The sequence below is a fragment of the Streptomyces longisporoflavus genome, from assembly GCF_014649775.1.
Taxonomy (GTDB): domain Bacteria; phylum Actinomycetota; class Actinomycetes; order Streptomycetales; family Streptomycetaceae; genus Streptomyces; species Streptomyces longisporoflavus.
Window position 1 is genome coordinate 456,578 of record NZ_BMTR01000005.1, and the last position, 54,659, is coordinate 511,236.

Sequence of the window (54,659 nt, forward strand, 5' to 3'; positions counted from 1 at the left end):
CCGGCACGGTCACCCTGATCGGCGCGGAACCCCACCCGCCGTACGACAGGCCGCCGCTGTCCAAGGCCGTGCTGCTCGGCAAGGCGGAGGGCTCCGCCTTCGACATCGACTTCGAGGCGCTCGGCATCGAGCTGCGCCTGGGCCACGAGGTCACGGGCGTGCGCCCGGCGGACCACGCGCTGGACACCGCGTCGGGCCCGGTGGCCTACGACACCCTGGTCATCGCCACCGGCGCCGAGCCGGTCCTGCTGCCCGACACCGCCGGAATCCCCGGCGTCCACCTGCTGCGCACCCTCGACGACGCCGAGCGGCTGCGGCCCGTGCTCGCCGGGCAGCGCCGCGTCGTGGTCGTCGGCGCGGGCTGGATCGGCGCCGAGTTCGCCACCGCCGCGCGTGAGGCGGGCTGCTCGGTCACCGTCGTCGAAGCCGCCGAGCGGCCGCTCGCGGGAGCCCTGCCCGCGGAGGTCGCGGCGCCGATGGCGGCCTGGTACGCCGACTCCGGTGCCGAACTGCGCGTCCACGCGCGCGTGGAGCGCGTCGAGCCCGGCGGCGTCCTGCTCGCCGACGGCACCCGGCTGCCCGCGGACGCGGTCGTCGTCGGCATCGGCGCACGCCCCGCCACGGACTGGCTCGCGGACTCCGGCATCGCCCTGGGCGCCCACCGGGAGGTCCTCGCCGACGACCATCTGCGGACGTCGGAAGCCGACGTGTACGCGGTCGGCGACTGCTCCTCCTTCCCTTCGGGAAGGTATGGCGAGCGCCTTCTCGTCCACCACTGGGACAACGCCCTCCAAGGGCCGCGCACGGTGGCGGCGAACATCATCGGCGAGACCCCTTCGGCCTACGACCCCGTCCCGTACTTCTGGTCCGAGCAGTTCGGCCGCTTCGTCCAGTTCGCCGGTCATCACACCGCCGACGACGAGCTGGTGTGGCGCGGCGATCCGTCGGGCGCGGCCTGGAGCGTGTGCTGGCTGCGGCAGGGCGCCCTGGCCGCCGTACTCGCGGTGGGCCGGCCCAGGGACCTGGCGCAGGGCCGCAAGCTGATCGAGGCGGGCGTCCGTCTCGATCCCGGCCTGGTGGCGGACCCCGCGGTGCCGCTGAAGAAGGCCGTGCTGCCGTAGCCGGGGAGCGGCCGGGAGGCGGTCGGTGAGGGCCGCCGCCCGGCCGCTGTCGGTGCCCGCGGCTACGCTTGTCCCCGTGACCGAGATTGACGCAAAGACCGATGCTCTCGTCCCCGAGTGGCTGCACCTCCCCGACATCGCAGAAATGCTCGACGTCGAGGTGACGCGCGTGCGCCAGCTGGTCAAGGAGGGCCAGCTCATCGCCGTACGCCGTGGTGAGAACCGCGCGCTCGCGGTGCCGGCCGCCTTCATCGACGGCGACAAGATCGTCAAGGGCCTCACCGGCACCTTGACGCTCCTGAGGGACGACGGCTTCACCGACGAAGAGATGCTGGAGTGGCTCTTCACTCCCGACCCGACCCTGCCCGGCACCCCCGCGCAGGCCCTGAGCGAGAATCGCGGGACGGAGGTGAAGCGCCGCGCCCAGGCGCTCGCCGTCTGACCGACACGGAAAACCGTTGCGCACGGGCCGTGTGTCCCCCGTGGACACGCGGCCCGTGGGCCACCGACGACCGGGGGGACCACCACATGGCCACCAAGCCTGCCCGCGAGCAGCTCGCCGACGCCCGCCTCTACCTGTGCGTGGACGCCCGCAAGCGCCAGGGCGACCTCCCGGAGTTCCTCGACGCCGTCCTCGGCGGCGGCGTCGACATCGTGCAGCTGCGGGACAAGGGCATGGAGGCGGCCGAGGAGCTCGAACACCTCCAGGTCTTCGCCGATGCCGCCCGCAGGCACGGCAAGCTCCTCGCGGTGAACGACCGCGCGGACGTCGCGCACGCCATCGGCGCCGACGTGCTGCACCTGGGCCAGGGCGACCTGCCCGTGCCCGCGGCCCGCGCGATCCTCGGCGACGACGTGCTCGTCGGGCGCTCCACGCACGCCGAGAGCGAGGCCGCCGCGGCGGCGACGCAGGACGGCGTGGACTACTTCTGCACAGGCCCCTGCTGGCCCACCCCCACCAAGCCGGGCCGGTACGCCCCCGGACTCGACCTCGTCCGGTACACCGCCACGCTCGGCACCGACCGCCCCTGGTTCGCCATCGGCGGCATCGACGCGGGCAACCTCGACGAGGTGCTCGAGGCCGGCGCCCGCCGCGTCGTCGTCGTGCGGGCGATCACCGAGGCGGACGATCCGGCGGCAGCGGCGGCCGACTTCGCAAAGCGGCTGCGTACGGCCTGATCGTCGATCTTCGGCCATCCTTCGCGGCGGCTGTCCGCAGGGTGGACGGGGATTGGCCGGTAGCGGTGAGGCGTCGCTAACCTGCCCGTATGGCCCTAGGCACAGCTTCCACCAGATCTGATCGCGCACGCACCGTGCGTGACATGCTCGCGACCGGCGAGACGACGTACTCCTTCGAGTTCTCGGCGCCGAAGACCCCGAAGGGCGAGCGGAACCTGTGGAACGCCCTGCGCCGGGTCGAGGCGGTGGCCCCCAGCTTCGTCTCCGTGACGTACGGAGCGGGCGGGTCCACGCGCGCGGGCACGGTCAAGGAGACGCAGCAGATCGTCGCCGACTCCACGCTCACGCCGGTCGCCCACCTCACCGCGGTCGACCACTCCGTGGCCGAACTGCGCAACATCATCGGGCAGTACGCGGACGCCGGCATCAGGAACATGCTCGCGGTCCGCGGCGACCCGCCCGGCGACCCGCTCGCGGACTGGGTCAAGCACCCCAAGGGCCTGACGTACGCGGCCGAACTGGTCGAGCTGATCAAGGAGTCGGGCGACTTCTGCGTGGGCGTCGCGGCCTTCCCTGCGATGCATCCGCGCTCCGAGGACTGGGACACCGACGTACGGCACTTCGTCGACAAGTGCCGCGCCGGCGCCGACTACGCGATCACACAGATGTTCTTCTATCCGGAGGAGTATCTGCGCCTGCGTGACCGGGTCGAGGCCGCCGGGTGTTCGACGCCGATCATCCCGGAGATCATGCCGGTCACGAACGTGCGCATGCTGGAGCGGCTGCCCCAGCTCAGCAACGCTTCCTTCCCGCCGGAGCTCAAAGAGCGCATCCTCACAGCCAAAGACGATCCGGCGGCTGTACGCTCCATTGGGATCGAGTTCGCGACGGAGTTCTGCGCGCGGTTGCTGGCCGAGGGTGTCCCGGGGCTGCACTTCATCACGCTCAACAACTCCACGGCGACTCTGGAAATCTACGAAAATCTGGGCCTGCATCACCCGCAGGCCTGACCGGCCGTACCCCAGGGGGCGGCGGCCGCGGGGAGAGGGGCGTACATGGGCTGGACGGTCCTCTACATCGCGTTCGGATGCGTCGCGCTGTGGCTGCTGGGCGAGGTGCTGTTGCAGTACAAGGCGCGGCTGCGCTGGCGGCTGCTCGCCTTCGGAGGCTTCCTCGGCGTGGTCATCGGCGTGCTGCTGGCCCAGGTGGTCGTCATCGGGATCGGCGCGATCGCCTTCGCCACGGGACAGACGTACGTGACGCTGTCGTTCCGCCGTGGCTTCTCGACCGGCTGGGCGCTCGGCGGCCAGCCCGGCCTGAGCAAGCGCCGCAAGACGACGCCGCGGGGCGGCGAGGCCGTCCAGGAGCCGACGCTGCAGGTCTCCGACCTGGAGTACGAACAGGCGGGCCCGGCCGGGCCGCCGCCCGAGACCCCTCCCGGCGGCGGGGTCTACGCGCCGGAGCCGATGCCCGACGACACCGGGCAGTACGGCGTCTACAGCGACGACGCGTACGCACGGCAGCAGGCCGCCGCCGAGCAGCCGGCCCAGCAGGAAAGCGGCTACGGCTACGACACGTACGCGGCGGCGGGCTACGACCCCCAGCAGCCGTACCCGTACGGCGAGACGGGGCAGCAGCAGTACGCCGCGTACTCCGACCCGTACATCGGCACGCAGACCTACGGCGGTCAGCCGAGCTACGACACGTACGGCAACGAGCAGCAGTACGCCTCCTACGGCGCCGCTGATCCGTACGACACGGGGGCCGGGACGTACAACGACACGCCTCCCGGCGGGGTCTGGGTGCCGCAGCAGCGCAGCGCCGAGGACCCCTACGGCCAGTACGGCGGCGAACTCCCGCCGGAGCAGCCCTACCCCTACCAGGGCGGCGAGCAGGCCCGGGGGAACGATTACGACGCGGGCTACAACGAGCAGTACCGCTACTGAGACCGGGGACCCGCCGGCCCGCTCACCGCGTCACTGCGAGCCCCGGAAGTCCGGTCCCTCCACGATCAGTCCGGCGACCAGCGCGCCCGACATGCCCGCGTGCGGGAGGCCGCCGCCGGGGTGCGACCAGCCGCCGACCGCGAAGAGCCCCGGCAGGCGCGTGCCGTTGGCCGGGTGAAGGAACCGGCCCTCGCCCGCCGCGAGGGACGGGGGCGGGACCGCGCCGCCCTCGGCGCCGGTGGCCTCCGCGACGTCGGCGGGGGTGCGGACCTCGTGCCACAGCAGCCGCTCACGCAGGCCCGGGACCACGGACTCGGCGCGTGCGATGAGCCGCTCCACGTCCGCCCCGGTGATCCGCGTGTGCGCGGGCACCGTGACCGTCAGCGTGAGCGCCTCGTGCTCGGTGTCGGGCGTGAGCGCCGGGTCGTCCGGCCGGAGCACAGTGAGGGTGGGGGCCAGGGGCAGTCCGGGGTCCTCGCCGAAGAGCCGGTCGAGCTCGTCCGCGCGGTCGGGTGTGTGCAGCACCGTCCGGTGGGGTGTGCCCCCGGGACGGGGACCGCGCAGCGCGAGGAACACCATGAGACGGCTCGGCAGTCCCGCGCGGGCCCGCACGTCACCCTCCGCCCGGATGTTCACACCGAAAGCGCCGGACATGCCGGATACACCGGACAACAAGCCGTCGAGTACGCCGGGCGCGACACCGGCGACCACGAAGTCCGCCTCGTGCGCCGTCCCGTCCGCGAGCTCGACGCCCGCCGCGCGGCCGTCCTTCTCGATGATCCGGGCGACGGGGGAGTCGAACGCGAACTCGACCCGCCGGGCGAGGCAGCGTTCGTACACCGCACGGGCGAGCGCGCGCATGCCGCCGCGCACGGACCACGCGCCGAAGGTGTGCTCCATGTAGGGCAGGACGGCCGCGCTCGCCGGGGTCGCCCGGGGGTCGAGTCCCCACGCGAGGGCGTACTGCTCGAGGAGGGCGAGGAGCCGTGCGTCGCCGCCCAGTTCGAGCTCGCCGACTCCGGTGAGCGTGGTCGCGCGCAGGTCGCGCCGCAGGAGGCGCTTGTGCGGCACCGAGGGGTAGGGCTCGCGCTCGGCGAGAACCTGCCAGTTGGGCCAGAGGGGCTCTTCCAGAAGGGGGCGGCGGGTTCGGTCCCACGCCTCACGGGCGCGGTTCATGAACGCCGACCAGCGGGCGCCCGCGTCGCCGCCGAGCGCCGCGTCCAGGGCCTCGCCGACGCCCGCGCGCGAGGCGTTGGGCAGGTCGATCGCCGTGCCGTCCGCGAAGACGTGCCGCACGGCGGGCTCCACCTGGGACAGCTCGACGCACTGCTCCAGCGGCTCCTTGCCCGTCTTGACGAACAGGTCGCGGTAGACCGCGGGGAGTTGCAGGAGGCCGGGGCCCGTGTCGAAGGCGAAGCCGTCGCGCTCGACGCCGCCGAGCGCTCCCCCGTACGTACCCGACCGCTCGTGCACCACCACCCGGTGGCCCGCGACGGCCAGCCGGGCGGCGGCCGCCATCGCGCCCATCCCGGCGCCGATCACCACAATCCGTGCCATGCCAGGGACTTTATCGGCCACCACCGACAGTCACGCCGGGAGCCCTCAGTCCGGTGGCCGGCGCCCGTGTGCCACGAGCTGTTTCTCCTCGCGCCGCTGCGCCCTGCGCCGCAGGAACCGCCGGATCCGCGAGATCAGGAAGTACAGCGCGATGAGGCCGAGCACAAGGAGCACGGCCGCGATGATCGCCGCGGCCACCGGATAGAACATCGCGAAGCTGATGACCGCGCCGACCCCGAGATCCTCCGCCACGCTCACGATGACGTTGCTGAACGGCTCCGGCGACGAGTTGATCGCCATCCGCGTCCCGGCCTTCACGAAGTGGCTGGCCAGTGCCGTGGAGCCGCCCACCGCGCCCGCCGCCAGGTCCGGCAGCGAACCGCTCTGGCCCGCGAGCAGCGCGCCCACCACCGCGCCGGAGACCGGCCGGATCACGGTGTGCACCGTGTCCCACACCGAGTCGACGTAAGGGATCTTGTCGGCGACGGCTTCGCAGGCGAAGAGGACCCCGGCGACGATCAGCACATCAGGACGTTGCAGCGACTCGGGGACCTCGTCGGTCACTCCGGTCGCGCCGAAGACACCGAGCAGCAGGACCACGGCGTACGCGTTGATCCCGCTCGCCCAGCCGCTGGTGAAGACCAGGGGGAGTACGGACACGGACGCGATCGTAACCAGCCGGGAACGTCCCGGCCCGGGGTTGAGTGCCCGGGTCTGAGTATCCGTACCTAGGGATGGAGATGAGTATCAGCGCGGATGGGTCCCGACCTGCGAAGACGGAAGAGTGAGGGACACGGAGAAGGGCGCAGCGTCCGTACCGCCGACACGGGGCGGCGGAACGGCGCGGCGCCCTTGGCCGCTCCTCCCACCTCGCCGAAGGTGGGAGCGAGACACGGGGTGACGGACGGCCGCCCGGGAATGACCGCCCGAGGGGCTGAACGGGGGAGCACGGGGGAAAAACGGGGGGACTACGGGGGAAAGCGGGGGAGTACGGGGGAACGAGAAAAGCGCCGGTCCGGTGCCGCCTGGAAACAGGTCGGCGGCGGACCGGCGCTTCTTCGTGCCCGGCTGCGGACCGGCGGCACCCCGGCGCTCCGGAGCGGCTCAGTGCCCTCCGCTCACCCGGCCCTGGAGCAGTCGCGAGAGCGCGGAGTGCACGTCGTCCAGGGAGCGCTCCGGCTGGAAGGCCTGCCAGTCGAGCGCCGCCACCAGGACCATCCCGACGAGCGCGGCGGCCGTCAGGGGGATGTCGATCTCCTCGCTGAGCTCGCCGTTCTCCACGCCCGCGCGCAGGACGTCCTCGACGACGGCCACCGCCTGCTGCCTGACCACCATCAGGGTGGACTGCCAGGCGCGGTTCGTGCGCCACAGCTCGGCGACGTACAGCTGGGTGAAGGCCGGGTAGCGGTCGATGAAGCCCAGGCCCGCCCGGATCATCGCGTCGAGCGCGTCGACCTGCCGGCCGCCGCTCCCCACCGCCTTCTCGGCCGCCTCCTTCAGAGAAGCGGTGAGCAACCCGACGCCGTGCCGCAGCAGCTCCTCGAAGAGGACCGACTTGCTCGCGAAGTTGTAGTAGACCGTGCCCTTCGCGACCCCGGCCCGCTCGGCGATCTCGTCGACCGTCGTGGCCGAGAAACCCTGCTCCGCGATGAGCGTGACGGCGGCTTCGTAGAGCTTCTGCCGGGTGGCCTCTCGCCGGGTGCTGGTTGCGCTGCTGTCCATGGGCCCGATTCTCACAGGTCTCGGCGCCCGTACAGGCGCGGTTGCGGGTCTCACAGGCTCAGCTCCGGGTGCAGACGGTCCAGGGTCCACACCTGCTTGCGGTGCGCGGAGAGCGCTGTGAGCGCCAGGGCGCCCGCCGTGAACGCCGTGAGGACCACGCAGGCCTGCCACACCGGGCCGAGCCCGCCGCCCGTGATGAGCCTGCGCAGGGCGTCGACGACGTAACTCATCGGCAGGAAGGGATGGATCGCGCCGAAGAAGGACGGACTCGTCTGGACGGGGTACGTGCCGCCCGCCGAGGTCAGCTGGAGCATCAGGACCGCGAGGACGAGGATGCGCCCGGCCGCCCCGAAGCGCGCGTTCAGCCACTGCACGATCGCCGCGAAGCAGCACGTCACCAGGCAGAGGAAGCCCACCGTCCCGGCCGCCCGCGCCATCTCCAGGCCGAGGCCCCAGTGCAGGACCGACATCAGGGCCGCCGTCTGGAGCACGCCGAGAGCGGCCACCGGCAGCCAGCCGGCGAACGCGATCCGCCACGCGGAGGCGCCCGCGGCGAGCGCGCGCCGGTTGAGCGGCTGGATCAGCATGTACGCCACCATCGCGCCGACCCACAGGGAGAGCGGGATGAAGTACGGGGCGAAGCCCGTGCCGTAGTTGGGCGCCTTGTGCATCGACTGGGAGGCGAGCTGCACCGGGTCGGCCATGACGTCGGTGCGCTGGTCGCGGTCCTTCTTGTCGTAGTCGGGGATCTTCTTGACGCCGTCGTGCAGCCCGCCGGACAGCTTCCCGGAGCCGTCGGCCAGCTTGAACATGCCGCCCTTGAGGTCGGTCGCGCCCGTCTCCAGCTTGCCGATGCCCGTGTCGAGGTCGTCGGCGCCGGTCTTGGCGGTGCCGAGGCCCGTGTGCAGCTTCTTGGCGCCCTTGGCGACCTTCCCCGCGCCCGTGTTGAGCTCGTTGATCTGGGTGACGGCCTTGTCCAGGTCCTCGTCGAGACGGGGTGCGCGTTCGGCGAGCTCCCGCGACTTCTTCTGCAGGGTGGCCAGGTGCTTGTCGAGCTTCTCGACGTCGCTGTGCTGGTCCTCGACCACGGTGTTCATGTCGTCCGCGATGGTCGACACGTTCTCGGCGGCCTTCTTGGCCTCCTTGAGCTTCGGGCAGGCCGGGTCGGGCACGGGGAGGTCCACGCAGCGCTCCGTGTAGAGGCCGCCGATGGTCTCGGAGCCCTTCTTGGCGCCGTCGGCCGCCACGGGTGCGAGCTTGACCCAGGTGTCCAGGTTGTGGCGCAGGGCCTTGGAGGAGTCGGCGACGAGCTTGGCGGTGTCCCCGATGGTCTTGCCGTTGTCCTTCAGGAAGGGCCGCACCTCGTCCGCGGTGCCGTTGACCTTGTCGGCCAGCTTCTGGGTGCCGTCGGAGACCTTCTTGGAGCCCGTCTCCAGGTCACCGGCGCCCTTGTCGAGCTTCTTGATGCCGCCGGCCAGATCGCTGCTGCCGTCCTTGGCGTCCTTCAGGCCGGTCGCGAGCTTCTTCGAGCCCTTCTTGGCCTCGCCGATGCCGCTGTCGAGCTTGTCGGCGCCCTTGGCGGCCTTCTCGGTCGCCCCGTGGATGTCGGAGAACGAGATGAAGATCTTGTCCAGGAAGGAGCGCGACGCCTTGGTGGAGGCCGCCGTGCGCACCTCGGAGAAGACCGTCCGGGAGATCTGCCCGACGATGTAGTTGTTGGCGTCGTTCGTACGGACCTGAAGGGCGCTCGTCTCCGGAGAGTCCCCCGAACTCGACGCCACGCGCTTGCTGAAGTCGGACGGCATCGTCAGGGACAGGTAGTACGTCCCGTCCTCGACGCCCTTGCGCGCCTCGGCCGAGCTGACCTCGCGCCAGTCGAAGGTCTTGCTGTCCTTCAGGCCGTCGACGATGCCGTCGCCCACCGCGAGCTTCTTGCCCGCGGCCGTGGCTCCCTTGTCGTCGTTGACGAGCGCCACGGGTATCCGGTCGAGACGGCCGTAGGGGTCCCAGAACGAGCACAGGTACAGCGCGCCGTACAGCAGGGGCAGCAGCAGGAGCGCGACGAGCGCCGCACGCGGCAGCTTCCCCCTGCCGAAGCGCCTGAGCTCAAGCGCGGCCAGCTTCGGCGAGCGCATCCGCCGTCTCCTCGTCGTTGTCGGTGTTGCCGGGGTTGTCCGGGTTGTCGGTGGCGTGAGTGCCGTCGGCGTGGTCGGCGTCCGGGTCGGCCGGAGCCTCGGTGGTCTTGCGTTCCGTGCCCGTGGCTACGGCGACCGCGTCCCCGGGCGCTTCGTTGCATACGGCGACGACGGTGATGCCGCTCTCCGTGAGGGACCTCAGCAGGGCCCAGGCCTCGTCGCGTTCGGCGTCCGACAGCTTGAGGTCCACGTCGTCGACGCCGAGCAGCAGGGGCCGCCCGATCAGGGCAAGGGCCACCGAGAGGCGCAGCACCTCCAGGCGTTCCAGATCGCGTACGGAGGTCCGCCGCCCCTTGGGCAGCGACTCCGTGTCGAGCCCGGCGGCGTCCAGCGCGGCGTCGATCCGTTGCCGTGCCTCGGCGGCACGCTCGGCGCGCGGCTTCAGCAGGGCCCGCAGCGAGCCGCCGAACCGCCGCTGGAGGAGCGCCCGTTCGCGCAGATGCTCCTCGACGGTCAGGGCCGGATCGAGGTCCGTCACGCCGGGCACGGGCCCGAGCGCGCTGATCCGCCGGACCGCCGCGAGCTGCTTGGGCAGCGCGAAGCCCCCCACGCGGGCCTCGCCCTCCGTGGGGCGCATCCGCCCGGTGAGCGCGAGCAGCAGACAGGTCCGGCCCGACCCGGACGGCCCCTCGATCGCGATCAGCGACGCGGCCGCGGCTTCCACGCCGACCTCGCGGAACGCCCAGCCCCGCGGTCCCTTGAGCCCGAATCCCCGCGCTGTGACGGCAACTCCGCGCTCGCCGTCCTTCGGCCCGTCCACGGTTCCCCCTCGCGCCTTCTTTTGAACTGACTGGTCAGTGCAAAAACTAACGTGAACCTGCGATCGGGGCAAAGTCGCAGGTCAGAGCCGATTGTCAGTGGCGTACTACACGATGTGCACATACGGCCACATAGCCGTTACGCGACGACAGGAGGTTCGTCATGGCCAGCACTTCCGCAGCAGCCGCTCGTCGGCACCGCCCCGTCGGCCCCGCCCCCGTAACGACCGGCCCCGCGAGCGACGTCCACCCCGTCCTGCGCCGGGCGACGGCCCCGCCCGCCGCACTCGAACTGCTCGCCCAGGCCCGCGCCGGCATCGACGAGGCCGAGCACCTGGAGACTCCGAACGAGCGCTACGCCACGGCCCACCTCGCCGCCCTGCGTACGGCCGCCGCCGTCCTCGCCGCCCGCGGCCGTCCCGAGGAGAGCCCGCGACGCAGGCAGCGGATCCGGAGCGCCTGGGACGTGCTCCCCGAGATAGCGCCCGAACTGACCGAATGGAGCGCCCTCTTCGCCTCCGGCGCGCCCCGCAGGGCCCGCGCGGAGGCCGGCATACAGGGCGCGGCCTCCGGCCGGGACGCGGACGACCTGCTGCGTGACGTGGCGATGTTCTTACGCCTCGTCGAGCGGATGCTTGTGCTGCAGCCCGTGCTGCCCCAGCCCAGGCCGGAGCCGCCGGACGCGAGCCGCGACGGGTGACGGGACGGGTGACGGGACGGGTGACGGTCCGCCCTTCACTTCCCATTAGGGTGGGAGCGCCCGCACCCTCCTCGCTGCCGCGCAGGCCGACGGAGGCAAACCCCTAGCTCCACCGCGGACGTGCGGTGGACGCGCCGAGGAGTCAACTGCCGTGTCGGACCCGATGCGCCCCCGCGCTTCTCTCCGTACCGCCGTGGTCTGGGAGGTCCTCAAGGACGCCCTCGACCGCCGGGTCAAGGCCTCGGGCCGGGAGTCGCACTCCCTCGACGTGCTCGACACCGGCGGCGGCAGCGGCAACTTCGCCGTGCCCGTCGCCCGCCTCGGCCACCGCGTCACCGTCGTCGACCCCAGCCCGAACGCCCTCTTCGCGCTGGAGCGCCGGGCCGCCGAGGCAGGCGTCGCCGACCGGGTGCGCGGCGTCCAGGGCGACGTGCACGGCCTCTTCGACGTCGTGGAGCGCGCCGGGTTCGACGCCGTCCTGTGCCACGGCGTCCTGGAGTACGTGGACGACCCCGCCGAGGGCGTGCGCAACGCGGTCGGCGCGCTGCGCCCCTCCGGCACCCTCAGCCTGCTCGCCGCCGGGCTCGGCGGCGCCGTGCTCGCCAGGGCGCTCGCCGGGCACTTCACCGAGGCCAGGCACGCGCTCGGCGACCCGGCGGGCCGCTGGGGCGAGGGAGACCCCGTGCCGCGGCGCTTCACCGCGGACCAGCTCACCGGTCTTGTCGAGGCCGCGGGCGTCAGGGTCGACGCGGTGCACGGAGTGCGGGTCTTCGCCGACCTCGTTCCGGGCGTCCTCGTGGACACCGAGCCGGGCGCTCTCGAGGCGCTCCTCAAGCTGGAGGCGGCCGCCGCCGAGCTCGCCGCCTTCCACTCCGTGGCCACCCAGTTGCATGTGCTGGGTGAGACCCGGGATGCCGACGAGGGCTGACGTTCGCCCTGGCTGCCCCGCTGATCAGCGACGCAGCCGCACATGGAGTACGGCACACACCCCCCGAACGGGCTATGGGCGCCGTATGATCGAGGCAGACCGTCCGGCATGCCGGGTCGGCCGCTGGGGAATGCACGCTTCAGCGAGCCGGAGCGGCAGGGCGGTCCGGTTTGGCGAAGTTGGCGCAGAGGGGCGGGTTTCACGGGGGCGATTCCCTGCCTATCCTGAAGGGGACCCCCGGTCGCCCCGGCGACTGCACGATGAGGAGGACTCCGTGCCGCTCTCGGAGCACGAGCAGCGCATGCTCGAGCAAATGGAGCGAGCGCTGTACGCCGAAGATCCCAAGTTCGCGACAGCGCTCGAGGGAAGCGGGCTGCGTACGTACACCCGGCGACGGGTCTACCAAGCGGTCGCGGGCTTCCTTGTGGGTATCGCCCTTCTCATGGCCGGAATGGTCGCCCAGCAGATCTGGGTGAGCGTGGTGGGATTCCTCGTCATGCTGGGATGCGCGGTGCTCGCCGTCACCGGATGGCGCAAAGCGCCGAAGCCAGGTGAACAACCGGCCGCCGGTACGCCAACGGCACCGGGCAGCGCCCCGGCCCGTCGGCAGAGCAGGCAGCGGAAGTCGATGATGGACCGGATCGAGCAGCGCTGGCAGCGCCGCCGCGACGAACAGGGCCAATAAGCCTTCAGCTCTCCAGAAGTACGTCAGCCGTGGGCCTCACCGAGGTCGACGGCTGACACGCGTAAGGGGTGACCGCCCAGGCGGTCACCCCTTACGCGTGCCCTGGCTTCGCGTGGCCCGGGCCATAGGTCCCCGGCCCAGGACCCCCCGCCGGGGGGCCGGGACCGGGCTCAGCCCTCCTGCTGCGGCGAGGGCCCCGACGGCTTCCGCAGCGCGGCCCACCGGGCCGCGATCCGCTCGGACCACCGCGTCTTGAACGCCGTCCAGCGGTCCGACACCGCCCACACCACCCGTGCGGCCGAACGCGGCGCGAGCGTCGCCCGCAACCGGGCCGGACGGCTCGTCGTGGCCCGCAGTCCGTCGGACACGCGGCGCACGTCGTCGGCCAGACCGGCCGTCGGCTGCGGCCGCGGCGCGTAGAGCACCTGCTCGACCGCGGCGGCAAGGCGCTGGACGGACTCCGCGGGCGCCGCGGTCAGCTCCCCGATGCGTACGATCCGGGCCGCCGCCTTGCGCGGGGTCTGCGAATCGTCCGGCGTGATCCCGTGATCCCAGGCCGTGTCGGTCACTTCGAGCCAGGCGTCCAGGGTCCGCGCGGCCGCATCCGCCTCGGAGCGCCCCGAGGAGCCCAGGCGCACCGCACGGATCCGCTTGCGCCACAGCATCGGCAGCAACGGCACACCGAGGACCACGAGTGCCCCGAGAGCGACCAGGACGATCATGCCGAACGGCGGCCCTTCGCCGCCCGAGCCGCCCGCGACCGCCGGGGCCGAGCTCGCGCAGCCGCCCTGCTTCTGCTGGTCGGGCGGGCAGCTCGCGGAGGCCGACGGCTCGTCGGAGGGAGCCGACGACGAGCTCGGCTCGGGCACCGCCGAGTCGCTCGCACCGTCGGACGGGGTCTCCGGGCGCGTGTAGTCCGGCAGCGTGCCGCGGTTCGGGGTCGGCTCGAAGCGGGTCCAGCCCACGCCCTCGAAGTACAGCTCGGGCCAGGCGTGCGCGTCCCGCAGACCGACCGACATCGAACCGTCCGCCTGTGCGGCACCGGGCGTGAAGCCCACCGCGACACGCGCCGGGATGTCCAGCGTCCGCGCCATCGACGCCATGGCGAACGAGAAGTGGACGCAGAAGCCCTCCTTCTGCTCCAGGAAGCGCGCGATCGCCGTCGGGCCGCTGCCCGCCCGCACCTGCGTGTTGTACGTGAAGCCGCCCTCGGACGCGAAGTAGTCCTGGAGCTTGACGGCTTTCTCGTAGTCGTTCGACGCGTCCTTGGTGATGCGGCGGGCCTCGGAGGACACCACGGACGGCAAGGTGTCGGGCACCCTGGTGAACTCTTCCTCGATCTGCTTGGGCGGCTGGGCCGCCCGTGCGAGCTGCTCGGCCGTCGGCTGCACGACGAGGCTCTTGACCTCGTACTGCGCGCCGCGCGTGGTCTGGCCGCGGTCACCGACCAGGGCGCGCCCCACCGGCTCGTACCGCCAGCGGCCGTCGATCTTCACCTCGCTGGCCGGGTAGGGCATCGGCAGCCAGTTCTGCGCGTACCTGTCGGCGGCCGAGATGTTCGTCTGGATCTCGCTGCGGGGGACGTCGGGGTAGAGCCCCGGCGGGTCCTCCAGGCGCGAGGGCACGTCCTCGATGCTCCGGACGGTGGTCTTCCAGGCCGTGCCGTCGAACTGGTCGAGGGAGACGATCCGCAGATAGAGGTTCGCGGTCTCCTTGGCGTTCGTCTTGTACGAGATGACCTCGCGGTCGTCCGGTTCGTTCAGGCTGTCCTGGAGCGCGACCAGTGGGTTCACCGCGGAGATCGTGCCGCCACCGCCGGAACCCGAACCCCCGGCACCGCCTGTGCCGTCGAGGAGCCCGCCGTCGAGGGCGGGCAGTGCGAGCGGCACCACCAGGGCGATCCCCAGGGCGACCGCGCCGATGCGGCGCCCCGTGCGGACCGGCGCGATCGCGCCTTTGTCGGTCTCCAGACCTCCGGAGATCCGGCCGGGCGCGCGGGCGGCGCCCCCGAAGACCCGCCCCCACTGGGAGAGCCGGTCCCGCCCCTCCGCGAGGAGCAGCAGCAGATACCCGGCGGCCGCGAGCAGGAACCACAGCCACCCCGCCCCGTCCCCGGAGAGCCCGGCGGCCACGGAGTACAGCGCGAGCAGCGGAAGACCCGCGGGCGCCGCCGTACGGAACGTCACCGCGAGGGCGTCCACCGCGAGGCCGATCACCAGGACGCCGCCGACCAGCATCAGCCGGATGCCGTCGCTGAGCGGCGCCGGTATCGCGTACCGCCCGACGTCGTTGCCGCCCGCTTCGAGGAGCAGCCCGAATTCGCGGAACACGTCGGGGCCCGGAATCACCCCGCCGATCGCCCGCTCGCGCGCGAACACCAGGGTGAGCAGCAGCAGCGTCACCAGGGCCTGCACGGCGACCGTGACCGGCCGGGCCAGCGGGACGCGCCGGGTGAGCGCGCCCACGCCGCTCTGCAGCGCGAGCAGGATCGCCGCCTGGACGAACCACGTCGCCGGCTTGACGAGCGGCAGCAGCGCCCCCGACGCCATCAGCGTCGCCGCCGTGGCACACAGCGCGAGTCGCGCGCGCCCACTCATGAACGTCCCCCTGTTGTCGTACGGGCCGTGCACGCCGGAGTACGCCTCGTACGCCTCGTGTCCGTGGCCTTGTCTGCCGGGCCGCCGCTCATCCCCAGCCCCCGGTCGTCGTCCCCGCCGCCGGAGCCGGGCCCGTGCTCGCCCGCAAGTGGTCGGCCTGGCGCCACAGGTCCACCAGGGCGACGCCGGGGGGCACCGCCACGGCCGTCCAGCCCGCCTCGCGCAGCATCCGGACCCGCTCGTCGCCGGGGCCCGATGGGGCGCCGCCGGTGCCACGGGCCCAGGCCTCGCTGTCCAGGACGAAGGCGACCGCCGCGCCGCTGCGCTGCCGCATCTTGGCGGCCACCGTGGCCTGCTCCTCGTCGAGGTCGCCGAGGAAGGCGATGAGGAGGCCTTCGTTGCCCCCGCGCAGCACGTCGTACGCGGGAGAGAGCCCCGCGCCGTCCGAGTGGTCGATCACCGCGAGGGTGTCCATCATCAGTCCCGCCGCGTCCGCCGACTCCTGGCTCGCGCCCGCGAAGCCGTCCGAGCCCTCGCCGGGCACGGAGTTGCCGGTGTCGGTCAGCAGCCGTACCGAGAAGCCCCGCTCCAGCATGTGCACCAGGGCGGACGCCGTGCCCGCCACCGCCCACTCGAAGGCCGAGTCGGGTCCGGCGCCCCGGAAGGCGTGCGCCCGGGTGTCAAGGAGCACCGTGCAGCGGGCGCGCTGCGGCTGCTCCTCGCGGCGCACCATCAGCTCGCCGTAGCGAGCGGTGGAGCGCCAGTGGACGCGGCGCAGGTCGTCGCCGTGGCGGTAGCCCCGCGGGATCACGTCGTCCTCGCCGGCGAGGGCCAGCGAGCGGTTCCGCCCGTCGCCGTACCCCTTGGCCTCACCGGTAAGGCGCACCGGAGGCAGTGCCTCCACACGCGGGATGACCGTCAGGGTGTCGTACGTGGAGAAGGAGCGGGTCAGTTCGCACATCCCGAAGGGGTCCGTCAGGCGCAGCTGGAGCGGGCCCAGCGGATAGCGCCCCCGCAGGTCCGAGCGGACGCGGTAGGACACCTCACGGCGGCCCCCCGCCTCCACCCGGTCGAGCACGAAGCGGGGCCGCGGCCCGAGGACATAGGGCACCCGGTCCTGGAGCATCAGCAGACCCGTGGGCAGCCTGGAGACGTTGTCCATGCGCAGATGGACGCGGGCCTCCGAACCGGCGGGCACGCGCGCGGGGGAGAGCCTGCGGCTGCCCGCGACGCGGTAGCGGGTGCGGTAGAGCACCGTCGCGCACACCAGCGGAAGCACGGCGAGCAGCAGCCCGACCCGGAGCAGATCGCTCTGCCCGAGGACGTACGCGCAGACGGCGGCGGCGACCCCGGCCGCCAGGAACGAACGCCCGCGCGTGGTCAGCCCCGCGAGCGCGGTCCGCAGTCCGCCCTTGCCTTCCTCGGCCTGCGCCGGCTGCGGCCCCCCCGCCTCCATCACAGCCTCCGCGCGCCGGGCGGCTGCTGGTTGAAGTAACCGCTGTTCGGCTGGCCGGTGGCCGGTACGGGCGTGCGCTGGAGGATCTCCAGGACGACCGCTTCGGCCGTACGCCGGTTCAACTGGGCCTGCGCCGTGGGCAGCAGCCGGTGTGCGAGCACCGCCACGGCCAGGGCCTGTACGTCGTCCGGCAGCGCGAACTCCCGGCCGCTGAGCGCCGCGGAGGCCTTGGCCGCCCGCAGCAGGTGCAGCGTCGCCCGCGGGGACGCCCCGAGTCTCAGGTCGGGGTGGTTGCGGGTGGCCGCGACCAGGTCCACGGCGTAGCGCCGCACGGAGTCGGCCACGTGGACCGTGCGCACGGCGTCGACGAGCTTCACGATGTCGTGCGCGTGCGCCACCGGCTGGAGGTCGTCGAGCGGCGAGACGCCGCCGTGCACGTCCAGCATCTGGAGCTCGGCCTCCGCGCTCGGATAGCCGATCGAGACGCGCGCCATGAAGCGGTCGCGCTGCGCCTCGGGCAGCGGATAGGTGCCCTCCATCTCGACCGGGTTCTGCGTCGCCACCACCATGAAGGGGCTCGGCAGTTCGTAGGTCTGCCCGTCGATGGTGACCTGGCGCTCCTCCATGGACTCGAGGAGCGCCGACTGCGTCTTGGGGGACGCGCGGTTGATCTCGTCGCCGATCACGATCTGCGCGAAGATCGCGCCGGGCTTGAACTCGAAGTCCCGGCGCTGCTGGTCGAAGATGGACACACCGGTGATGTCCGACGGCAGCAGGTCGGGCGTGAACTGGATGCGCCGCACGGAGCAGTCGATGGACCGCGCCAGCGCCTTGGCGAGCATGGTCTTGCCCACGCCCGGTACATCTTCGATCAGCAAGTGCCCCTCGGCGAGGAGCACGGTCAGCGAAAGCCGTACGACCTCTGGCTTACCTTCGATCACACCCTCGACCGACCTGCGGACACGCTCCGCTGTGGCGGTCAGATCTGTGAGGCTCGCTCGATCGTCATAGGTCGTCACCCGGCCCTCCTCGGACACGTTCTCCGGGCCGACGCATCGTGTGCGGCCCGGCCCACCCCGAAACACGGACACCGCGCCTGAAAGGTTCAGCGCGATGCCACACCCGCATTCTTGTTGGGCATACCGGGTTGTGTCACTTGCCCGTGGATAACTGGCGGCGATATGTCAGGTCTTGCGGCCTTTTGGCTGTCGAGCCGGTCCGGAAAGGTCCGGTCCGGAGCCGGTTACGCAGGGTCGATCTCCCGCAGCAGACCCGTGGTCACATCGAAGACGAATCCCCGCACATCGTCCGTGTGCAGAAGGAACGGCGAGGTCCGCACGCGCTGCATCGACTGCCGTACGTCCTGCTCGACGTCGCGGAATGCTTCCACCGCCCAGGCGGGCCGCTGGCCGACCTCGAGTTCGAGCTCGTGCCGGAACTCCTCGGTGAGGCTCTCCAGGCCGCACTTGGTGTGGTGGATCAGCACGACGCTGCGCGTGCCGAGCGCGCGCTGGCTGATCGTCAGGGAACGCATGACGTCGTCCGTGACCACGCCGCCCGCGTTGCGGATGGTGTGGCAGTCGCCCAGATCGAGGCCGAGCGCGGCGTGCAGATCGATGCGGGCGTCCATGCAGGCGACGACGGCCACGCCCAGGACGGGCCGGGCGTCCATGCCGGGGTCGGTGAAGCCGGCGGCGTAGCGCCGATTGGCCTCGACCAGGCGGTCCGTGACGGTGCCGTCGGCGGCTATGCCATCGGCCGGCTCTGCGGGGAGGCTCCCCGTGGGAGATGCGGAAGTCGACATGGCTATGACGGTAGTCGGCGCTGATCGTCCGGGCCTGCCGTGGGAAGGGACAAAAAAGGTCAACGAGTCTTGTTGTGAGCTAATCCACAGGGGTGGACCCGGCTACCCCGAACGGGTGACGGAGCGCGATGTGCGACTCCTTCGAGGACCCGTTCGCGACGCGCAGGCCAGTTGATTGACCGGGCGACAGGGTGGACTAAAGTGACGCGAAGTGGGAGGGCCGTGACCTGCTCCCCGCTGGACTGTTCACCCGGGGATTCCCCTGAATCCCCCGCGTACGCGGCGCGTACGTACGGCTCGGCCTCCTCCCGCTCCCGGTCGGCTGACGCCACTTCCCCGGCGCCAGCGGGCCGTTCCCCTTCACGAGCGGGCGGGGACCCGGCCGTGCGTATGACGCCGCGCCGGATTTGAGAGGGCCCTTTGAGCCAGACCCGACACGTCCCGGTGATGCTCCAGCGATGCCTGGACCTGTTGGCCCCCGCGCTCGCCCAGCCCGGCGCGGTCGTCGTCGACTGCACGCTCGGACTCGGCGGCCACAGCGAGGCCCTGCTTTCCACCTTCCCGTCGGCCCGCCTCATCGGCCTGGACCGCGACAAGGAAGCGCTGCGGCTCTCCGGGGAGCGGCTCGCGCCCTTCGGCGACCGGGCCGAGCTGGTGCACGCCGTCTACGACGAACTGCCCGAGGTGCTCGACCGGCTCGGCATCGCCAAGGTCCAGGGCGTCCTGTTCGACCTCGGCGTCTCCTCCATGCAACTCGACGAGGCCGACCGCGGCTTCGCCTACGCGCAGGACGCGCCCCTGGACATGCGCATGGACCAGACGACCGGCGTCAGCGCCGCCGAGGTCCTCAACACGTACGCACCGGGCGAACTGGTCCGGATCCTGCGCCAGTACGGCGAGGAGAAGCAGGCCAAGCGGATCGTGAGCGCCGTCGTGCGCGAGCGCGAGAAGGAGCCGTTCAGCAACAGCGCGCGGCTCGTCGAGCTGATCCGCGACTCCCTGCCGCAGGCCGCCAAGCGCACCGGCGGCAACCCCGCCAAGCGCACCTTCCAGGCCCTGCGCATCGAGGTCAACGGCGAGCTGAGCGTCCTGGAGGCAGCCATTCCGGCGGCCGTGAAGGCGCTCGCCGTCGAGGGCCGTATCGCCGTCCTGTCGTACCACTCGCTCGAGGACCGCCTGGTCAAGCAGGTGTTCGCGGCCGGTGCGGCGACCACGGCGCCGCCCGGCCTGCCGGTCGTGCCCGAGCGCTACCAGCCCCGCCTCAAGCTGCTCACGCGCGGCGCGGAGCTGCCCACCGAGGAAGAGATCGCCGAGAACCGCCGGGCGGCCCCGGCACGGCTGCGGGGTGCGCAGCGCATCCGCGAGGAGAGCCCGTGAAGCGCACCCGCCGGGAGCATCCGTGAACGGCGTCCCTGAGGAGGCCCCATGAGCAAGAAGCCCGAACTGCGCGGACGGGCCGCCCGGCTCGCGCGGCTGCTGCCCTCGGGGCCGAACCAGGCCGCGCGCGCGCCTTTCGTGCTCCTTGTGGTGCTGCTGCTCGGCGGGGGTCTGATCGGCCTCCTCATCCTGAACTCCTCGCTCAACGAAGGCTCGTTCCAGCTGAGCGAGCTCAAGAAGGAGACGACGGAGCTCACCGACCAGGAGCAGGAGCTCCAGCGGGAGGTGGATGCCTACGCCGCCCCCGACGCCCTCCAGCGCCGTGCCCGCGAGCTCGGCATGGTGCCGGGCGGCGACCCCGCCTTCCTGAACCCGGACGGCACCGTGCGCGGCGTTCCCGGAGCCGCCAAGTCCTCCGCGCTGCTGCCCGACCCGCGGCCGCAGGAGGTGGCGTCCCCGGCGCCGTCGGTCTCGATCCCGGTGACGCCTCCGCTCCCGTCCCCGGTGTCCCCGCCCCCCTCCGGCGCCCCCGCAGTGCCCTCAGCGCCCGCAGTGCCCGCAGTGCCCTCAGAGGCCCCGCCCACGCCCCTCCCCTCCGCGAAGCCCGGCCCCACGACCTCCGGCAGGTGACGTAAGTGACGGACCGCCAACCCCCGCGACGCAGGGTCCCGGCACCCGCGCGGCCCTCGCGCCCCGCCCGCCCCGGCCAGCAGCGCCGTCCGGGAACAGGGGCCCGCCCCGCGGCCCGCCGCCCGCGCCCCGCCGCCTCCAAGGCCCGCACGATCCGGCTCGGCAGCCCGCGGCCCCGCCTTCGCATGGTGAGCCTCGGCCTGACCCTGGTGATGCTGGCCTTTGTCGTACGCCTCCTCCAGGTGCAGGCCGTTGACGCGAGCGTGTACACCGCCAAGGCCGAGAAGAACCGCTACTTCAGCCACGTCCTGACCGCCGAGCGCGGGGGCATCACCGACCGCCGCGGCGTCGAACTCGCCGCCAGCGTGGACGCGTACGACATCACGGCCGACCCGACGATGTTCACGCTGAAGGAGATGGGCATCAAGGACGGGCCCGAACAGGCCGCGGCCCTCCTCGCCCCGATCCTCGACAAGGACGTCGACCGGCTCACCGAGCAGCTCAAGACCCCCAAGACGCGCTACGTCCTGCTCGCCCGCCGGCAGACCCCGCAGGTCTGGAAGCAGATCAAGGACCTGCGCGGCGCGCTAGACGACAAGGCGGCCACCGACAAGAAGAGCGCCAACGTCCTGGCGGGCGTCTTCCAGGACCCCAGCAGCAAGCGCGTGTACCCGAACGACACCCTGGGCGCCGGGATACTGGGCTGGGTCAACGCCGAGGGCAAGGGCGCGGGCGGCGTGGAGCAGCAGCTCGACAAGCAGCTCGCCGGCAAGGACGGCAAGATCAGGTACGCCCAGTCCGGCGGCCACCAGGTGCCGACCGCGGGCAGCACGGAGACGCCCGCCGTGCCCGGCTCGGACGTCGAGCTCACCATCGACCGCGACATCCAGTGGGCCGCGCAGAACGCGATCTCCGAGCAGGTGAAGAAGTCGCAGGCGGACCGCGGCTACGTGATAGTGCAGGACACCAGGACCGGCGAGATCCTCGCGATGGCGAACTCCCCGGGCTTCGACCCGAACGACCTCTCGCAGGCCGACGGCACGGCCCTCGGCAACGCCTCGCTCCAGGACGCCTTCGAGCCGGGTTCCACCGCCAAGGTCATGTCGATGGCCGCCGTCCTGGAGGAGAACGCGGCCACGCCCGGCACGCATGTGACGGTCCCCAACCGCCTGCACCGCGGCGACCGGCTCTTCCAGGACGACATCGACCACCCGACCTGGCATCTCACGCTCAACGGCGTCCTCGCCAAGTCCAGCAACATCGGCACGATCCTGGCCACCGGCGAACTGGGCAAGACCCAGCGCGAGGCCAACAAGTCGCTCTACTCGTACCTGCGGAAGTTCGGCATCGGCAAGGAGACCGGGCTCGGCTTCCCCGGTGAGACGTCCGGCATCCTCGCGCCTGCCGACAAGTGGTCCACCTCGCAGCAGTACACGATCCCGTTCGGCCAGGGCTTCTCGATCAACGCCATGCAGGCGGCCTCCGTCTACTCGACCATCGCCAACGGCGGCGTACGCGTCGAGCCTTCGCTGGTGCGCGGCATAAAGGGCCCCGACGGCCGCTTCACGCCCGCGAAGAAGCCCGGCAAGACCCGGGTGGTGAGCGAGAAGACCGCCAAGACGGTCGCGCACATGCTCGAGTCCGTCGTCGACGACGAAGAGGGCACGGGCACCAAGGCCCGCATCCCCGGCTACCGGATCGCGGGCAAGACGGGTACGGCCAACCGGGTCGACCCCGAGACCGGCAAGTACAAGGGCTACACCTCCTCGTTCGCCGGCTTCGCGCCCGCCGACAAGCCGCGCGTCACCGTCTACTGCGCGATCCAGAACGCCACCAAGGGCAGCTACTTCGGCGGCCAGATCTGCGGCCCCATCTACAAGGAAGTCATGCAGTTCGCCCTCAAGACCCTCCAGGTCCCGCCCACCGGCAAGGCCGCGGCCCGGCTCCCCGTCACCTTCGAACCCTGAGCCCCGCAGGCCCCTGATCACCACCAGGACAAACCCGTGAGAACGATCACTCCGACGCCGGGGAACCAGCCCCCGCCACACCGCCCGCCCACCCGCCTCCCACCACCACCCGTGCTCGACCGCGCTGCGCGCGAGGCCCCCCTTTTTAGCCCTGAGCCCGGTGAGCCCGGTACGCTCACCGCCGTGCCACACGCTGATCAGTCCCAAACCACCCAGAAGGGCGTTCCCGTGACATATCCGGGACCGCCGCGGCCGGACCAGGTCTCCGCGACGCCGCTCGCCACGATCGCCGATCAGCTGGGCGTCGCAGCCCCGGCCACGGGGGAGGTCAGCGGCATCACGCACGACTCCCGCGCCGTCCGCCCCGGTGACATCTACGCCGCGCTGCCCGGCGCCCGGCTGCACGGCGCCGACTTCGTCGCGCAGGCGGCCGACCTCGGTGCCGCCGCGATCCTCACGGACCCGACGGGCGCCGAGCGCGCCGCCGTCACGGGTCTGCCGGTCCTCGTCGTCCCCGCGCCCCGGGACTCGATGGGGGAGCTCGCGGCCACGATCTACGGCCATCCGGGCCGCGATCTGCTCCAGATCGGCATCACCGGTACGTCCGGCAAGACCACGACGGCCTATCTCATCGAGGGCGGTCTCAAGGAAGTCCGGTCGACCGGACTCATCGGCACGGTCGAGATGCGCATCGGCGACGAGCGCATCAAGTCCGAGCGGACGACCCCCGAGGCGACCGACCTCCAGGCGCTGTTCGCGGTGATGCGCGAGCGCGGCGTCGACGCCGTCGTGATGGAGGTCTCCAGCCACGCCCTCGTGCTCGGCCGGGTGGACGGCTGCGTCTTCGACGTCGCCGTCTTCAACAACCTCAGCCCGGAGCACATGGAGTTCCACTCCGACATGGAGGACTACTTCCGGGCCAAAGCGCAGCTGTTCACCCAGCGGCGCTCCCGGCTCGGCGTGGTCAACTTCGACGACGAGTACGGCCGCAGGCTCATCACCGAGTCCGAGGTCCCCGTCACCACGTTCTCCGCCGAGGGCCACCCCGACGCCGACTGGCGCGCGGAGGACGTCGAGGTCATGCCGTTCGACTCCACGTTCGTAGCGGTCGGCCCGAAGGGGGAGCGGATCACCGCGCGCTCCCCGCTGGCCGGTCCTTTCAACGTCGCCAACACGCTCGCCGCGATCGTCACGCTCGCCGTGGCCGGGATCGACCCCCAGCAGGCCGCCGACGGCGTCGCGGCCGTGCCGGGCGTGCCGGGCCGCCTGGAGCGCATCGACGAAGGCCAGCCCTACCTCGCCGTCGTCGACTACGCCCACAAGACGGACGCCGTCGAGTCGGTCCTGCGCGCCCTGCGCAAGGTCACCGAGAACAAGCTGCACATCGTGCTCGGCTGCGGCGGCGACCGGGACAAGACCAAGCGGATGCCGATGGGCGCCGCGGCGGCCAGGCTCGCCGACACCGCCGTCCTGACCGCCGACAACCCCCGCGGCGAGGACCCCCTCGCGATCCTCGCCACGATGCTGGCGGGCGCCGCCGACGTGCCGATCCACGAGCGCGGCGACGTCGCCGTCTTCGAGGACCGCGCCACCGCGATCCGCGCGGCCGTCGCCCGGGCCGAACCGGGCGACACGGTGCTCGTCGCGGGCAAGGGCCACGAGCAGGGACAGGACATCGCCGGGGTGGTGCGTCCCTTCGACGACCGCCAGGTACTTCGCGAAGCAATCCAGCAAACCCAGGGATGAATCTGTGATCGCCCTCTCCCTCGCCGAGATCGCCGCTGTCGTCGGCGGGCAGACGTACGACATACCGGATCCGTCCGTCCAGGTCACCGGACCGGTCGTCAGGGACTCCCGTGAAGTGGAGCCCGGCAGCCTCTTCGTCGCCTTCGCCGGCGAACGCGTCGACGGCCACGACTACGCGTCCGCGGTGGTCGAAGCAGGCGCCGCCGCCGTCCTCGCCTCGCGCCCCGTCGGCGTGCCCGCCATCGTCGTCGACGACGTACAGGCCGCCCTCGGAGCCCTGGCACGGCACGTCGTGGAGCGGCTCGGCGCGACCCTCGTCGCCCTCACCGGCTCCGTCGGCAAGACGAGCTCCAAGGACCTGCTCGCCCAGGTACTGCGGAGCAAGGCGCCCACGGTCTTCACGCCGGGCTCGCTCAACAACGAGATCGGCCTGCCGCTCACCGCCCTCAGCGCCACCGACGAGACGCGGTTCCTCGTCCTGGAGATGGGCGCCCGCGGCATCGGCCACATCCGCTACCTCACCGGCCTCACCCCGCCGAAGATCGGCCTCGTGCTCAACGTCGGCACCGCCCACATCGGCGAGTTCGGCGGACGCGAGCAGATCGCAGTGGCGAAGGGTGAACTCGTCGAGAGCCTGCCCGCCGACGGCACCGCCGTCCTCAACGCCGACGACCCCCTCGTCCGCGCCATGGCTTCGCGCACGAAGGCGCGCGTCCTGCTCTTCGGAGAGTCCGCCGACGCCGACGTACGTGCCGAGAATGTCCGGCTCACGGAGATCGGACAGCCCGCCTTTACGCTGCACACACCCTCCGGGTGCAGCGACGTGACCTTGCGGCTGTACGGTGAGCACCACGTGTCGAACGCGCTTGCCGCGGCCGCCGTCGCCCATGAGCTGGGCATGTCCGCAGACGAGATCGCCCGCGCGCTCTCCGAGGCGGGCACGCTGTCCCGCTGGCGGATGGAGGTCACCGAGCGCCCGGACGGCGTGACGGTCGTCAACGACGCCTACAACGCGAACCCCGAGTCCATGCGAGCCGCCCTGCGCGCGCTCGCGGCCATGGCCAAGGGACGTCGTACGTGGGCGGTGCTCGGTCACATGGCCGAGCTCGGTGACGAGGGGCTCGCCGAACACGACGCGGTCGGACGGCTCGCTGTCCGGCTGAACGTGAGCAAGCTCGTGGCAGTCGGGGGCAGGGAAGCGTCCTGGCTCCAACTGGGCGCATACAACGAGGGTTCGTGGGGTGAGGAGTCGGTGCACGTGTCCGACGCACAGGCGGCGATCGACCTGCTGCGCAGCGAGCTGCGCCCGGGAGACGTCGTGCTGGTGAAGGCTTCCAGATCGGTCGGTCTCGAGCGGGTCGCAACGGCGCTGCTCGATGACTCCGCGTCGTCCGAGGGGCAGGTCGCCGGCCGATGAGGCAGATCCTCTTCGCGGGTGTGATCGGGCTCTTCCTGACCCTGGTCGGAACCCCGCTCCTGATCAAGTTCCTGGCCCGCAAGGGCTACGGGCAGTTCATCCGGGACGACGGCCCGCGCGAGCACCACAGCAAGCGCGGTACGCCGACCATGGGTGGTATCGCCTTCATCCTCGCCACGCTCATCGCGTACTTCCTCACGAAGATCATCACGGGCACGGAGACGACGCTCTCCGGCCTGCTCGTGCTCTTCCTGATGGCGGGCATGGGCCTCGTCGGCTTTCTCGACGACTACATCAAGATCGTCAAGCAGCGCTCGCTCGGCCTGCGCGCCAAGGCGAAGATGGCCGGCCAGCTGATCGTCGGCATCGGCTTCGCCGTGCTCGCGCTGAACTGGCCGGACAACCGCAACCAGACCCCGGCCTCCACCAAGCTGTCGTTCGTCACGGACTTCGGCTGGTCGATCGGCCCGGTGCTCTTCGTGGTCTGGGCGCTGTTCATGATCCTCGCGATGTCGAACGGCGTGAACCTCACCGACGGCCTCGACGGCCTCGCCACGGGCGCCTCGGTGATGGTCTTCGGCGCGTACACCTTCATCGGTGTCTGGCAGTACCAGGAGTCCTGCGCCAACGCCGTCACGCTGACCAACCCACAGGCGTGTTTCGAGGTCAGAGACCCACTCGACCTCGCCGTGGTGGCCTCTGCGCTGATGGGTGCCTGCTTCGGCTTCCTGTGGTGGAACACCTCGCCCGCGAAGATCTTCATGGGTGACACCGGCTCGCTCGCTCTCGGCGGCGCGCTCGCCGGACTCGCGATCTGCTCGCGCACCGAGATGCTCCTCGCGCTCCTCGGCGGCCTCTTCGTCCTGATCACGATGTCCGTCGTCATCCAGGTCGGCTCGTTCCGCATGACCGGCAAGCGCGTCTTCCGCATGGCACCGCTCCAGCACCACTTCGAACTCAAGGGGTGGTCCGAGGTCCTTGTGGTGGTCCGCTTCTGGATCATCCAGGGCATGTGCGTGATCGTCGGACTCGGCCTCTTCTACGCAGGATGGGCAGCCAAGAAGTAATGACTTGGGCAGGAAAGAACGTCACTGTCGCGGGGCTCGGTGTCTCGGGCATCCCGGCGGCCCGCGTGCTGCACGGCCTCGGAGCGGTCGTCACCGTCGTCAACGAAGGCGACGACGAGCGCTCCCGCACGCAGGCCGCCGACCTCGAGGCCCTGGGCGTCACCGTCCGCCTCGGTGACGGCGACACCCTGCCCGAAGGCACCGAACTCGTCGTCACCACGCCCGGCTGGAAGCCCGGCAAGCCGCTCTTCGCGGCCGCCGCGGCAGCCGGCGTCGAGGTGTGGGGCGACGTGGAGCTCGCCTGGCGGCTGCGCGGCCCCGGCGCGGCGCCGTGGCTCGCGGTCACCGGCACGAACGGCAAGACCACGACCGTACGGATGCTGGCCTCGATCCTGGAGGCGGCCGGTCTGCGGACCGCCGCCGTCGGCAACATCGGGGTCTCGCTCCTCGACGTCGTCACCGGCGACGACACCTATGACGTCCTCGCCGTCGAGCTCTCCAGCTACCAGCTGCACTGGGCGCCCTCGCTGCGCGCCCACTCGGCGACCGTCCTGAACCTCGCGCCCGACCATCTGGACTGGCACGGCTCCATGGAGGCGTACGCCGCCGACAAGGGCCGGATCTACGAGGGCAACCAGGTCGCCTGCGTCTACAACGTCGCGGACAAGGCCACGGAAGACCTCGTCCGCGAGGCCGACGTCGAAGAGGGCTGCCGCGCCATCGGTTTCACGCTGAATGCGCCCGCGCCCTCGCAACTGGGCGTCGTGGACGGCATTCTGGTCGACCGTGCCTTCGTGCCGGACCGCCAGAAGCAGGCGCAGGAGCTCGCCGAGATCTCCGACGTGCAGCCGCCCGCGCCGCACAACATCGCCAACGCCCTGGCCGCGGCGGCGCTCGCGCGCGCCTACGGAGTACCCGCGACGGCCGTCCGCGACGGCCTGCGCGCCTTCCGTCCGGATGCCCACCGCATCGAACACGTCGCCGACGTGGCCGAAGTGGCGTACGTCGACGACTCCAAGGCCACCAACACCCACGCCGCGGAAGCGTCGTTGGCCGCCTACGAATCCATCGTCTGGATCGCGGGCGGGCTCGCCAAGGGCGCCACCTTCGACGAGCTCGTCACCAAGTCGGCGAAGCGGCTGCGCGCCGTCGTCCTGATCGGCGCCGACCGCGCGCTGATCCGCGAAGCCCTCGCGCGACACGCCCCCGAGGTCCCGGTCGTCGACCTCGACCGGACCGACACTGGGGCGATGTCCGAGGCGGTACGACAGGCGGCACGGCTCGCCGAGCCGGGGGACACCGTACTGATGGCTCCGGCCTGTGCGTCGATGGACATGTTCACCAACTACAACAAGCGTGGTGACGCGTTCGCGGACGCGGTCCGCGAACTCGGCGCGAGCGCCTGACGCGGGCCCCTGTGGTCCGGGGGCGCCCGGCACCCCCTGAGGAGGGAACGTGGCAGCGTCGTGGTGTCTTGGCGGGGGCCTCGATGGCCGGCAGTAGCGGGCGGGCGCCCACGCGTCCCGCCAGGCGGCCCGCACCGGTCCGCCCCGCGGGCGTGCCGCGTCAGCCGGGCGAGAACGCGGTACGGCGGTTCCATACCCGGCTCAAGCGGGCCTGGGACCGGCCGCTGACCGCCTATTACCTCATCCTCGGCAGCAGCCTGCTGATCACGGTGCTCGGCCTGGTGATGGTCTACTCCGCGTCCATGATCCAGGCGCTGCAGCTCGACCTGCCCGCCGCCTACTTCTTCCGCAAGCAGTTCACCGCGGCCGTACTCGGCTCGATCCTGCTGTTCGTCGCCATGCGGATGCCCATCAAGCTGCACCGGGCGCTCGCCTATCCCATCCTCGCGGTGACCGTCTTCCTGATGGTGCTCGTGCAGGTCCCGGGGATAGGGCGCAGCGTCAACGGAAACCAGAACTGGATCTACCTGGGCGGCCCCTTCCAGCTCCAGCCGAGCGAGTTCGCCAAGCTCGCCCTCGTCCTGTGGGGCGCGGACCTGCTCGCCCGCAAACACGACAAGCGGCTGCTCACGCAGTGGAAGCACATGCTGGTGCCGCTCGTCCCGGTCGCCTTCATGCTGCTCGGACTGATCATGCTGGGCGGCGACATGGGCACGGCGATCATCCTCACGGCGATCCTTTTCGGCCTGCTCTGGCTCGCGGGCGCACCGACGCGGCTCTTCGCGGGAGTGCTCTCGATCGCGGCTCTGCTCGGCGTGATCCTCATCAAGACCAGCCCCAACCGCATGGCCAGGCTCGCCTGCATCGGTGCCACCGATCCCGGCCCCGGCGACCAGTGCTGGCAGGCCGTGCACGGGATCTACGCCCTGGCCTCCGGCGGATTCTTCGGTTCCGGCCTCGGCGCGAGTGTGGAAAAATGGGGTCAACTGCCGGAACCGCACACCGACTTCATCTTCGCCATCACGGGGGAGGAACTCGGCCTGGCGGGGACGCTGTCGGTGCTCGCTCTGTTCGCGGCTCTAGGCTATGCGGGTATCCGCGTGGCCGGACGCACGGAGGACCCCTTCGTACGGTATGCCGCGGGAGGCGTGACCACCTGGATCACGGCGCAGGCCGTGATCAACGTCGGTGCGGTGCTCGGTCTGCTGCCGATCGCCGGTGTCCCGCTCCCGCTGTTCTCCTACGGAGGCTCCGCCCTGCTGCCGACCATGTTCGCCATCGGACTCCTCATCGCCTTCGCGCGGGAGGACCCGGCGGCAAAGGCGGCCCTGGCCATGCGGCAACCTCGGGTGAGATGGAACACGATGAGACGGCGCGTCAAGGCGCGTTCGTCCGGAGAGCGGTGAATTTCGGTGCATGTCGTACTCGCCGGTGGGGGGACCGCCGGCCACATCGAGCCCGCGCTCGCCCTCGCGGACGCCCTGCGGAGGCAGGACCCGACCGTGGGCATCACGGCCCTGGGCACGGAGCGTGGACTCGAGACCCGACTCGTACCCGAGCGGGGCTACGAACTCGCGCTGATCCCTGCCGTACCGCTGCCGCGCAAGCCCACTCCTGAGCTGATCACCGTGCCGGGACGGCTGCGCGGCACGATCAAGGCGGCGGAGCAGATCCTGGAGCGTACGAAGGCGGACTGCGTGGTCGGCTTCGGCGGCTATGTCGCGCTGCCGGGGTACCTCGCGGCCAAGCGGACGGGCACGCCGATCGTCGTGCACGAGGCCAACGCGCGCCCCGGCCTCGCCAACAAGATCGGTTCGCGGTACGCCCACGGGGTGGCCGTCGCGACGCCGGACAGCAAGCTGCGCAACTCGCGCTACATCGGCATCCCGCTGCGCCACACCATCGCCACGCTCGACCGGGCCCGGGTCCGCCCGGAGGCGCGCGCCGCCTTCGGCCTCGACCCGAACCTGCCGACGCTGCTCGTCTCCGGCGGTTCGCAGGGCGCCAGGCGGCTCAACGAGGTCGTCCAGCAGGTCGCCCCGGTGCTCCAGCGCGCCGGGATCCAGATCCTGCACGCGGTCGGCCCGAAGAACGAAATGCCGTACGTCGAGAACATGCCCGGTATGCCGCCCTACATCCCGGTACCGTACGTGGACCGGATGGACCTCGCGTACGCCGCGGCGGACATGATGCTCTGCCGCGCGGGCGCGATGACCGTCGCCGAACTCTCCGCCGTCGGGCTGCCGGCCGCGTACGTCCCGCTGCCCATCGGCAACGGCGAACAGCGGCTGAACGCCCAGCCGGTGGTCAAGGCGGGCGGCGGACTCCTGGTGGACGACGCCGAACTGACGCCCGAGTGGGTGCAGGGCAACGTGCTCCCGGTGCTCGCCGACCCGCACCGGCTGTACGAGATGTCCCGCGCCGCGTCGGAGTTCGGCCGCAGGGATGCCGACGACCTCCTCGTCGGCATGGTGTACGAGGCGATCGCGTCCCGCCGCAACGGGTGAGACGGCACAGATAGGCAGACAGAAGGCAGGGGACCGTGGCCGGACCGACCACCGCCGAACGGCAGAGATCTGCTCCTGGTGGGTCCCGCCCGCCCCGCCCGCCGCGCTCCCGCGCACGCGTGCGGCCGCGCACCCTGATCCTCTCGCTGATCGCGCTCGTGCTGCTCGGCGCGGGAGGTGTCTGGCTGCTCTACGGCTCGCAGTGGCTGCGCGTGGAGCGCGTGACGACGTCGGGGACCCGGGTGCTGACGCCCGAGAAGGTGCGCGAAGCAGCCGCGGCCCCGGTCGGCTCGCCGCTGATCTCGGTCGACACCGACGTCCTCGAGGACCGGCTGCGCAAGAAACTGCGGCGTATCGACTCGGTCGACGTAGAGCGTTCCTGGCCACACGAAATCAGTCTGAAAGTGACCGAACGCAAGCCGGTTCTGCTTATCGAAAAGGGCGGAAAGTTCGTCGAAGTGGACGCCGAGGGCGTGCGATTCGCCACGGTCGGACACGCGCCGAAGGGTGTTCCGCTCCTGGAATTGACGCCGGACCGGGAGAACGCGGCATCGAGTCTGCGCCGTTTCGACTCGCACCGCCTGCGCCGCGAGGCGGTAAGCGTCGCCGGTGCGCTGCCGGCCGCCGTGGAACGCGATACACGGGTCGTCAAGGTCCGTTCGTACGACTCGATCTCGCTGGAGTTGAGCGGCGATCGCACCGTAGCGTGGGGCAGCAGCGAGAAGAGCCGGGCGAAGGCAAGCACACTCTTCGCGCTGATGAAAGCCGCCCCCAAGGCGCGGCACTTCGATGTGAGCGTCCCCACCGCGCCTGCGTCGTCGGCGAGTTGACGCATATCGTCGCAGGCCAGCACCCTGGTTCGGCAGCGCTACGGCTGATCACATAGGGTGAAAAGAAAAACGGGAGGTTCGGCGTGTTCGTTGAACGTGCGCCACTTGTCGACTTAGTGTCCTGTTCGGAAGAGTCCAAGGAACAGACACACTGGTAACCCTAAACTTCAGCGTTAGGGTTCGGGTCGGCGTTCGGACCGTCCCATTCGGCATCAGTCGTCGCGGCGCTTGACCGCGAGGCGGCGACACGTAACTCGAGGCGAGAGGCCTTCGACGTGGCAGCACCGCAGAACTACCTCGCAGTCATCAAAGTCATCGGTGTCGGCGGCGGTGGTGTCAATGCCATCAACCGGATGATCGAGGTCGGTCTCAAGGGCGTCGAGTTCATCGCCATCAACACCGACGCGCAAGCCCTGTTGATGAGCGACGCCGACGTCAAGCTCGACGTGGGCCGTGAACTCACCCGCGGCCTCGGCGCCGGAGCCAACCCGGCAGTCGGCCGCAAGGCGGCCGAGGACCACCGCGAGGAGATCGAGGAGGTCCTCAAGGGGGCCGACATGGTCTTCGTGACCGCCGGCGAAGGCGGTGGCACCGGCACCGGCGGCGCACCCGTCGTCGCCAACATCGCCCGCTCCCTGGGCGCCCTGACCATCGGCGTCGTCACCCGGCCGTTCACCTTCGAGGGCCGTCGTCGCGCCAACCAGGCCGAGGACGGGATCGCGGAGCTGCGCGAAGAGGTCGACACCCTCATCGTCATCCCCAACGACCGGCTCCTGTCCATCTCGGACCGCCAGGTCTCCGTCCTCGACGCCTTCAAGTCGGCGGACCAGGTCCTGCTCTCCGGTGTCCAGGGCATCACCGACCTCATCACGACGCCGGGCCTGATCAACCTCGACTTCGCCGACGTCAAGTCGGTCATGTCCGAGGCCGGTTCGGCCCTCATGGGCATCGGCTCGGCCCGCGGCGACGACCGCGCGGTGGCCGCCGCCGAGATGGCGATCTCCTCGCCACTCCTGGAGGCGTCCATCGACGGAGCGCGGGGCGTCCTGCTCTCCATCTCCGGCGGCTCCGACCTCGGTCTCTTCGAGATCAACGAAGCGGCCCAACTGGTCAGCGAGGCGGCCCACCCCGAGGCGAACATCATCTTCGGCGCCGTCATCGACGACGCCCTGGGCGACGAGGTCCGGGTCACCGTCATCGCGGCGGGCTTCGACGGCGGACAGCCGCCGTCCAAGCGGGACACCGTCCTTGGTTCGGCGTCCTCGTCCAAGCCGCGCGACGAACAGCCCGCGGCCCCGAGCCGCCCCGCGGCCGAGTCCCGTTCGCCCTACGGCGGTCTCGGCAGCGTCACGACGCACGAGGAGCCGTCGGCCCCGGAGCCCGTCGAGGTGACTCCGGTCAACGAAACCCCGTCCGCGCCCGTGGCCCCGCCGCAGGTTCCGCCGGCCCGTCCCTACTCGGACAGCCAGGCCGAAGAGCTGGACGTGCCGGACTTCCTGAAGTGATAAGCCGGCACAGCACCGTGAGCGGCGCGCACTTCGCCTTCACCGACAGGTGGGGCGGGGTGAGCGCCGTTCCGTACGAAGAGCTCAATCTCGGCGGCGCGGTCGGCGACGACCCGCAGTCGGTGCGCACCAACCGCACGCTGGCCGCCACGTCGCTCGGCATCGACCCCGAGCGGGTCGTCTGGATGAACCAGGTGCACGGCCCCGACGTCGTCGTGGTCGACGGGCCCTGGGGCTCGGACGCCGAGATCCCGGCGGTCGACGCCGTGGTGACCGCCCGCCGGGGCCTGGCCCTCGCGGTGCTCACCGCGGACTGCACGCCCGTCCTGCTCGCCGACCCGGTGGCCAAGGTCGCCGCGGCGGCGCACGCCGGGCGGCCGGGGATGCTGGCGGGGGTCGTCCCCGCCGCCGTCGAGGCGATGACGAAGCTGGGCGCCGACCCGGCCCGCGTCATCGCCCGTACCGGGCCCGCCGTCTGCGGCCGTTGCTACGAAGTTCCGGAGGCGATGCGAGCCGAGGTCGCCGCGATCGAGCCCGCGGCGTACGCCGAGACGAGCTGGGGCACGCCGGCGGTCGACGTGACCGCGGGGGTGCACGCCCAGCTGGACCGGCTCGGGGTGCGCGACCGGGAGCAGTCGCCGGTGTGCACCCGGGAATCCGGTGATCATTTCTCGTACCGCCGCGACCGGACCACCGGTCGTCTCGCGGGCTATGTCTGGCTGGACTGATAGGGCATGACGGACCGTAAGTCTCAACTCGCCGCAAATCTGGCGCAGGTCGAAGAGCGCATCGCCGCGGCGTGCGCGGCGGCCGGGCGCAAGCGCGACGAGGTGACCCTGATCGTGGTCACCAAGACCTATCCCGCGAGCGATGTGCGGATCCTCTCGGAACTCGGTGTGCGTCATGTCGCCGAGAACCGGGACCAGGACGCGGCCCCCAAGGCCGCCGACTGCTCGGATCTGCCCCTTACTTGGCACTTTGTCGGTCAATTGCAGACCAACAAGGTCCGTTCTGTGGTCGGTTATGCCGATGTGGTCCAGTCCGTGGACCGTCCCAAGCTCGTCACGGCCCTGTCGGCGGGGGCGGTGCGCGCGGAGCGGGAACTCGGCTGCCTGATCCAGGTAGCCCTCGACGCCGGGGAGAACGGGCGGGGCGAACGCGGGGGCGTGGGCCCCGGCGGAATCGAAGAGTTGGCCGGCCTGGTGGCCGAGGCTCCGGGGCTGCGGCTCGACGGTCTGATGACCGTGGCGCCGCTCACCGGTCCGTACGCGGGACGGCAACAGGCGGCGTTCGAGCGGTTGATGGAATTCGCAACCCTCATGCGCGCGGCTCATCCTGCTGCGAACATGGTGTCGGCAGGGATGAGTGCGGACCTCGAACAGGCCGTGGCGGCCGGAGCGACACATGTGCGCGTCGGTACGGCGGTACTCGGAGTCCGACCCGGGCTCGGGTAACGTCGCCAAGAAGTCGGACCACAGCAGAAAATATGGTCATTCTCGCTGTTGGGCGGGGAGGCCTCGTGGATCGCGGGCAGTTGGTGACGACAGCCGATCCACCACAGAGCGGAGGACTCAGAGCATGGCCGGCGCGATGCGCAAGATGGCGGTCTACCTCGGCCTCGTGGAGGACGACGGGTATGACGGTCCGGGGTTCGACCCCGATGACGAGTTCGAACCCGAGCCGGAGCCCGAGCGGGACCGCAGGCGGCACGAGCCGCCGCACCAGTCGCACAGTTCCCGTCAGGCACATGTGTCCGACCGGGACGAATCGGTACGAGTGGTGCAGCCCCCCGCACAGCGTGAGCCGGTCGCCCATTCCGCTTCGCTAGCCGCGGAATCCGGACGTCCGGCACGAATCGCCCCCGTGGCATCCATCACACCTGAACGCCAGAGCCTGGAGAAGAACGCACCGGTGATCATGCCCAAGGTCGTGTCCGAGCGGGAGCCCTACCGCATCACCACGCTGCACCCGCGGACGTACAACGAGGCCCGTACCATCGGGGAACACTTCCGCGAGGGCACTCCGGTGATCATGAATCTGACGGAGATGGACGACACGGATGCGAAGCGACTTGTCGACTTTGCCGCCGGTCTGGTCTTCGGCCTTCATGGCAGCATTGAGCGAGTGACGCAGAAGGTGTTCCTGTTGTCGCCTGCTAACGTCGATGTAACGGCGGAGGACAAGGCTCGCATCGCAGAGGGCGGGTTCTTCAACCAGAGCTGAGACGCAAGTGACGCAGTAACGCAGAACCGGTAGACGCAGCACGAGCAACAGGGGAGAGGGAACCGCGAACATGGGCGTGGTCTTGCAGGTGCTTTACATCGCGCTGATGTGCTTCCTCATCGTGCTGATCTTCCGGTTGGTCATGGACTACGTCTTCCAGTTCGCCCGCTCATGGCAACCCGGCAAGCCGATGGTGGTCGTTCTGGAGGCCACCTACACTGTCACTGATCCACCGCTCAAGCTTCTGCGGCGGTTCATTCCGCCGCTGCGTCTCGGGGGCGTGGCGCTCGACCTGTCCTTCTTCGTACTGATGATCATCGTCTACATCCTGATCACCGTCGTGAGCGGCTTGTGAACGATACGGTCTTGCCGAATGCCGACGACTACGTTGAGGTGAAGAGATGCCGTTGACCCCCGAGGACGTGCGGAACAAGCAGTTCACGACCGTCCGCCTCCGAGAAGGCTATGACGAGGACGAGGTCGATGCCTTCCTCGATGAGGTCGAAGCCGAACTGACTCGCTTGCTCCGCGAGAACGAGGACTTGCGCGCCAAACTGGCCGCGGCAACCCGCGCCGCCGCCCAGAACCAGCAACAGGGCGGCATGCGCAAGCCTCCGGAACCGCAGGACCAGCGCGGTCCCGGCGCACCGGTGCCCGCCGCTATATCAGGACCGCAGCCGGTGCCGCCGCAGCAGCAGCACCCGCAGCAGCATCCGCAGCACCAGCAGATGGGCGGTCCGCCGCAGCTGCCCGGTGGCGCGCCGCAGCTGCCCGCGGGTCCCAGCGGGCACGGCCCGCAGGGCGGTCCGCAGGGTCCGGGCCCGATGGGTCAGGGCGGTCCGATGGGCGGCCCCATGGGTGGTCCCATGGGCGGTCACGGTCCGCAGATGCCCCAGCCCGGCCAGGGCCCCGGTGGCGACAGCGCCGCACGTGTGCTGTCCCTTGCCCAGCAGACGGCCGACCAGGCGATCGCGGAGGCCCGTTCCGAGGCCAACAAGATCGTCGGCGAGGCGCGCTCGCGCGCCGAGGGCCTCGAGCGTGACGCCCGTGCCAAGGCCGACGCCCTGGAGCGGGACGCGCAGGAGAAGCACCGCGTCGCGATGGGCTCCCTGGAGTCCGCCCGCGCCACGCTGGAGCGCAAGGTCGAGGACCTGCGCGGCTTCGAGCGCGAGTACCGCACGCGTCTGAAGTCCTACCTGGAGTCGCAGCTCCGTCAGCTGGAGACCCAGGCCGACGACTCGCTGGCCCCGCCGCGGACCCCGGCGACGGCTTCCCTTCCGCCGTCCCCGGCGCCTTCCATGGCACCGGCCGGCGCGGGCGCCCCGTCGTACGGCGGCAACCAGTCGATGGGCGGCAACCAGCCCACCGGCGGTCCGTCCTACGGCGGCGGTCAGCAGCAGATGTCGCCGGCGATGACCCAGCCGATGGCGCCGGTGCGGCCGCAGGCCCCGCAGCCCATGCAGCAGGCCCCGTCGCCGATGCGTGGCTTCCTCATCGACGAGGACGACAACTGACGGCCGTTCCCGCGCCTTAGGCGTCGGCAGCGTTCAGGGCGAGGCCCCCAGTTCTTCTGGGGGCCTCGCCCTTTTGTGCGGGCGGCCCTTCGCACGGGTGAGTGTGCGGCCCACAACGCCGAAGGCCCGGCCCCGCCAGGATCTCTGGCGGGGCCGGGCCTTCGCTGCTTCCCGGTGCGGTTACGCCTTGCGGAGGCGGAACGTGAGCGACAGGGACTCGTCCGTGAACGGCTCGCCGTACGCCTCGTCGGCCTCGCCCTGTCCGAAGTCCGTGGCGAGGACCTCGTCCGCGATCAGCACCGCGTGGTCGGAAAGGGCCGTGATCACGGCCGGGTCCGTGGAGGTCCAGCGCAGGGCGATCCGGTCCGCGACGTCCAGGCCGCTGTTCTTGCGGGCCTCCTGGATCAGGCGGATCGCGTCACGGGCGAGGCCCGCCCGGCGCAGTTCCTCGGTGATCTCCAGGTCGAGGGCGACCGTGGCACCGGAGTCGGACGCGACCGACCAGCCCTCGCGCGGGGTCTCCGTGATGATGACCTCGTCCGGGGCCAGCGTGATCTTCTCGCCGTCCACCTCGACCGACGCCGTGCCCTCGCGCAGGGCCAGGGACAGCGCGGCGGCGTCCGCGTCGGCGACGGCCTTGGCGACCGCCTGGACGCCCTTGCCGAAGCGCTTGCCGAGCGCGCGGAAGTTGGCCTTGGCGGTGGTGTCGACCAGTGAGCCCCCGACCTCGGAGAGCGACGCGAGCGAGGAGACATTGAGCTCCTCGGTGATCTGGGCGTGCAGCTCCGGGTTGAGCGACTCGAAGCCCGTGGCCGCGATCAGGGCGCGGGAGAGCGGCTGGCGGGTCTTGACGCCCGACTCCGCGCGCGTGGCGCGGCCGAGCTCCACCAGGCGGCGTACGAGCACCATCTGCCGCGACAGGTCCGGGTCGATCGCCGACAGGTCGGCCTCGGGCCAGGACGTCAGGTGGACCGACTCCGGGGCGTCCGGGGTGACCGGCACCACCAGGTCCTGCCAGACGCGCTCGGCGATGAACGGCGTCAGCGGGGCCATGAGGCGGGTGACCGTCTCCAGGACCTCGTGCAGGGTGCGCAGGGCCGCCTTGTCGCCCTGCCAGAAGCGGCGCCGCGAGCGGCGTACGTACCAGTTGGAGAGGTTGTCGACGAACGTGGACAGGAGCTTGCCCGCGCGCTGGGTGTCGTAGTTCTCCAGGGCCCCGGTGACCTGGTCGGTGAGCGCGTGCAGCTCGCTGAGCAGCCAGCGGTCCAGGAGCGGGCGGTCGGCGGGCGCCGGGTCGGCGTCGCCGGGGGCCCACTGCGACGTACGGGCGTACAGGGCCTGGAAGGCGACCGTGTTCCAGTACGTGAGGAGCGTCTTGCGGACGACCTCCTGGATCGTGCCGTGGCCCACGCGGCGGGCCGCCCACGGGGAGCCGCCGGCCGCCATGAACCAGCGCACCGCGTCGGCGCCGTGCTGGTCCATGAGCGGGACGGGGTCGAGGGTGTTGCCCAGATGCTTGGACATCTTGCGGCCGTCTTCGGCGAGGATGTGGCCGAGGCAGACCACGTTCTCGTAGCTCGACTTGTCGAAGACCAGGGTGCCGACGGCCATCAGCGTGTAGAACCAGCCGCGGGTCTGGTCGATGGCCTCCGAGATGAACTGCGCCGGGTACCGGCTCTCGAAGATCTCCTTGTTCTTGTGCGGGTAGCCCCACTGCGCGAACGGCATCGAACCGGAGTCGTACCACGCGTCGATGACCTCGGGGACGCGCGTCGCGGTCGCTTGGCAGGTCGGGCAGGGGAAGGTGACCGCGTCGATGTACGGACGGTGCGGGTCGAGCTCCGACTGGTCGGTGCCCGTCAGCCCGGAGAGCTCGGCGCGCGAGCCCACACAGGTCAAGTGACCTTCCTCGCAGCGCCAGATGGGCAGCGGGGTGCCCCAGTAGCGGTTGCGGGACAGTGCCCAGTCGACGTTGTTGGTCAGCCAGTCGCCGAAGCGGCCGTGCTTGACCGAGTCCGGGAACCAGTTGGTCTTCTCGTTCTCCTGGAGGAGACGCTCCTTGACGGCCGTCGTGCGGATGTACCAGGACGGCTGCGCGTAGTAGAGGAGGGCCGTGTGGCAGCGCCAGCAGTGCGGATAGCTGTGCTCGTACGGGATGTGCTTGAAGAGCAGACCGCGGTCCTGGAGGTCCTCGGTGAGCCTTTCGTCGGCCTTCTTGAAGAAGACGCCGCCCACGAGCGGGACGTCCTCCTCGAAGGTGCCGTCGGGGCGCACCGGGTTCACGACCGGGAGGCCGTACGAGCGGCAGACCTTGAGGTCGTCCTCACCGAAGGCGGGGGACTGGTGGACCAGACCGGTGCCGTCCTCGGTGGTCACGTAGTCGGCGTTGACGACGAAGTGCGCGGGAGCCGGGAACTCGACCAACTCGAAGGGGCGCTGGTAGGTCCAGCGCTCCATCTCGGCGCCCGTGAAGGTCTGCCCTGTGGTCTCCCAGGCCTCGCCGAGCGCCTTCTCGACGAGCGGCTCGGCGACGACGAGCTTCTCTTCACCGTTCGTCGCGACGACGTACGTGACGTCCGGGTGCGCGGCGACCGCGGTGTTCGAGACGAGGGTCCACGGAGTGGTCGTCCACACCAGGAGGGACGCCTGGTCCGCGAGGGGGCCACCGGTGAGCGGGAAGCGGACGAAGACGGAGGGGTCGACGACCGTCTCGTAGCCCTGCGCCAGCTCGTGGTCGGAGAGGCCGGTGCCGCAGCGCGGGCACCAGGGGGCGACGCGGTGGTCCTGGACCAGGAGGTCCTTGTCGAAGATCTCCTTCAGGGACCACCAGACCGAGTCGACGTACTCGGGGTCCATGGTGCGGTAGGCGTCGTCGAGGTCGACCCAGTAGCCCATGCGGGTCGTGAGCTCGGTGAAGGCGTCGGTGTGCCGGGTCACGGACTCGCGGCACTTGGCGTTGAACTCGGCGATGCCGTACGCCTCGATGTCCTTCTTGCCGTTGAACCCGAGCTCCTTCTCGACCGCGAGCTCGACGGGGAGGCCGTGGCAGTCCCAGCCGGCCTTGCGGGCCACGTGATAGCCCCGCATGGTCCTGAAGCGCGGGAAGACGTCCTTGAAGACGCGGGCCTCGATGTGGTGGGCGCCCGGCATGCCGTTGGCGGTGGGCGGGCCTTCGTAGAACACCCACTCGGGGCGGCCCTCGGACTGCTCGAGGCTCTTGGCGAAGATCTTCTGCTCGCGCCAGAAGTCGAGCACGGCGTGCTCGAGGGCGGGCAGGTCGACCTGGGCGGGCACCTGGCGGTACTGCGGCTGCGTATTCAACGGCTGCGTGTTCAACGCGCTTCCTCCGGCGGACGATTCCGTTCCGTCGGAGGGACGAGAGCCCTTGTCGCGCTCCCGCGGTACCACCCTCCTTGGCCTCCCCGACGCGTGTGGCGCACGGGAAAGCCCCCTCATTGGGGTCGCGATGCCGGGTCTACTGGCCTGCGGCGGACCCGGGGGTCCTCTGCGGGCGGTTCTTCCGGCGGCTCCGGGGTGATCTTCACGTCGCGCCTGCCCCCGGGCTCACACCGTCCCCGGGTCGCTCATGGCCGCTTACGCCGCTACTCGTCCCCATCCACGCTTCTCGCTGCGCCCAGTGTACGGGGCCGGGGCGCGCCGGGCCGACCGGTTATCCGGGGCGGGCGGGGTCGCTCAGGCGTGCTGGGGGACCTCGTCCCGGAGGGATTCGCGGACCATCTTCCGCAGCTCCGGGCTGTCGGTGTGGCCGTGGACGGACACGGCGTGCTCGCTGGCGGCGCGGACCACTTCCTCCTCCTCTCCGGAGATGGCCAGAGTGCAGTGGGTCTCGCTCGGGAATTCCCGGCAGTCGGCTGTCTTGCGCATGACGCACCTTCTTCGCTTATGCCCCATAATAGGCCGTTTCCTGGCCTCGGGCGGGCTGATGCCGGGTGCCGTCGAGGCCACGGGGCCTGACCCGAATGGCGACATGCGGAGTGCCCGGATCCCGGCCCGTCGCGCCGGGCGGATTACCGGGCCGGGAGCTGGGAAAGACGCATGCATGCTCGTCGCCCGGCGCCCGTGGGGCGGGCGAATCCGGCGGCGTGCCCCGTTGCCGCGGGCTCCGAGTCGATTTATCGTCCCAGCACGATTGCGCGAGCAAGATCACAAAATGTGAAGGGGCCGCGGCCATGGTGGCGAAGAAGACCGCCGTACAGCGTTCGGCGTCGGGCAGAGCCACGGGCGAGAAGGCCGCGGCCGAGAAGGCCACGGGCGAAAAGGCCGCGGCCGAGAAGCCCGCCGGGAAGACCACGAAGAAGGCGGCCGCCAAGACGGCCGTGGCGAAGAAGGCGGCGGCCAAGAAGGCCGTCGCCAAGAAGGCGGTCGCCAAGGTCGCCGATGCGGGCCGGAGGGCAGGGGCCGGGGAGGACGCGGCCAAGGAGCCCGCAGGGGAGCCCGCCGTCAAGGAGTCCGCCGCGGCGAAGAAGGCGTCCGCGGCGAAGAAGACCCCCGCAAGGAAGTCGCCGGCGAAGAAGACGGCTGCCAAGAAGAGCACGGTCGGCGAAAGCACGGCCGAGGAGACGGCTGCGACAGCGGCCGAGGGTGCGGCTCAGGCCGCGGAGACGACGGGAGCCACGACAGTGGTCACGAAGAAGACTCCGGGCACGGCGACGGCGGCCAAGGAGCCGACGGCGGTGCCCAAGGCGCGTGTCGCCGCCGCGGAACCCGGTGAGCTCGCGGTCCGGCCCGGCGAGGACCCCTGGACCCCCGAGGAGGCCGAGGAGGCCCGTGCGGAGCTGCAGAGCGAGGCGCTGCGGCTCGGAGCCGAGATCTCCGCGTCCGAGGACGCCCTGGCGGGTCTGATGCGGGACTCCGGGGACGGCGCGGGCGACGACGAGGCGGACACCGGTACCAAGAACATCACGCGGGAACACGAGATGTCCCTTGCCGCCAACGCGCGCGAGATGCTCGACCAGACCGAGCGCGCCCTGGAGCGTCTGGACGCCGGGACGTACGGCATCTGCGAGAACTGCGGGAATCCGATCGGAAAGGCGCGGATGCAGGCCTTCCCGCGAGCGACCCTGTGCATGGACTGCAAGCAGAAGCAGGAACGGCGCTACTGAACACGGCCTGACCACCTGATGCCGTACGTGTGTGCCGTACCCTCGTCCCCAGTCAGGTACCTAGGTTGAGGGACTCACGTGGCAGAGGCGGAGCGCATCATCGGTACGCCGGACATCCCTGAGGCGGCCGGGCAGGACGAGGCCGGGGACGAGTCGGCCGAGCAGGCCTCCCCGGACGAGAAGCCGGGCAGGGGCAAGCGCAAGATCCTCGTCCTGTTCGCGGTGGCCGTACTCGCGTACGCCATGGACCTCATCAGCAAGATGATCGTCGTCGCGAAGCTCGAACACCACGAGCCGATCGAGATCATCGGCGACTGGCTGCAGTTCAACGCCATCCGGAACGCGGGGGCCGCGTTCGGGATCGGCGAGGCCTTCACCGTGATCTTCACCTGCATCGCGGCGGCGGTGATCGTGGTGATCGCCCGCCTGGCCCGCAAGCTCTACAGCATGCCCTGGGCGATCGCCCTCGGCATGCTGCTCGGCGGCGCCCTGGGCAACCTCACCGACCGGATCTTCCGTGCCCCCGGCGTGTTCGAGGGAGCGGTGGTCGACTTCATCGCGCCGAAGGGCTTCGCGGTGTTCAACCTCGCGGACTCGGCGATCGTGTGCGGCGGCTTCCTGATCGTGATCCTGTCGTTCCGCGGCCTGGACCCGGACGGGACCGTCCACAAGGACTGACCGGGGATCCCGGCAGGTCCCGGCCCGGGGCCTGGTGGTGCGGGAGTGTCGGTGGCCTCCTGCATACTCAATGGGTGAGCACGATTCCCGAGATCCGTACCCTGCCCGTGCCGGACGGTCTGGAGGGCGAGCGCGTCGACGCCGCCATCTCCCGCATGTTCGGTTTCTCCCGCACGAAGGCCGCCGAGCTCGCGGCGGCAGGCAAGGTGATGGTCGACGGCTCCGTGGTCGGCAAGTCCGAGCGCGTGCACGGCGGCGCCTGGCTGGAGGTGGAGATGCCGCAGGCGCCCGCTCCGGTGCAGGTCGTCGCCGAGCCCGTCGAGGGCATGGAGATCATCCATGACGACGACGACATCCTCGTGATCGTCAAGCCGGTGGGCGTGGCCGCGCACCCGAGCCCCGGCTGGACCGGCACCACGGTGATCGGCGGCCTCGCCGCCGCCGGGTACCGCATCTCGACCTCCGGGGCCGCCGAGCGCCAGGGCATCGTGCACCGCCTCGACGTGGGCACGTCCGGTCTGATGGCGGTCGCCAAGTCGGAGCGCGCGTACACCTCGCTGAAGCGCCAGTTCAAGGAGCGCACGGTCGACAAGCGCTACAACGCCCTTGTGCAGGGCCACCCCGACCCGATGAGCGGCACGATCGACGCCCCCATCGGCCGCCACCCGCAGCACGACTACAAATGGGCGGTCACGGCCGAGGGCAAGCCCTCCGTCACGCACTACGACCTCATCGAGGCGTTCCGCGCGGCCTCGCTGCTCGACATCAAGCTGGAGACCGGGCGCACCCACCAGATCCGCGTGCACATGGCGGCCCACCGGCACCCGTGCGTGGGCGACATGACGTACGGCGCCGACCCCACGCTCGCCAAGCGGCTCGGCCTCACGCGCCAGTGGCTGCACGCGGTGCGGCTCGGCTTCGAGCACCCCGGCGACGGGCAGTGGGTGGAGTTCGAGAGCACCTACCCCGACGACCTCCAGCAGGCGCTGGACCGGGTGCGGGCGGAGAGCTCATGAGCGTCGGGGTCAGCTGCCGGGTCGCGGCCGGAGCCGACGACGTGGAGGCCTGCTTCAGGGTCCGCAAGGAGGTCTTCGTCGTCGAGCAGCGGGTCCCCGAGGACGTGGAGTACGACGCGTATGACGCCGGGGCCGTGCACGTCCTCGCGGTCCGCGACGACGGACTGCCGCTGGGCGCGGGCCGGCTGCTCACCGGTCCGGCCGCCGCGGCGAAGAACGGCGGCGACCCCGAGGTCGGGGCGCTCGGCCGGCTCGCGGTGAGCAAGGACGCGCGCGGACTCGGCATAGGCGCCGCCCTGGTGCGGGCCATCGAGGACGCGGCACGCGCGCGTGGCCTCGTCGCCGTCGACCTGCACGCCCAGACGCATGCCCTCGGGTTCTACGAACGGCTGGGGTACGAGGTCTACGGCCCCGAGTTCCAGGACGCGGGGATCGCGCACCGGGCGATGCGCAAGACGCTGGACTGAGCGCCGGCGGGGCGGGGTGGCGGAGGGGTCCTGACGCGGTACGCGCGGCAGGCGTGGCAGGGTTGAGGTCTTGATCGTCCGAGTCTCGAACTCTCCCGGACTCTCCCGAACCGTCTCGAATCGCCGGAGGGCGCACCGTGGATCAATTGGCGCTGCTGCTCATTCTCCTGCTCGGCGCCGTGGTGACGGTGCCGCTCGGCGAGCGGCTCGGACTGCCCGCGCCCATCCTCATGACGCTGGCCGGGATCGCCCTCGCCTTCGTGAGCTGGGTCCCCAACATCGAGCTGCCGCCCGACTACATCCTGCCGCTGGTCCTGCCGCCCCTGCTGTACGCGTCCGTCCAGCGCACCTCCTGGCGGCAGTTCGCGGCGAACAGACGCCCCATCTTCCTGCTCGCCGTGGCCCTCGTCTTCGTGACGACCGCGGCGGTCGCCGCGATGGCCAACTCCGTCGTCCCCGGCCTGCCGATCGCCGCCGCCGTGGCGCTCGGCGCCCTCGTGGCGCCGCCCGACCCGGTCGCCGCGACGGCCGTCGCGGGGTCGCTCGGGCTGCCGCGGCGGCTCGTGTCGATCCTGGAGGGGGAGGGCCTCTTCAACGACGTCACGGCGATCGTGCTCTACCACGTGGCCATCGCGGCGGCGGTCAGCGGGACGTTCTCCTGGCCGTCCGCGGTGGGGCAGCTCGTGCTCTCCGGGGTGGTCGCCGTCGCCATCGGGATCGCGCTCGGCTGGATCACCAACAAGCTCATGGGGCTGCTCGGCGAGGCCACCCTCCAGACCGGCCTGACGCTCCTCGTGCCCTTTGTGAGCTATGTCCTCGCCGAGGAGCTGATGGGCTCCGGCGTGCTCGCCGTACTGACCACCGCGCTCTACCTCGCGGAGAACGGCGCCGACGCCGACGACGTGCTCGGGCGGATCACCGGACAGACGTTCTGGCAGATCGTCGACACGCTGGTCACGGGCGTCGCCTTCGGTCTGATCGGGCTCGAACTGCACAACGTCTTCGGCACGGCGAACGGCCGTGAGCTGCAGATGATCGGCTGGGGCTGTGCGGTCGTCGCGGTCGTCGTCGGCGTACGGCTGCTGTGGCTGCTGCCCGCCACCTGGCTCGCCAAGCGGCTGCACAAGCTGCGGGACTACGACGAGGAGATCCCGACCACCTGGCGCGAGACCGTGGTCATGTGGTGGTCCGGGATGCGGGGCGTGGCGTCGGTCGCCCTGGCTCTCGCCATCCCGCTGAAGACGGAGAACGGCGATCCCTTCCCCGCCCGTGACGAGATCATCTTCATCGCCTTCTGCGTCATCATGGCGACCCTCGTCGTACAGGGGCTCACCTTGCCCTGGCTGGTCAAGAAGCTCGGCGTGCGTGCGGACACGGACGCCGAGCGGGCCATCGAGCGCGAGCTGGCCGTACGGGCCGCCAAGGCCGCCAAGCGGCGCCTCAAGGAGATCGAAGAGGTCGAGGAACTGCCCGAGGACCTCGCGGAGCGGCTGCTGCGCGGGGCCTTCGACATCGGGGCCAGGATCAGCCCCGACATCGTCGACGACGAACGGCGCGAGCGGTACTCCAAGCGCGCCAGCCGTCTCAAGGCGGTCCAGCGCATCCAGCGCGACATGATGTCGGCCGCCCGCCACGAGATCCTCGCCGCGCGCAGCGAACCCGGCGCCGATCCGGAGATCGTCGACCGGGTCCTGCACCATCTCGACATGCGCAGCCTGCGGTCCTGAGGGAGGCCCGGGAGCTCAGCCCCGGCCCGTGCGGGGCACTATCGGCGGGGGCGGATGCGGGCCGTCGTCGTCCGGCGGCAGTTCGGCCCAGGCCGTGCTGACCTTCGGCAGGGCGTACGCGTGGTGTTCGGTCAGCCAGCGGACCAGGTGCTCGCGCACGGTGACCCGCACCGTCCAGATGTCGTCCGCGTCCTTGGCGGTGACCAGGGCGCGGACCTGGATCGTGTTCGGCGTCGTGTCCGTGACCGCCAGGCCCCAGTCCCTGCCGTCCCAGGCGGCGCACTCGCGCAGGATGTCCTGGAGCTTCTCCCGCATCTCGTTGATGGGCGCGCTGTGGTCCAGCTGGAAGAAGACCGTGCCGGTCATCTGGGCGCCGCCGCGCGACCAGTTCTCGAAGGGCTTGGACACGAAGTAGGACACCGGCATCGTGATCCGCCGCTCGTCCCAGGTCCGTACGGCCAGGAAGGTCAGGGTGATCTCGTCGATCGTGCCCCACTCGCCGTCCACGACGACCGTGTCACCGATCCGCACCATGTCGCCGAAGGCGATCTGCAGCCCCGCGAAGAGATTCGACAGCGTGGACTGGGCGGCGACGCCCGCGACGATGCCGAGTACACCGGCCGACGCGAGCAGGGACGTGCCGGCCGCCTGCATGGCGGGGAAGGTGAGCAGCATCGCTCCGACGGCCACGACACCGACGATCGCGGTGACCACCCGCTGGATGAGTGTGACCTGCGTACGCACACGCCGGACGCGGGCCGGATCGCGGTGCGCGTTGGCGTACTGGGCGTAGGTGGCCTCCACGATGGCCGTCGCGATACGGACGAGGAGCCAGGCCACCGACCCGATGAGCACCAGGGTCAGAGACTGCGCGATACCCGCCGAGTGATCCTTTCCGATCTCCGCGTGTTCGAACGAGCCGCGCAACAGGGCGGCACACAGGGACAGTCGGGAGGGCAGTCGGCAGCGGCGCAGCAGGCCCCACAGGGGGGTGTCGGGGTGACGGTCGTCGGCGCGGCGCAGCAGCACATCGGCCAGCCAGACAACGGCCAGCGTGAGCACGACCGAGCCGCCGACCACGATCAACGGACGCAGTACGTTCTCCATGCCCCCGAGGGTAAGTGGCACGATGGCCCCATGAACATCATGCTTTTCCACTCGACGTACGGGCTGCGGCCCGCGGTGCACGCGGCGGCCGACCGGCTGCGTGCCGAGGGCCACGAGGTGTGGACGCCCGATCTGTTCGACGGACGCACCTTCGACACCGTCGAGGAAGGCATGGCCTTCAAGGACGAGCTCGGCAAGGACGAGCTCCTGAAGCGGGCGATCCTGGCCGCCGCGCCCTACTCCGAGCGCGGTCTCGTCTACGCGGGCTTCTCGTTCGGCGCGGCGACCGCGCAGACCCTCGCCCTCGGCGACGACAAGGCACGCGGCCTGCTGCTCCTGCACGGCACGTCCGACATCGCCGAGAACACGACGGTGGACGAGCTGCCGGTGCAGCTGCACGTGGCCGAGCCCGACCCGTTCGAGACGGACGACTGGCTGAGCGCGTGGTACCTCCAGATGGGCCGCACGGGCGCCGACGTCGAGGTCTACCGCTACGCGGGGGCCGGGCACATCTTCACCGACCCCGACCTGGACGACTACGACGCCGACGCGGCGGAGGCGACGTGGCGGACGGCGATCGGCTTCCTGCAGACGCTGTAGCGGCGAGCGCCGCGGCTCACGGGCGCGCGCAGCGTCCCACGGGGGCGCTCGCGGGAGGCTTGCACAGCAGGCCGGAGTCGGCACCGCTGGAGCTGAGATACCGCCCGGCGCAGTCCTCGTCGGTGGTCCTGCCGCGCTCGGCGCAGAACCGCAGCGCCTCCCGGCCGTCCGCGAAGGGCCCCGGAGCGTAGATCACCCAGAAACCCGGCCGCAGCGACGCGTAGTCGTCGCTGCGCAGATACCGCGCCTCCGGCACGTCCTCGCGCACGGCCGCGAGCCGGCGGTCACGGTCGTCCGTGCCGGAGGAGCCGACGGGTTCGGAGAAGAGCTGGGCGATCCAGCTGCCCGACGCGGGCGGGGTGCCGGGGGAGGACTCAGGGCTCCCCGGGGTTCCGGGTGTCTTCGCGGGCTTCGGTGACGCCTCGGGCGAGGCCTTCGCCGAGGCTCTCGCGCCGCCCTCGCCCCGCGCGCTGTCGGTCTTCGACCCGTCCCGCAGCGCGAGCACCAGCGCGGTGCCTGCCACCATGGCGACCGCGACGGCGACCGCCGCGACGATCACGGGCGCACGTCGTCGGGGCGCGGCGGGCGGTGTCCCCATCGTGGGTGTCCCAACCGCTGGCGCCCCCGCCGTGACAGGAGGCCGTCGCGCGGTCTCCGTCGGCTGCCAGGAGCTGCCGTCGGCCACCGCGGCGAGCATCGCGTCCAGGCGCCCGGCGTCCGGGCGCAGCGCCGGGTCCCGCACCAGGAGGGCGGCCAGGACCGGGGTGAGCGGCCCCGAGCGCACCGGCGCCGGCACCGGCTCGTCCAGGACGGCGGCGAGCGTGGCCAGTGTCGTGGCGCGGCGCAGCGGGCTGACGCCCTCCACGGCGACGTACAGGACGATGCCGAGTGACCAGAGGTCGGCCGCCGGGCCCTGGTCGGTTCCGCGGATGCGCTCGGGCGCGATGTACTCGGGGGAGCCGATCAGATCGCCGGTCGCGGTCAGCTGGTCGGAGCCGAGCAGCGAGGCGATGCCGAAGTCCGTGAGGACCACGGAGACGCCTGGGCCGCCCGGCACTTCGTCCCGCAGCAGTACGTTCGCGGGCTTCACGTCCCGGTGCTGGATGCCCGCCGCGTGGGCGACGCGCAGCGCCGAGAGCAGCTCGCGGCCGATGCGCGCCGCCTCGTGCGGCGGCAGCGTGCCTTCTTCCAGGAGGTCCTGGAGCGTGCGCCCCGGCAGCAGCTCCATCACGAGCCAGGGGTGCGGCCCCGAGTCCACGATGTGGTGGATCGTGACTACATGCGGGTGGTTGAGCCGCGCGAGCGCCCTGGCCTCGCGCAGCACCCGCTCCCGCAGGACGCGCGACTGCTCGTCCGTCAGCTCGTTCCTCGCGGGCCGCACCTCTTTGACGGCCACCTCGCGGTGCAGCACGGTGTCACGTGCCCGCCACACCGTGCCCATGCCTCCGCTGCCGAGCCGCTCCAGGAGCTCGAAGCGACCGTCCACCACATCCCCCGGGTCACTCATGTCACAAGAGTAGAGGGCGGTTCCGAGCGCGTGTGACCCGGTCAGCGCACCGGTGAGTACGCCCGCTCGACCTTCTGGGTGCCGCTGAGGGTGCGGTACGAACGGGCCCACCTGGACGTCGCCCGGGGGTCCTTGCGGTCGGACAGGACGTAGTAGTCCATCTGCGAGCGCTCGGCGGTGACGTCGAGGACGCCGTAGCCGTGGGAGTCCATGTCCAGCCACTTCACATGGCGGTTGGCCGCCTTCACCGCGCCCACCGCGACCAGCGAGAGGGTGTGCGGGGCGACGTGCAGCAGGTCGTCCACGTTGTCCGACGTCACCGAGGTGACCACGAACTCCGTGGCCGCCGAGGGCGATGCGGGGTACGTGGCGGCCCTGACCGGCACGTCGTTCGCCCAGGCCATGTGGATGTCCCCGGTGAGGAAGACCGTGTTCCGCACGGCGTTGTCGACCAGGTGCGAGATGAGCTCCTTGCGGTCGTCGGTGTAGCCGTCCCACTGGTCGCCGTTGATCGCGAGGCCTTCCGAGGGCAGGCCGAGCAACTCCGCGATGGGCTCGAGGAGATGCGCCGGTACGGAGCCGAAGGCGACCGGCGAGATCATCACGGAGGTGCCGACGAGCTTCCAGGAGGCGTCGGACGCGGCGAGCCCTGCCTTCAGCCAGTCGAGCTGGGCGCGCCCCGTGATCGTACGGTCCGGGTCGTCCACGTCACCGCTGCCGAAGCCCGCCTGCTCGGAGCGGAAGGAGCGCAGGTCGAGCAGGTGCAGGTCGGCCAGCTTGCCGAAGCGCAGCCGGCGGTAGACGGTCCCTTCGGTGGAAGGGCGTACGGGCATCCACTCGAAGTAGGCCTGCTTGGCGGCTGCCATGCGCTGCGCCCAGCCGCCCTCGGTCTCCCCGGAGTGGTTCACCGCGCCGCCCGACCAGGTGTTGTCGGCGAACTCGTGGTCGTCCCATATCGCGATCAGGGGGTGCGCGGCGTGCATCGCCTGCGTGTCCGGGTCGGTCTTGTGGACGCCGTGCCGGACGCGGTAGTCGGCGAGGCTGACGATCTCGTGCCGCGGCTCGTGCCGCCGTACTCCGTACTCGGCGGCCGGGTACTCGCCGCTCTTGTACTCGTAGATGTAGTCGCCGATGTGCAGCACCGCGTCGAGTTCGGTGCGGGCCGCGAGATGGCGGTAGGCGGAGAAGTATCCGGCTTCCCAGTTGGCGCAGGACACCACGCCGAAGCGCACGCCGGGGGCCGACGCATCGTGCGCGGGGGTGGTGCGGGTGCGGCCCACGGGGGAGTGCACGTCCCCCGCGGAGAAGCGGAAGTAATAGGTGGTGGCAGGGCTCAGGCCCCTTACGTCGGCCTTGACCGTGTGGTCGGCCGCGGCCCGCGCGGTGAGGCTGCCGCGGCTGACGACGCGGGTGAAGCCCTTGTCCTCGGCCACCTCCCACCGCACCTCGGTGTCCGGGCCCTTGCCGGAGCCCGGCACGGCCTCCGGCACCGGAGTCACGCGGGTCCACAGCAGGACGCCGTCGGGCAGCGGGTCACCGGAGGCGACTCCGTGGTGGAAGGCGGGCCCGTCGGCGGCGTGCGCGAGAGGTGCGGCGGCGAGCGGGGCGAGGGCCGCGGTGGCAGCGGCGGCCTTGACGACCGTACGGCGGCTCGGAGCCGGGGTGTCGGACGATCTGTGTTCGCTGATTCGACTGGTCACGGGCGATTACCTTACTGATCAGTAATCGCCAAGAGCGGGCGAACGGTGAAACGTTCGCCCGCTCTTCGGCCATGCGCCTCGCAGCGGACGGCTGTCGCGTCCGCTCAGGCCTTGAGTGCCTCGTCGACGGCCTTCTTGTAGTCCTCGACCGTCGAGGGCGCGTTCTTCTTGTCGGGGCCGGTCAGCTTCTTGCCGTCCATGACGAACGAGGGCGTGCCCTCTACGCCGTCCTTGTTCTCGTCGAACTTCTTCGACATCTCCAGGGCCCAGCGGTCGTACGTGCCGTTCTTGACGTCCTTCGCGAAGGTCTTGCTCTTCTTGAGCTCGGGGACCTGGTCCGCGATCTTGGTCAGGTAGGCGTCGTCCTTGAACTTGTCCTCGGTCTCGGAGGGGTGGTTCTCCTTGGAGAACATCGCCTTCTTGTAGTCGAGGAAGGCCTGGTCGCTCACGTTCAGGGCGGCGCCGAGCGCGCTGAGCGCGTTCTTGGAGCCCTCGCCGGTGAGGTTGCGGTCGAGGAAGCTGGCCCCGATGAACTGGATCTTGTACTTGCCGTCCTTCAGGTCCTTCTCGACCGTCGGGCCGACCGTCTGCTCGAAGCTGGCGCAGACCGGGCAGCGCGGGTCCTCGTAGACCTTGAGGGTCTTCTTGGCGCTGTCCTTGCCGATGACGACGGTCGTGCCCTGCGTGCCCGCGGAGTTCGCCGGCTTGACGAGCTTCTCGTCCGCGGCGGCCTCCCAGTGGCCGGGCTTGTTGGCCTGCATGACGGCGTAGCCGATGCCGCCCGCGATCGCCAGGACCGCGACGACCGAGCCGCCGACGATCATCGACCGCTTCCGCTTCTGACGCTTGCGCTCGGCTTCCTGCTGGGCGCGGATCCGCTCGCGGGCCGCCGACTTGGCCGCCTGGCTGTTGCGCTTGCTCATGATGATGTTCTCCGTGGGAATGACGTGCGTGTGGGGACGGTGCTGCTCAGGCGAAGGCGGCCGAGCACGGCGGTCCACGCCGTCCCACGAAATGCACGAGAAGCCGCGTACGCGCGCAGCGCACCCGGCGCGCGGGGCGCCGGCCGCGGCGAAGGGGCAGCGGGCGGCTGCGCACCGCGGCGACCGCGACGAGCAACGGCCGGAAGGTGGAGGCCGCCACGGCGCGCAGGAGCTGGGCCAGGGCACGCTCGCCGCGCCGCAGCCAGAACGCCGCGAGCAGGCCGACCCCGATGTGCGCGCCGAGCAGCAGCCAGGCGGAGTTCGGCTCGGCCTCGGCGAGCAGCGCGGCGGCGCGGTGTCCGTCGCCGCCGGTCATCCGGGCCAGCGGGGTGCCGACGCTGCCGCCGCCGCACAGCACGTCGAAGCCGACGGAGCGCAGCGGGCCGGCGACGGGCCCGCCCGCCTGGCCGTAACAGACGTGCTGCCCCGCGGTGAACACCGTGTCGGCGGCCAGTTCCAGCGGGATCAGCAGGGCGGCGATGCGGCCGTAACCGCGCTCGCGTCCCGCCAGGGCGTACGCGATGACGAAGACGGCGGCGGCGATCACGGCGACGGTGGGCAGCGGCAGCGGGGCACGCGAGAGCAGCACGTGCGACGCGGCGGAGAGCGTCACGACGAGCGCCGTGAAGAGCGCCGCGCGCACGGCTCTTGGCTGGGTCCCGGATATGTCCATCGCGCAGTTGAGTCTGCCATGTGCTCCCGTAAGGCAGCCCTAAAGGGTGCCTATGAGTCGCACGGCGGCGTCGTCGTGCCTACAGGCCGGGAATCCGGCCGTTGCGGAACAGGTCGACGAAGATCTGGTGGTCCCTGCGGGCCCGCGCGCCGTACTCGTGGGCGAAGTCCACCAGGAGGTCGCCGAAGCCCTCCTCGTCCGCCGCGATGGCGGCGTCGATCGCGCGCTCCGTGGAGAACGGCACCAGGTCCGAGTGGCCGCTCTCGTCGTCGGCGGCGGAGTGCATCGTGGCGGTGGCGCGGCCCAGGTCGGCGATGACCGCGGCGATCTCCTCCCAGTCGTCGATGTCCGACCAGTCCAGGTCCACCGCGTACGGAGAGACCTCGGCGACCAGCTGTCCGGCGCCGTCCAGCTCGGTCCAGCCGAGCCACGGGTCGGCGTGCGCCTGGAGCGCGCGCTGCGAGATGACCGTGCGGTGGCCCTCGTGCCGGAAGTAGTCACGGACCGCGCCGTCGGTGATGTGCCGCGAGACGGCCGGGGTCTGCGCCTGCTTGAGGTAGATCACGACGTCGTTCTCCAAGGCGTCGCTGTTGCCCTCGAGGAGGATGTTGTACGACGGCAGGCCCGCGGAGCCGATGCCGATGCCGCGGCGTCCGACGACGTCCTTCACCCGATACGAGTCGGGCCGGGTGAGCGAGGACTCGGGCAGCGTCTCCAGATAGCCGTCGAAGGCGGCGAGCACCTTGTAGCGGGTGGCCGCGTCGAGCTCGATGGAGCCGCCGCCGGGCGCGAAGCGGCGCTCGAAGTCGCGGATCTCCGTCATGGACTCCAGGAGCCCGAAGCGGGTCAGCGAGCGGGCGTCGCGCAGGGCGTCCAGGAGCGGGCCCTGGGCGGTGTCGAGGGTGAACGGCGGCACCTCGTCGCTCTTGGCGCCGGTCGCCAGGTCGTGGATGCGCTCGCGGTACGCGGCCGCGTAGATCCGGACGAGGTCGGTGATCTGCTCGTCGCTGAGCGCCTTCGTGTACCCGATCAGGGCCACGGAGGCGGCGAAGCGCTTCAGGTCCCAGGTGAAGGGGCCCACATACGCCTCGTCGAAGTCGTTCACGTTGAAGATCAGCCGGCCCTGGGCGTCCATGTACGTGCCGAAGTTCTCCGCGTGCAGGTCGCCGTGGATCCACACCCGTCCCGTGCGGTCGTCCAGATACGGACCGCCGTGCTGCTCGCGCTCCAGGTCCCCGTAGAAGAGGCAGGCCGTGCCGCGGTAGAACGCGAAGGCGGAGGAGGCCATCTTCCGGAACTTCACGCGGAAGGCGGCGGGGTCCGCGGCGAGCAGCTCGCCGAACGCGGTGTCGAAGACGGAGAGGATCTGCTCGCCGCGCTGCTCAGCGGTGGGCTGCGGGTCCGACATCGCGGGGTGCCTCCTGGTGCAGGGTCGTGCATGACCTGTGGGACGGGTGTTCCGAACATTTTGGACAGGTGTTCCGACCAGTCCAACGCACGACGGTACCCCCGAGTGCCCGCCCGTCCGCCACCCGACCGCCGCCCCTCGTCGAGACGCCTCGCGTCGCCATATCAGCCTTCGATGTCAGCGCTCCGGATTAGACTTCCCCGCTGTCCCCCCAGACTGCCCGCAGCCTGTCGCCATCTGTTCTCCGGAGGCCTCCCGCCGTGACCAAGCCGCCCTTTACGCACCTCCACGTCCACACCCAGTACTCGCTGCTGGACGGTGCCGCGCGGCTCAAGGACATGTTCAATGCCTGTAATGAGATGGGCATGACGCACGTCGCCATGTCCGACCACGGCAACCTCCACGGGGCGTACGACTTCTTCCACTCCGCGCAGAAGGCCGGCGTGACGCCGATCATCGGCATCGAGGCGTATGTGGCCCCGGAGTCCCGCCGCAACAAGCGCAAGATCAAGTGGGGCCAGCCGCACCAGAAGCGCGACGACGTGTCCGGTTCGGGTGGTTACACCCACAAGACGATCTGGGCGGCGAACAACACCGGTCTGCACAACCTCTTCCGGCTCTCCTCGGACGCGTACGCCGAGGGCTGGCTGCAGAAGTGGCCGCGCATGGACAAGGAGACGATCTCCCAGTGGTCGGAGGGCCTGATCGCCTCCACCGGCTGCCCTTCCGGGGAGCTCCAGACCCGTCTGCGGCTGGGGCAGTACGAGGAAGCCCGCAAGGCGGCCGGTGAGTACCAGGACATCTTCGGCAAGGACCGCTACTTCCTGGAGCTG

General features: G+C 71.0%; 48 protein-coding genes (1 of these 48 cut by a window edge). 31 read left to right on the top strand and 17 right to left on the bottom strand.

The window, feature by feature from the left end; all coding sequences use genetic code 11:
• The 5 genes from IE226_RS13515 to IE226_RS13535 all read left to right on the top strand — a co-directional run.
• Positions 1-1,121, top strand: partial view of an NAD(P)/FAD-dependent oxidoreductase gene (locus tag IE226_RS13515; protein WP_229870895.1) — the 3' portion only. It extends 46 nt beyond the left edge of the window; 1,121 of the gene's 1,167 nt are visible here — the last part of the coding sequence; the start codon falls outside the window, past its left edge; the stop codon is at positions 1,119-1,121.
• 76 nt (positions 1,122-1,197) lie between these two features.
• Positions 1,198-1,563: an Rv2175c family DNA-binding protein gene (locus IE226_RS13520; protein ID WP_190081370.1), complete on the top strand. Its 366-nt coding sequence runs from the start codon at positions 1,198-1,200 to the stop codon at positions 1,561-1,563.
• An 86-nt stretch (positions 1,564-1,649) separates the two neighbouring features.
• Positions 1,650-2,300, top strand: a complete 651-nt coding sequence (gene thiE, locus IE226_RS13525) for a thiamine phosphate synthase (RefSeq protein WP_190081371.1) — start codon at positions 1,650-1,652, stop codon at positions 2,298-2,300.
• A gap of 89 nt (positions 2,301-2,389) precedes the next feature.
• Positions 2,390-3,310, top strand: coding sequence for a methylenetetrahydrofolate reductase [NAD(P)H] (gene metF / locus IE226_RS13530; RefSeq protein WP_190081372.1), 921 nt, complete (start codon positions 2,390-2,392; stop codon positions 3,308-3,310).
• A 45-nt stretch (positions 3,311-3,355) separates the two neighbouring features.
• Positions 3,356-4,246, top strand: a complete 891-nt coding sequence (locus tag IE226_RS13535) for a hypothetical protein (protein ID WP_190081373.1) — start codon at positions 3,356-3,358, stop codon at positions 4,244-4,246.
• A gap of 30 nt (positions 4,247-4,276) precedes the next feature.
• Here IE226_RS13535 and IE226_RS13540 read toward each other — a convergent pair whose 3' ends face one another.
• The 5 genes from IE226_RS13540 to IE226_RS13560 all read right to left on the bottom strand — a co-directional run bounded on the left by IE226_RS13540 (position 4,277) and on the right by IE226_RS13560 (position 10,480).
• Positions 4,277-5,803, bottom strand: coding sequence for a phytoene desaturase family protein (locus IE226_RS13540; RefSeq protein WP_190081374.1), 1,527 nt, complete (start codon positions 5,801-5,803; stop codon positions 4,277-4,279).
• 45 nt (positions 5,804-5,848) lie between these two features.
• The gene (locus IE226_RS13545) at positions 5,849-6,463 is read right to left on the bottom strand and encodes a DUF4126 domain-containing protein (protein ID WP_190081375.1); all 615 of its coding nucleotides are present in this window, start codon (positions 6,461-6,463) and stop codon (positions 5,849-5,851) included.
• 444 nt (positions 6,464-6,907) lie between these two features.
• On the bottom strand, positions 6,908-7,525 hold the full coding sequence (locus tag IE226_RS13550; protein ID WP_190081376.1) for a TetR/AcrR family transcriptional regulator: 618 nt from the start codon (positions 7,523-7,525) through the stop codon (positions 6,908-6,910).
• A 50-nt stretch (positions 7,526-7,575) separates the two neighbouring features.
• Positions 7,576-9,660, bottom strand: a complete 2,085-nt coding sequence (locus IE226_RS13555; RefSeq protein WP_190081377.1) for a YhgE/Pip family protein — start codon at positions 9,658-9,660, stop codon at positions 7,576-7,578.
• Entirely contained in the window at positions 9,632-10,480 is an 849-nt protein-coding gene (locus IE226_RS13560) for an ATP-binding cassette domain-containing protein (protein ID WP_190081378.1), read from the bottom strand. The genes IE226_RS13555 and IE226_RS13560 overlap by 29 nt, the downstream gene beginning before the upstream one ends.
• A gap of 161 nt (positions 10,481-10,641) precedes the next feature.
• On the opposite strand from IE226_RS13560, the gene IE226_RS13565 reads away from it, so the two are divergent.
• From IE226_RS13565 to IE226_RS13575, 3 genes are all read left to right on the top strand, one after another.
• Positions 10,642-11,178 carry an SAV_6107 family HEPN domain-containing protein gene (locus IE226_RS13565; protein WP_190081379.1) on the top strand — a complete coding sequence of 179 codons (537 nt, stop codon included), beginning with the start codon at positions 10,642-10,644 and terminating at the stop codon, positions 11,176-11,178.
• 151 nt (positions 11,179-11,329) lie between these two features.
• Positions 11,330-12,106: a methyltransferase gene (locus tag IE226_RS13570; protein WP_190081380.1), complete on the top strand. Its 777-nt coding sequence runs from the start codon at positions 11,330-11,332 to the stop codon at positions 12,104-12,106.
• A 274-nt stretch (positions 12,107-12,380) separates the two neighbouring features.
• Positions 12,381-12,791 carry an SCO2097 family morphological protein gene (locus IE226_RS13575; protein WP_190081381.1) on the top strand — a complete coding sequence of 137 codons (411 nt, stop codon included), beginning with the start codon at positions 12,381-12,383 and terminating at the stop codon, positions 12,789-12,791.
• A 170-nt stretch (positions 12,792-12,961) separates the two neighbouring features.
• Here IE226_RS13575 and IE226_RS13580 read toward each other — a convergent pair whose 3' ends face one another.
• The 4 genes from IE226_RS13580 to IE226_RS13595 all read right to left on the bottom strand — a co-directional run bounded on the left by IE226_RS13580 (position 12,962) and on the right by IE226_RS13595 (position 18,711).
• Positions 12,962-15,388, bottom strand: a complete 2,427-nt coding sequence (locus IE226_RS13580) for a transglutaminase TgpA family protein (protein ID WP_190081382.1) — start codon at positions 15,386-15,388, stop codon at positions 12,962-12,964.
• 88 nt (positions 15,389-15,476) lie between these two features.
• Positions 15,477-16,844: a DUF58 domain-containing protein gene (locus IE226_RS13585; RefSeq protein ID WP_190081383.1), complete on the bottom strand. Its 1,368-nt coding sequence runs from the start codon at positions 16,842-16,844 to the stop codon at positions 15,477-15,479.
• A complete protein-coding gene (locus tag IE226_RS13590) occupies positions 16,844-17,863 on the bottom strand; it encodes an AAA family ATPase (protein WP_190081384.1) in 1,020 nt (339 codons plus the stop codon). Before IE226_RS13590 ends, IE226_RS13585 begins: the two co-directional genes overlap by 1 nt.
• Before the next feature lie 224 nt (positions 17,864-18,087).
• Positions 18,088-18,711 (bottom strand): beta-class carbonic anhydrase, encoded by a 624-nt coding sequence (locus IE226_RS13595; protein WP_229870850.1) that lies wholly within the window; start codon positions 18,709-18,711, stop codon positions 18,088-18,090.
• A gap of 357 nt (positions 18,712-19,068) precedes the next feature.
• Here IE226_RS13595 and rsmH point away from each other — a divergent pair, with 357 nt between their 5' ends.
• From rsmH to IE226_RS13675, 16 genes are all read left to right on the top strand, one after another.
• Positions 19,069-20,025 carry a 16S rRNA (cytosine(1402)-N(4))-methyltransferase RsmH gene (gene rsmH, locus IE226_RS13600; RefSeq protein ID WP_190081385.1) on the top strand — a complete coding sequence of 319 codons (957 nt, stop codon included), beginning with the start codon at positions 19,069-19,071 and terminating at the stop codon, positions 20,023-20,025.
• A 48-nt stretch (positions 20,026-20,073) separates the two neighbouring features.
• Positions 20,074-20,655 carry a cell division protein FtsL gene (gene ftsL, locus IE226_RS13605; RefSeq protein ID WP_190081386.1) on the top strand — a complete coding sequence of 194 codons (582 nt, stop codon included), beginning with the start codon at positions 20,074-20,076 and terminating at the stop codon, positions 20,653-20,655.
• A 5-nt stretch (positions 20,656-20,660) separates the two neighbouring features.
• Positions 20,661-22,622: a peptidoglycan D,D-transpeptidase FtsI family protein gene (locus IE226_RS13610; RefSeq protein WP_190081387.1), complete on the top strand. Its 1,962-nt coding sequence runs from the start codon at positions 20,661-20,663 to the stop codon at positions 22,620-22,622.
• 111 nt (positions 22,623-22,733) lie between these two features.
• Positions 22,734-24,368 carry a UDP-N-acetylmuramoyl-L-alanyl-D-glutamate--2,6-diaminopimelate ligase gene (locus IE226_RS13615; protein ID WP_229870852.1) on the top strand — a complete coding sequence of 545 codons (1,635 nt, stop codon included), beginning with the start codon at positions 22,734-22,736 and terminating at the stop codon, positions 24,366-24,368.
• Between the two features lie 4 nt (positions 24,369-24,372).
• Positions 24,373-25,785: a UDP-N-acetylmuramoyl-tripeptide--D-alanyl-D-alanine ligase gene (locus tag IE226_RS13620; protein WP_190081389.1), complete on the top strand. Its 1,413-nt coding sequence runs from the start codon at positions 24,373-24,375 to the stop codon at positions 25,783-25,785.
• Positions 25,782-26,852 carry a phospho-N-acetylmuramoyl-pentapeptide-transferase gene (mraY, locus tag IE226_RS13625; RefSeq protein ID WP_160504534.1) on the top strand — a complete coding sequence of 357 codons (1,071 nt, stop codon included), beginning with the start codon at positions 25,782-25,784 and terminating at the stop codon, positions 26,850-26,852. The genes IE226_RS13620 and mraY overlap by 4 nt, the downstream gene beginning before the upstream one ends.
• Positions 26,852-28,258, top strand: a complete 1,407-nt coding sequence (murD, locus tag IE226_RS13630; RefSeq protein WP_373306946.1) for a UDP-N-acetylmuramoyl-L-alanine--D-glutamate ligase — start codon at positions 26,852-26,854, stop codon at positions 28,256-28,258. The genes mraY and murD overlap by 1 nt, the downstream gene beginning before the upstream one ends.
• 83 nt (positions 28,259-28,341) lie before the next feature.
• Entirely contained in the window at positions 28,342-29,664 is a 1,323-nt protein-coding gene (gene ftsW, locus IE226_RS13635; protein WP_190081391.1) for a putative lipid II flippase FtsW, read from the top strand.
• Between the two features lie 6 nt (positions 29,665-29,670).
• On the top strand, positions 29,671-30,765 hold the full coding sequence (gene murG, locus IE226_RS13640; RefSeq protein WP_160504531.1) for an undecaprenyldiphospho-muramoylpentapeptide beta-N-acetylglucosaminyltransferase: 1,095 nt from the start codon (positions 29,671-29,673) through the stop codon (positions 30,763-30,765).
• Positions 30,766-30,800: 35 nt separating this feature from the next.
• Positions 30,801-31,595, top strand: a complete 795-nt coding sequence (locus IE226_RS13645) for a cell division protein FtsQ/DivIB (RefSeq protein ID WP_190081392.1) — start codon at positions 30,801-30,803, stop codon at positions 31,593-31,595.
• A 275-nt stretch (positions 31,596-31,870) separates the two neighbouring features.
• Positions 31,871-33,100 carry a cell division protein FtsZ gene (ftsZ, locus tag IE226_RS13650; protein WP_190081393.1) on the top strand — a complete coding sequence of 410 codons (1,230 nt, stop codon included), beginning with the start codon at positions 31,871-31,873 and terminating at the stop codon, positions 33,098-33,100.
• Complete coding sequence (pgeF, locus tag IE226_RS13655; protein WP_190081394.1) at positions 33,097-33,828, top strand: peptidoglycan editing factor PgeF; 732 nt, start codon at positions 33,097-33,099, stop codon at positions 33,826-33,828. The genes ftsZ and pgeF overlap by 4 nt, the downstream gene beginning before the upstream one ends.
• Before the next feature lie 6 nt (positions 33,829-33,834).
• Positions 33,835-34,554, top strand: coding sequence for a YggS family pyridoxal phosphate-dependent enzyme (locus tag IE226_RS13660; RefSeq protein ID WP_190081395.1), 720 nt, complete (start codon positions 33,835-33,837; stop codon positions 34,552-34,554).
• 124 nt (positions 34,555-34,678) lie between these two features.
• Positions 34,679-35,323: a cell division protein SepF gene (locus tag IE226_RS13665; RefSeq protein WP_190081396.1), complete on the top strand. Its 645-nt coding sequence runs from the start codon at positions 34,679-34,681 to the stop codon at positions 35,321-35,323.
• Between the two features lie 70 nt (positions 35,324-35,393).
• A complete protein-coding gene (locus IE226_RS13670; protein WP_190081397.1) occupies positions 35,394-35,678 on the top strand; it encodes a YggT family protein in 285 nt (94 codons plus the stop codon).
• Positions 35,679-35,724: 46 nt separating this feature from the next.
• Complete coding sequence (locus IE226_RS13675; protein ID WP_190081398.1) at positions 35,725-36,837, top strand: DivIVA domain-containing protein; 1,113 nt, start codon at positions 35,725-35,727, stop codon at positions 36,835-36,837.
• Between the two features lie 180 nt (positions 36,838-37,017).
• Here the strand turns inward: IE226_RS13675 and ileS are convergent, their stop codons facing one another.
• Together ileS and IE226_RS13685 are read right to left on the bottom strand one after the other, a co-directional pair.
• Positions 37,018-40,158: an isoleucine--tRNA ligase gene (ileS, locus tag IE226_RS13680; protein WP_190081468.1), complete on the bottom strand. Its 3,141-nt coding sequence runs from the start codon at positions 40,156-40,158 to the stop codon at positions 37,018-37,020.
• A gap of 372 nt (positions 40,159-40,530) precedes the next feature.
• Positions 40,531-40,722, bottom strand: a complete 192-nt coding sequence (locus IE226_RS13685) for a DUF1059 domain-containing protein (protein ID WP_190081399.1) — start codon at positions 40,720-40,722, stop codon at positions 40,531-40,533.
• Positions 40,723-41,027: 305 nt separating this feature from the next.
• Between IE226_RS13685 and IE226_RS13690 the strand changes: the two genes are divergently transcribed.
• From IE226_RS13690 to IE226_RS13710, 5 genes are all read left to right on the top strand, one after another.
• The gene (locus tag IE226_RS13690) at positions 41,028-41,960 is read left to right on the top strand and encodes a TraR/DksA family transcriptional regulator (protein WP_190081400.1); all 933 of its coding nucleotides are present in this window, start codon (positions 41,028-41,030) and stop codon (positions 41,958-41,960) included.
• A gap of 78 nt (positions 41,961-42,038) precedes the next feature.
• A complete protein-coding gene (gene lspA, locus IE226_RS13695; RefSeq protein ID WP_190081401.1) occupies positions 42,039-42,638 on the top strand; it encodes a signal peptidase II in 600 nt (199 codons plus the stop codon).
• A 74-nt stretch (positions 42,639-42,712) separates the two neighbouring features.
• Entirely contained in the window at positions 42,713-43,654 is a 942-nt protein-coding gene (locus IE226_RS13700; protein WP_190081402.1) for an RluA family pseudouridine synthase, read from the top strand.
• On the top strand, positions 43,651-44,121 hold the full coding sequence (locus tag IE226_RS13705) for a GNAT family N-acetyltransferase (protein WP_190081403.1): 471 nt from the start codon (positions 43,651-43,653) through the stop codon (positions 44,119-44,121). The genes IE226_RS13700 and IE226_RS13705 overlap by 4 nt, the downstream gene beginning before the upstream one ends.
• A gap of 137 nt (positions 44,122-44,258) precedes the next feature.
• The gene (locus tag IE226_RS13710) at positions 44,259-45,848 is read left to right on the top strand and encodes a Na+/H+ antiporter (protein WP_190081404.1); all 1,590 of its coding nucleotides are present in this window, start codon (positions 44,259-44,261) and stop codon (positions 45,846-45,848) included.
• Positions 45,849-45,863: 15 nt separating this feature from the next.
• Here IE226_RS13710 and IE226_RS13715 read toward each other — a convergent pair whose 3' ends face one another.
• Positions 45,864-46,955, bottom strand: a complete 1,092-nt coding sequence (locus tag IE226_RS13715) for a mechanosensitive ion channel family protein (RefSeq protein ID WP_190081405.1) — start codon at positions 46,953-46,955, stop codon at positions 45,864-45,866.
• A 30-nt stretch (positions 46,956-46,985) separates the two neighbouring features.
• Between IE226_RS13715 and IE226_RS13720 the strand changes: the two genes are divergently transcribed.
• A complete protein-coding gene (locus IE226_RS13720) occupies positions 46,986-47,555 on the top strand; it encodes a dienelactone hydrolase family protein (protein WP_190081406.1) in 570 nt (189 codons plus the stop codon).
• Between the two features lie 16 nt (positions 47,556-47,571).
• Here IE226_RS13720 and IE226_RS13725 read toward each other — a convergent pair whose 3' ends face one another.
• The 5 genes from IE226_RS13725 to IE226_RS13745 form a co-directional block, all read right to left on the bottom strand.
• Complete coding sequence (locus tag IE226_RS13725; RefSeq protein ID WP_190081407.1) at positions 47,572-49,062, bottom strand: serine/threonine-protein kinase; 1,491 nt, start codon at positions 49,060-49,062, stop codon at positions 47,572-47,574.
• Between the two features lie 41 nt (positions 49,063-49,103).
• Positions 49,104-50,762 (bottom strand): alkaline phosphatase D family protein, encoded by a 1,659-nt coding sequence (locus tag IE226_RS13730; protein ID WP_190081408.1) that lies wholly within the window; start codon positions 50,760-50,762, stop codon positions 49,104-49,106.
• 104 nt (positions 50,763-50,866) lie between these two features.
• Positions 50,867-51,685 carry a thioredoxin domain-containing protein gene (locus IE226_RS13735; RefSeq protein ID WP_190081409.1) on the bottom strand — a complete coding sequence of 273 codons (819 nt, stop codon included), beginning with the start codon at positions 51,683-51,685 and terminating at the stop codon, positions 50,867-50,869.
• Between the two features lie 46 nt (positions 51,686-51,731).
• Positions 51,732-52,418: a hypothetical protein gene (locus IE226_RS13740; protein WP_190081410.1), complete on the bottom strand. Its 687-nt coding sequence runs from the start codon at positions 52,416-52,418 to the stop codon at positions 51,732-51,734.
• A gap of 79 nt (positions 52,419-52,497) precedes the next feature.
• Entirely contained in the window at positions 52,498-53,826 is a 1,329-nt protein-coding gene (locus IE226_RS13745) for a DUF2252 domain-containing protein (protein WP_190081411.1), read from the bottom strand.
• A 260-nt stretch (positions 53,827-54,086) separates the two neighbouring features.
• Between IE226_RS13745 and IE226_RS13750 the strand changes: the two genes are divergently transcribed.
• A partial coding sequence (locus IE226_RS13750; RefSeq protein WP_190081412.1) for a PHP domain-containing protein occupies positions 54,087-54,659 on the top strand: 573 nt, incomplete at its 3' end.

Bases quoted from the DNA above. Each gene is read 5' to 3' on its own strand.
- metF (WP_190081372.1), top strand. From the start codon at position 2,390: ATGGCCCTAGGCACAGCTTCCACCAGATCTGATCGCGCACGCACCGTG.
- IE226_RS13725 (WP_190081407.1), bottom strand. From the start codon at position 49,062: ATGAGTGACCCGGGGGATGTGGTGGACGGTCGCTTCGAGCTCCTGGAG.
- mraY (WP_160504534.1), top strand. From the start codon at position 25,782: ATGAGGCAGATCCTCTTCGCGGGTGTGATCGGGCTCTTCCTGACCCTG.
- IE226_RS13540 (WP_190081374.1), bottom strand. From the start codon at position 5,803: ATGGCACGGATTGTGGTGATCGGCGCCGGGATGGGCGCGATGGCGGCC.
- ftsL (WP_190081386.1), top strand. From the start codon at position 20,074: ATGAGCAAGAAGCCCGAACTGCGCGGACGGGCCGCCCGGCTCGCGCGG.
- IE226_RS13550 (WP_190081376.1), bottom strand. From the start codon at position 7,525: ATGGACAGCAGCGCAACCAGCACCCGGCGAGAGGCCACCCGGCAGAAG.
- murD (WP_373306946.1), top strand. From the start codon at position 26,852: ATGACTTGGGCAGGAAAGAACGTCACTGTCGCGGGGCTCGGTGTCTCG.
- IE226_RS13705 (WP_190081403.1), top strand. From the start codon at position 43,651: ATGAGCGTCGGGGTCAGCTGCCGGGTCGCGGCCGGAGCCGACGACGTG.
- IE226_RS13690 (WP_190081400.1), top strand. From the start codon at position 41,028: ATGGTGGCGAAGAAGACCGCCGTACAGCGTTCGGCGTCGGGCAGAGCC.
- IE226_RS13685 (WP_190081399.1), bottom strand. From the start codon at position 40,722: ATGCGCAAGACAGCCGACTGCCGGGAATTCCCGAGCGAGACCCACTGC.
- IE226_RS13565 (WP_190081379.1), top strand. From the start codon at position 10,642: ATGGCCAGCACTTCCGCAGCAGCCGCTCGTCGGCACCGCCCCGTCGGC.
- IE226_RS13740 (WP_190081410.1), bottom strand. From the start codon at position 52,418: ATGGACATATCCGGGACCCAGCCAAGAGCCGTGCGCGCGGCGCTCTTC.
- IE226_RS13720 (WP_190081406.1), top strand. From the start codon at position 46,986: ATGAACATCATGCTTTTCCACTCGACGTACGGGCTGCGGCCCGCGGTG.
- IE226_RS13660 (WP_190081395.1), top strand. From the start codon at position 33,835: ATGACGGACCGTAAGTCTCAACTCGCCGCAAATCTGGCGCAGGTCGAA.
- IE226_RS13535 (WP_190081373.1), top strand. From the start codon at position 3,356: ATGGGCTGGACGGTCCTCTACATCGCGTTCGGATGCGTCGCGCTGTGG.
- IE226_RS13715 (WP_190081405.1), bottom strand. From the start codon at position 46,955: ATGGAGAACGTACTGCGTCCGTTGATCGTGGTCGGCGGCTCGGTCGTG.
- IE226_RS13665 (WP_190081396.1), top strand. From the start codon at position 34,679: ATGGCCGGCGCGATGCGCAAGATGGCGGTCTACCTCGGCCTCGTGGAG.
- IE226_RS13675 (WP_190081398.1), top strand. From the start codon at position 35,725: ATGCCGTTGACCCCCGAGGACGTGCGGAACAAGCAGTTCACGACCGTC.
- IE226_RS13735 (WP_190081409.1), bottom strand. From the start codon at position 51,685: ATGAGCAAGCGCAACAGCCAGGCGGCCAAGTCGGCGGCCCGCGAGCGG.
- IE226_RS13745 (WP_190081411.1), bottom strand. From the start codon at position 53,826: ATGTCGGACCCGCAGCCCACCGCTGAGCAGCGCGGCGAGCAGATCCTC.
- IE226_RS13580 (WP_190081382.1), bottom strand. From the start codon at position 15,388: ATGAGTGGGCGCGCGCGACTCGCGCTGTGTGCCACGGCGGCGACGCTG.
- thiE (WP_190081371.1), top strand. From the start codon at position 1,650: ATGGCCACCAAGCCTGCCCGCGAGCAGCTCGCCGACGCCCGCCTCTAC.
- IE226_RS13670 (WP_190081397.1), top strand. From the start codon at position 35,394: ATGGGCGTGGTCTTGCAGGTGCTTTACATCGCGCTGATGTGCTTCCTC.
- IE226_RS13585 (WP_190081383.1), bottom strand. From the start codon at position 16,844: ATGGAGGCGGGGGGGCCGCAGCCGGCGCAGGCCGAGGAAGGCAAGGGC.
- IE226_RS13555 (WP_190081377.1), bottom strand. From the start codon at position 9,660: ATGCGCTCGCCGAAGCTGGCCGCGCTTGAGCTCAGGCGCTTCGGCAGG.
- ftsW (WP_190081391.1), top strand. From the start codon at position 28,342: ATGGCCGGCAGTAGCGGGCGGGCGCCCACGCGTCCCGCCAGGCGGCCC.